This window comes from Bacteroides helcogenes P 36-108, assembly GCF_000186225.1.
Taxonomy (GTDB): domain Bacteria; phylum Bacteroidota; class Bacteroidia; order Bacteroidales; family Bacteroidaceae; genus Bacteroides; species Bacteroides helcogenes.
This window is the reverse complement of sequence record NC_014933.1, coordinates 1,153,427-1,211,097: the sequence shown is the minus strand read 5'-3', so window position 1 is coordinate 1,211,097 and position 57,671 is coordinate 1,153,427. Positions and strand designations below refer to the sequence as shown.

The following is a 57,671-nucleotide window of genomic DNA, read 5'->3' as shown; positions in this document are numbered from 1 at the left end:
GTAAATCGTACGGTTGTTGTAGAGCAGGAATATAATCCGGACATCATGGATGCCTCAAAAGTCAACGTGCTGCCCGACGTGGAACCACCCGCCATAAGCAAGAAAGAGGTGGAATATGACGTCACACTGATGCCTGCAAGAGAAATCCCGGCTATCACCATGCAAGCCTACACAGGCAAGGAAACGCAACAGAAAGCTTTGCCCGGCTACGTCCGATTAGGATACGGTAACTACGGTAATCTGGACGCACGTGCCAATTATCTGTTTACCTTGCCCAACAGAGACCGCCTTAACCTGACATTCCACATGAACGGCATGGACGGCAAGCTGAACCTACCGGAAAACAAGGAAGACTGGATATCTTACTACTACCACACCTATGCCGGTATGGACTATGTACATTCTTTCAAGAAATCAGAATTGAATGTGGCCGGAAAATTCGGTCTGAGCAATTTCAACTTCCTGCCCGGTTCAATCAACGACAGGCAGAAGTTTACATCGGGAAATATCCATTTCGGTATAAAGTCCACAGACAAGGATATGCCACTCCGCTTCTGTGCAGAAACCAATTTATTGTTTTACGAACGCCTGCACGACATTATCCTGTCAAACTCCAAAGAAGGTATCGTGCGCACCAAAGTCGATGTTGCCGGTTCCATCAGCGAGGAACAGTCCGTGGGAGTGGCCTTTGACATGGATAACTTCTTTTATAACAGCAACGGGTTTGATAATCACACCATGCTCAACCTGAATCCGTATTATCTTTTCCTGAATGATGACTGGAAAGTCCGCCTTGGAGCACATGTTGACTTGGCTTTCGGGTTAGGCAAACAGCTAAGAATTTCTCCTGACGTGACCGCACAATACACTTTCTCTGACAGCTATATTCTTTACGCTCAAGCCAAAGGAGGGAAAATACAAAATGACTTCCGTCGTCTGGAAGCCATCAGCCTCTATGGAGAGATTGCGGAGCAGCCCGATGCCACTTACGAACAATTGAATGCAGCCATAGGCTTCAAGGCAAGCCCTGTCAACGGCTTATGGTTTAACTTGTACGGAGGATGGCAAGACCTGAAAAATGATTTGTTGCAAGCGCAAGCACCTACTGCACATATAGCAGACGGTCCCTATATCAATGCACTCCTCTTGCATTCTGCCAATACACGAAACATTTATGCCGGGGCTGAAGTGCGTTACAGCTACAAAGGCATCGTTTCATTCATGATGTCGGGTCTTTACCGCGATTGGAGCATCAATGACACACAAAAGTCCATGTTGTATCTCCAACCCGCCTTCGAGGGTAACCTCCGCATTGACTTGCGTCCTGCTTCCTCCGTACAGATCAGCCTTGGCTATCAGAATGTTTCGCGCGAAAAGACAGAAGGCGAAAAGGCAACCCCCGTCAGCAATCTCTATTTGAACGGCAATTACGAGATTTTCAATGGAATATCGGTATATGCACGCCTCAGCAACCTGTTGAACAAAAAGTACCAGTTGCATTGGGGATATCCGTCAGAAGGCATCAACTTCACAGGTGGAGTGAGCTTCCTATTTTAATAGAATTGTAAGAAGCCATAGAACTAATTTGAACAAAAAAGGTCATTTTTGCTAAATTCTCCTTATATTATAAGGTGGAAAGAATCTTTTTTTTCTACTTTTGCGGTCGAATTCAGTGGCAGGAGTCACTATTAAACAGAAATTTATGCAGAAAAACCTTGTCATTGTCGAGTCACCGGCAAAAGCAAAAACGATAGAAAAATTCTTGGGAAAGGATTTTAAAGTTCTTTCCAGCTATGGTCATATACGCGATTTGAAGAAGAAAGAATTCAGCATTGATGTTGAGAAAGACTTTGAACCGCATTATGAAATCCCCACAGATAAAAAGAAAGTCGTGGCCCAACTGAAAGAGGAAGCCGAAAAAGCTGAAACCGTATGGTTAGCTTCCGATGAGGACCGTGAAGGAGAAGCCATTGCATGGCATTTATATGAAGTCCTGAAACTGAAACCGGAGAACACCAAGCGCATCGTATTCCATGAAATTACTAAAGGAGCCATCCTGAAAGCGATTGAGAATCCCCGTAATATTGACATCAACTTGGTCGATGCCCAGCAGGCGCGCCGCATTCTGGATCGCATTGTAGGCTTTGAACTTTCACCCGTATTGTGGAAGAAAGTAAAGCCTGCACTTTCCGCAGGCCGCGTACAATCGGTAGCCGTCCGCCTCATTGTGGAACGCGAACGAGAAATACATGCCTTCCGAACAGAAGCTTCCTACCGGGTCACCGCCATATTTCTGGTTCCCGACGCAGACGGAAAACAAGTGGAGATGAAGGCAGAATTGGCACGTCGCATCAAGACAAAAGCTGAAGCACAGAAGCTTCTTGAAAGTTGTAAGTCTGCCGCATTCATCATCAATGATATCACAACCCGCCCGGTGAAACGGACTCCTGCCGCCCCATTCACCACCTCTACCTTACAACAGGAAGCGGCCCGCAAATTGGGATTCACCGTGGCACAGACCATGATGGTGGCGCAACGCCTGTACGAATCAGGAAACATCACCTACATGCGTACCGACTCCGTCAATCTCTCCGAATATGCCGTGAACAGCAGCAAAGAGGCCGTAATGCACCTGATGGGTGAGCGTTACGTATTCCCGCGCCATTTTGCCACCAAGACGAAAGGCGCACAAGAGGCCCACGAAGCCATCCGCCCCACCTATATGGAGAATACCAAGATAGAAGGAAGCCCCCAGGAAAGGAAGTTGTACGAACTGATCTGGAAGCGTACTATCGCTTCACAGATGGCAGACGCTGAACTGGAAAAGACCACTGTAAACATCAGCATCGGCAATGAAGCAGACACATTCACGGCCACCGGAGAAATTGTGAAGTTCGATGGTTTTCTTCGCGTTTACCGCGAATCATACGACGATGATTCCGAGACGTCGGAAGACGAAGCCCGCCTGCTTCCTCCCTTAAAAAAAGGACAGAAGTTGCAGTATGAGGACATCACTGCCACTGAGCGTTTCACCCAGCATCCCGCCCGCTACACGGAAGCAAGCCTTGTGCGCAAGCTGGAAGAATTGGGCATCGGACGGCCTTCTACATACGCTCCCACCATTTCCACCATTCAACAGCGCGAATATGTAGTGAAAGGTGAGAAGCCGGGCGAAGAACGTGCCTATAATGTATTGAGCCTGCAGAACGGACAGATAGCAGACACCACACGCACTGAAATAACCGGGGCGGAAAAAGCCAAATTACTGCCTACCGATACCGGAATAGTGGTCAATGATTTCTTGATAGAATACTTTCCGAACATCCTTGATTTTAACTTCACTGCCAACGTTGAAAAGCAATTCGATGAAATCGCCGAAGGCGACAAGCAATGGACGGCCATCCTGAATACATTCTATAAGAACTTCCATCCATCGGTAGAAAGCACCCTTGCAACCAAGAGCGCCCACAAGGCAGGCGAACGCATTCTGGGTACAGATCCCTCCACAGGCAAACAAGTATCTGTGAAAATAGGGCGCTTCGGGCCGGTCGTCCAAATAGGTACGGCCGAAGATGAGGAAAAACCGCGCTTTGCCCAATTGAATAAAGATATGTCCATTGAAACTGTAACATTGGAAGAAGCTCTGGACCTGTTCAAACTCCCCCGTACCCTCGGTGAGTATGAGGATAAAACAGTCACGGTAGGAACCGGACGTTTCGGCCCCTATATCCAGCACAACCGTGTATATGTTTCTTTGCCCAAAACAGCAGACCCAATGACTGTTACTCTGGAAGAAGCCATAGAACTGATACAAGAAAAACAGCAAGCCGAAGCCCAAAGACATATCAAGAAGTTTGAGGAAGAGCCCGAACTGGAAATCATGAACGGACGTTATGGCCCGTATGTTGCTTATAAGGGCAGCAATTATAAGATTCCCAAGGATATTGTTCCGCAAGATCTGAGTTTGACGGCATGTCTGGAGATTGTGAAACTGCAAAGCGAAAAAACGCCAAGCAGCAAATCCAAGAGAGGTGCAAAGGCAGCGACCAAAACGGCCAAGGCAACAACATCCAAAACGACGGTCAAGAAAACGAAAGCTACCGCTACCAAGACAGCCGAAAAGAAATAAAAGAGACCTCTCCATATAAATCATCCTCCTCTATCGGGCAAAGGCCCAACAGAGGAGGATGATTTATATTATCCGGAACGTTTCTACATCCTGTCAGGCACTTCAATGCCAAGCAATCCCATGCCAAGGCGAACCACTTTTGCCACATTCTCAGACAAAGCAAGGCGGAATACCTTCAAAGCCTCGTTTTCTTCGCGCAGAATACTGAAATCATGATAGAATTGATTGTATTCTTTCACCAAATCATACGTATAGTTGGCTATGACAGACGGGCTGTAATCTTCACCGGCCTGCTTTACAACAGAAGCGAAATCGGCAATCATCTGGATCAGCCCTTCTTCTTTCTCGCTCAGCTCTATGCCGTCAGGCAACCGGGCAGGAATCTCTATGCCGGCCTCTTTCGCCTTGCGCAATACAGACTGAATGCGGGCATACGTGTATTGGATAAACGGACCTGTATTACCATTGAAGTCAATGGACTCTTTCGGATTGAAAGTCATGTTCTTGCGGGCATCCACCTTCAGGATGAAATACTTCAAAGCTCCCAAACCTACAATACGGGCGATATTGTCGGCCTCCTCTTTTGTCAGGCCATCCAGCTTGCCCAGTTCATCGGAGGTCTCTTTGGCTGTCTCAATCATTTCCGCCATCAAGTCATCGGCATCCACTACTGTACCTTCACGGCTTTTCATCTTACCTTCGGGAAGCTCTACCATACCGTAGGAGAAGTGCACCAAGCCTTTACCCCATTCAAAGCCCAACTTGTCAAGCAGGATAGAGAGCACCTGGAAGTGATAGTTCTGCTCGTTGCCCACCACATAAATCATCTTGTCGATGGGATAGTCGGCAAAACGCAATTTGGCAGTACCGATATCCTGGGTCATATAGACAGAAGTACCGTCGGCACGGAGAAGCAGCTTGTGATCCAGTCCCTCGCCGGTAAGGTCTGCCCATACGGAACCGTCTTCTTTCCGATAGAAAAATCCTTTCTCCAAACCTTCCATCACTTTTTCTTTTCCTTCGAGATAAGTATTTGACTCATAATAAATTTTATCAAAAGTCACTCCCATCATCTTGTACGTCTCATCAAAGCCGGCATACACCCAATCGTTCATCTTCTTCCAGAGGGCACGCACTTCGGGATCGTTGGCCTCCCATCTCACGAGCATCTCGCGAGCTTCTTTCATCAAGGGAGATTCAGCTTCGGCTTTGGCCTTGGCTTCTTCCTCGCTCATGCCTTCGTCCCGGAATTCAGACATCAATTCTTTCACTTCGGCTTTGTAATGCTTGTCAAAGGCCACATAGTAGTCTCCGATCAGATGATCTCCCTTCTTTCCGGAAGTTTCGGGCGTCTCGCCACCTCCATACTTCTGCCATGCCAGCATGGACTTGCAGATATGGATACCACGATCGTTGACAATATTTGTCTTTACCACCTTATTGCCGTTTGCAGCAACGATATTTGCCAGTGCATTGCCCAGCAAATTGTTGCGGACATGCCCCAGGTGAAGCGGTTTGTTAGTATTGGGAGAGGAGTATTCAATCATCACCAGTGGCGACTTGTCGGTGACGGGCACAATTCCATACGAACTTTCCGCATGTATGCCGTTCAACAGTTCAATCCAGGCAGAAGAGGCGACAGTAAGGTTCAGAAAGCCCTTGATGACATTGAATGCCGCTACCGAAGGCTCGTTTGCCAACAGATACTCACCAATCTCCTGTGCGGTTTGTTCAGGCCCCTTCCTTGACAGGCGGAGGAAAGGAAAAACAACCAGCGTGAGGTGTCCCTCAAATTCTTTTTTGGTTTTCTGCAACTGCACTTGTGCGGCAGGAACATCTTGCCCGTACAGTGCCTTCAGTCCGCTGATGACGGACGTAACCAGTTTCTGTTCTATATTCATGATTCAAAAGTATTTTCCGGGTACAAAGATAATGCAAAATTCCGATTAAGCGAGTAAAGAAAGAACTTGTTCTCTCTTGCAAACGTAAGGAATTTATTAAGACTTCTTATCTAAGATTCCTCTCATTTGGACAGGCGGTTCAGAACACCTTCTGAGAGGGGGTACATTGAGTTCCTGACTGAATGCCTTTCAGTCCCTGACTCAATGCCTTTCAGTTCCTGACTGAATCAGGTTCAATCAGTGAGTGCAATGAATAACGCCCTGCAAGGTGACGGATTTCATGGGCATTTTGTAATGATAAAAAACTTATAAAAAAAAGGAGGCACTACTTGCACCTCCTTCCTTTTGATTATACTTATGCTTATTCAGCAGTCAATTCTGCACCCGGCTTGAATTTAACAACTTTCTTTGCAGCAATCTCAATCGGTTTTTTAGTAGAAGGATTGATTCCCATACGAGCCGATCTTTCTGCCACCGCAAAAGTTCCAAAACCTACCAATGACACTTTTTCACCGGCTTTCATAGCCTTGGTTACCGATACAACAAATGCATCCAATGCTTTTTTTGAATCCGCTTTGGTCAAACCTGCTTCTGCTGCCATAGCGCTAATAAGTTCCGCCTTATTCATAATACTTAAAATTAATTAATATGTTACACAAAAGATATCTTCATTTTCATCGCAAACCTCCACAAAAATAGAGCAATATTTCTGAATATCAAATAAAAACATTAAAAAAAGAAGGGAAAATAAAGAAAAAGAGGAATACGAGCCGCGTTTTCTGTTATAGAACAGAAATAATTAGTATTTTTGCCACGAATTGAATGTAATAACAGATTATGAATACCATACCGACAGTAACCAAAAACCTTCTAATCATCAACGTATTGATGTTTCTGGGCACAATCGTCGCTCAGAGCTATGGCTTTGACCTCGCTGAATATTTAGGCTTGCATTTTTTTCTTGCCGACAATTTCAACGTGGCACAGTTCATCACATACATGTTTATGCACGGCGGATTCACCCACCTTTTTTTCAATATGTTTGCTGTCTGGATGTTCGGACGTATTCTCGAACAGGTATGGGGGCCTAAGCGTTTCCTGTTTTACTATCTGGCATGCGGCATAGGCGCCGGACTTATACAGGAATCGGTGCAATATATCCACTACGAAACGGTGCTCTCCGCCTACGACAGTGTGAATACAGGTTACTCTGTCATTCCCATGAAAGAATATCTTAATATGATGACCACCGTGGGTGCTTCGGGAGCCGTATATGCCATATTACTGGCATTCGGCATGCTTTTTCCCAACCAACAGATGTTTATCTTCCCGCTTCCTGTCCCCATCAAAGCCAAGTATTTCGTAATAGGATATGCCCTGATTGAGTTGTATTCCGGATTTGCCAACAATCCCGGTGACAACGTGGCGCACTTTGCACATCTGGGAGGCATGGTATTCGGCTTCATACTGATTATGTACTGGAGAAAAAAGAACAAAGGAAATGGCTACTATTATAACTGACCTGAAGGAGACGTTCCGCAAAGGGAACATTTACATCCAGCTTATTTATATCAATGTAGGGGCATTTATCCTCACTACGTTGCCGGAAGTCATGTTACAGCTTTTCAACCGCAGCTTAGGTGACGTGTTCGAATGGCTGGAGCTTCCCGCATCACTCACCCGCTTCACCGACCAACCGTGGTCATTGCTGACATACATGTTCATGCACGCAGGCCTGATGCACATACTTTTCAATATGCTGTGGCTCTACTGGTTCGGCGCATTATTCCTGCAGTTCTTCTCGTCCAGACATCTGCGGGGCGTATATATTCTGGGAGGCATTTGCGGAGGTGTGCTTTATATGGCCGCTTACAACGTATTTCCATATTTCCGTCCCATGACAGAAGACTCTTTCATGCTGGGAGCGTCCGCTTCCGTGCTTGCCGTTGTAGCCGCTACAGCCTATCGTGAGCCCAACTATCCGATACGCCTGTTTCTTTTCGGAACTATCAGGCTGAAGTATCTTGCGCTGATCGTTATCGGTACGGATTTATTGTTTATCACTTCCAGCAATGCCGGAGGGCATATCGCCCATCTGGGAGGTGCACTCGCCGGACTTTTGTTTGCCGCCGGACTCGGCAAGGGAAAAGATCTCACTTCATGGATTAATAAAATTCTGGACGCAACGGCTTCTCTTTTCAGTTTCACTTCCCGCAAGCCGAAAATGAAAGTACATTACGGAAGCAGTCGTCAGAAGGATTATGATTATAACGCCCGAAAGAAAACTCAATCCGAAGAAATAGACCGTATTCTTGATAAATTAAAGAAATCGGGATACGAAAGTCTGACAACAGACGAAAAGAAAAGCTTGTTTGATGCAAGCAAAAGATGAATTAATGGAAAAATGAAGCATTTCGGAAACTTTGTCGTTCTTTTGATATTAGCGGTCAACGCCCTCTTTACAGGCTTGTTGCTTTTCACCGCTTATAGCCCGCACATCCAGCCGGTGACACATCCCGTTCAATCGTGTCTGGGGCTCACATTCCCTATTTTCCTGATGATAAACGGATGCTTTCTCGTTTTCTGGCTGATCATACAGCGCTACAAATCTGCATTGCTGCCATTAATCGGTTTTTTGCTGTGCTACTCTCAGATACGTACTTATCTACCCATCAATTTCCATACGGACAACCTGCCAGAAGAGAGCTTCAAACTACTGTCCTACAACATTATGGGATTTGACGGAGCCACCAAGAAAGACGGCGGGAACCCTATCCTGACCTACCTGAAAGAAAGCGGAGCCGACATTCTCTGTCTGCAAGAGTATGTCACCATAGAATCTTCCCGCCACCTCTCACAAAAGGATGTGAGCCATGAACTGCGAGACTACCCTTATCATCGTATCAACATTGTAGGCAGCGGAAAAGGATATACCAACCAGATAGCCTGCTATTCCAAATATCCCATCCTTTCTGCACGCAGGCTCAATTATTCAAGTGAATATAACGGCTCTGTCATCTATGAGGTGAAGATTGGAGAAGACACTGTCACGCTTATCAATAATCATTTGGAATCGAACAAACTGACAAAAGCCGATAAAGTGGTATATGAAGACATGTTGAAATCTCCCGAAAAGGACAAAGTGAAAAGCGGCATTCGCCTGCTGATACGCAAACTGGCAGAGGCTTCCGCCATCCGTGCTCCGCAAGCCGACACCATTGCCAACGAGATTGCATCATCGGCACACCCCTATATCATAGTATGCGGTGACTTCAATGACACTCCCATTTCATATACACACCGCACCATTGCCCAAAATATGGATGATGCCTTTACTCAATCCGGACGCGGCTTGGGCATTTCCTACAACCAGAATAAGTTCTATTTCCGAATAGACAATATATTGACAAGTAAAAACCTGAAGGCGTACAACTGCACCGTAGATCGTTCTATAAAAGAGTCCGACCATTACCCGATATGGTGCTACATCGCCAGAAAAAAATAATCCAACAATTAAACATCTAATACCTTAGAAAGCAATGTTCAAAAAAAGTATCCTAATCTTAGCAGCAAGTTGTATGATGTACTCCTGTGCCACCCAAACGGAAAACAATCCGTTCCTTACCGAGTTTCAGACCCCGAACGGCGTACCTCCGTTTGACAAAATCAAGCCGGAGCACTACGAACCCGCATTCCGTAAAGGAATCGAAGAGCAAAATGCCAACATTCAGGCAATCATCGGAAATACCGAATCCCCGACTTTTGAAAACGTAATCGCTGCTTTCGACAACAGTTCACCCATACTGGATCGTGTAGGCGGTGTATTCTTTAATCTGACGGAGGCCGAAACCACAGACGAACTGTCGGCTCTTGACATGAAACTGGCGCCTGTATTGTCCGAACACAGCGACAATATCTCACTGAATCAAGAATTGTTCAAGAAAATAGACGCTGTTTACCAACAAAAAAATTCTCTAAAGCTGACCTCCGAACAACAAAGACTTCTCGAAAAAGTATATAAAGATTTTGTCCGTTCCGGAGCCAATCTCCCCGCTGACAAACAAGCTCGCCTACGTGAAATCAACAAGCAGCTTTCCACACTCGGCATCACCTTCGGCAATAATATCCTGAACGAAAACAATGCCTTCAAGCTCTATGTGGACAAAGAAGAAGATCTGACCGGACTGCCCGAATGGTTCCGCCAAAGCGCAGCCGCAGAAGCCAAAGCAGACGGACAAGAGGGCAAATGGCTTTTCACACTGCACAATGCCAGCCGGCTGCCCTTCCTGCAATATTCAGCCAATCGCCCGCTACGCGAAAAGATGTACAAAGCATATATCAACCGTGGCAACAACGGTGACTCAAACGACAACAAAAAGGCCATTACCGAAATCGTAAGTCTGCGCCTGGAAAAAGCCAAGCTATTAGGCTATGACTGCTACTCAAACTTTGTTCTGGACAATACCATGGCGAAAAACTCCACCACCGTCATGAATTTTCTGAACAACCTGTGGAGCTACGCTCTGCCCAAAGCCAAAACCGAAGCAGCCGAACTCCAGCAATTGATGGACAAAGAAGGCAAAGGTGAGAAGTTGGAAGCATGGGACTGGTGGTACTATACGGAAAAACTGCGCAAAGAAAAATACAGCCTCGAAGAAGAAGACATCAAGCCTTACTTCAAACTGGAAAATGTACGCGAAGGCGCATTTGCCGTTGCAGGCAAGCTGTATGGCATCACACTGACCAAAATGGAAGGCATCCCTGTCTATCATCCTGATGTGGAAGTATTCGAAGTAAAAGACAAAGATGGTGCGCAGCTCGGCATCTTCTACGTGGATTACTTCCCGCGTGCCGGCAAGCGGGGAGGCGCTTGGATGAGTAACTACCGCGAGCAGAAAGGAGACATCCGTCCATTGATATGCAACGTATGCAGCTTCACAAAGCCCGTGGGAGACACTCCTTCCTTGCTCACAATGGATGAAGTGGAAACACTGTTCCACGAATTCGGACATGCACTGCACGGCCTGCTGACCAAGTGCCAGTATAAAGGCACTTCCGGAACAAATGTAGTACGCGACTTCGTAGAATTACCTTCCCAAATCAACGAGCATTGGGCTACCGAACCCGAAGTCTTGAAGATGTATGCCAAGCATTACAAAACAGGAGAAACCATTCCTGACAGTCTTATTGAAAAAATTCTGAACCAGAAAACTTTCAATCAAGGTTTCATGACCACCGAACTGCTTGCGGCAGCCATTCTCGACATGAATCTGCATAACCTCACAGATACCAAAGACCTCGATGTGGTGGCCTACGAAAAAGAGGCCATGGACAAACTCGGACTGATATCCGAAATAGCTCCCCGCTACCGCACCACCTACTTCAATCATATCATTGGAGGCTATGCAGCAGGCTATTACAGCTACCTTTGGGCAAATGTTTTGGACAACGACGCTTTCGAAGCTTTCAAAGAACATGGCATTTTTGACCAGCAGACCGCTGAACTTTTCCGCCGGAATGTCTTGGAAAAAGGAGACAGTGAAGACCCGATGACCCTCTATAAGAACTTCAGAGGTGCTGAACCTCAATTAGACCCGATGTTAAAAAATCGCGGTATGAAGTAAGGTTTGTGAAAAAAAAGCTATATTTGCAGCCTTGTATGCAACAGAAATTAATTAAAAAAGTAATCATAATAAACTAAAAGTAACATGCAAAACAAAGGACTTGTAAGGATTTTTGCAATATTGCTTACATTGGTATGTGTGTTCTATCTCTCTTTCTCTTTTGTGACTCGCCACTATACAAATAAGGCGAAAGAATTCGCAAAAGGCGATGTGAAGGTGGAACAGGACTATCTTGATTCTCTGTCAAACGAGAAAGTGTATTTTGGCAATTGGACACTGAAACAATGTCGTGAAATGGAAATCAGTTTAGGTTTGGACTTGAAGGGCGGTATGAACGTCATCCTTGAAGTTTCCGTACCCGATGTCATCAAAGCATTGGCGGACAACAAACCAGACGAAACATTCAACCAAGCGTTGGCAAACGCAGCCAAACAGGCTACTACAAGCCAGGATGACGTCATTACCTTGTTCGTCAGAGAATATCACAAACTCGCTCCTGGCGCCACTCTCTCAGAGTTGTTCGCAACCCAACAGTTAAAAGACAAAGTAAATCAGAAATCTACGGATGCTCAGGTTGAAAAAGTATTGCGCGAAGAAGTTAAAGCTGCTGTGGACAACTCATACAACGTACTCCGTACCCGTATCGACCGTTTTGGCGTGGTTCAGCCCAACATCCAAAGTTTGGAAGACAAAATGGGACGTATCATGGTAGAGCTTCCCGGTATCAAAGAGCCGGAGCGTGTAAGAAAGTTATTACAAGGATCTGCCAATCTGGAATTCTGGGAAACATACAATGCTAAAGACATCGCTCCCTATCTACAATCTGCTGATGCTAAATTGCGTGCCGTCCTGTCAAACGAAGCTCCTGCCGACAGCACCGTTACAGACAGCACTACAGTGACGACCCCTGCCGTAGCACAAACTACCAGTACCGCCGATAGCCTTGCCGCCGCCTTGAAGGGCGAAAGCAAAGCGCAAACAGCCGACCTTGCACAGATTAAGAAAGAACATCCTTTGTTGGCTATGTTACAGGTAAATCCCAGCGGACAAGGCCCGGTTGTGGCTTATGCAAATTATAAAGACACCGCTGAAATCAACAAATACCTCTCCATGCCGGAAGTCAGAGCCGAAATGCCGAAGGATTTAAATCTGAAATGGGGTGTTTCTCCTTATGAATATGATCCGAAAGCACAGACTTTTGAACTTTATGCCATCAAGTCAACCGAACGTAACGGAAAGGCTCCGTTGGAAGGAGATGTAGTGGTAAATGCTAAAGATGAATACGACCACTATGGTAAGCCTGCTGTAAGTATGTCCATGAATACGGACGGTGCACGCCGTTGGGCTCAACTCACCAAGCAGAATATCGGAAAAAGCATCGCCATCGTGTTGGACGGTTATGTTTATTCTGCACCTAATGTAAATCAGGAAATCACCGGTGGTAACTCACAAATTACCGGTCACTTTACGCCCGAACAGGCAAAGGACTTAGCTAACGTATTGAAATCAGGTAAGATGCCGGCTCCTGCCCACATCGTACAGGAAGATATCGTAGGTCCTTCTTTGGGTCAGGCTTCTATCAATGCCGGTATCATGTCATTTGTCGTGGCGTTAATTCTGTTAATGGTGTACATGTGCTCCATGTACGGTTTCATTCCGGGTATGGTTGCCAACGGTGCACTCGTACTGAACTTATTCTTCACATTAGGTATTCTTTCGTCTTTCCAAGCTGCACTGACTATGTCCGGTATTGCCGGTATGGTATTGGCATTAGGTATGGCCGTGGATGCCAACGTATTGATCTACGAACGTACAAAAGAAGAACTGCGTGCGGGCAAGGGAGTTAAGAAAGCATTGTCCGATGGTTATGCAAACGCCTTCTCCGCTATCTTCGACTCCAACCTGACGTCTATCATCACCGGTATCATCCTGTTCAACTTCGGTACAGGTCCTATCCGTGGTTTTGCAACTACGTTGATCATCGGTATCTTGATTTCATTCTTTACAGCCGTATTCATGACACGTTTGTTCTATGAACACTTCATGGGTAAGGACAAGTTGCTGAACCTGACATTCTCCTCCAAGATTTCCAAAAACCTGATGGCGAACGTACACTTCGACTTCATGGGAAGAAACAAATTATGGATGACTATTACAGGTATCGCAGTCGTAGTTTGCCTCGGATTCCTTATGACACGAGGTTTAAGTCAGAGCATCGATTTCACCGGCGGACGGAACTTCAAGGTGCAGTTTGAAAACAAAGTAGAACCGGAACAAGTACGTGAATTGATCTCCAGCAAGTTCGGTGATGCCAACGTAAGTGTTATCGCCATCGGTACGGACGGCAAGACTGTACGTATCAGTACAAACTACCGCATTGTAGAAGAAGGAAACAATGTTGACTCTGAAATCGAAGCATACTTGTATGATACTCTGAAACCATTGCTGACTCAGAACATTACTCTGGAAACCTTCATTGACCGTGAAAATCACACGGGTGGCAGTATCATCAGTTCTCAGAAGGTAGGTCCGAGCATCGCAGACGACATCAAAGTATCTGCAATCTGGTCTGTTGTACTTGCATTGATTGCTATCGGTATCTATATTCTGATTCGTTTCCGCAACATTGCTTACAGTATCGGTTCTGTTTCTGCATTAGCTTGCGACACCATCGTTATCCTGGGTGCTTACTCCATCTGCTGGGGCTGGATGCCGTTTTCACTGGAAATTGACCAGACATTTATCGGTGCTATCCTGACAGCTATCGGTTACTCTATCAATGATAAAGTGGTAATCTTCGACCGTGTGCGTGAGTTCTTCGGCCTTTATCCGAAGCGTGACAAGTTCTTGTTGTTCAATGATTCACTGAACACAACTCTGGCCCGTACCATAAATACTTCACTGAGCACCTTGATTGTATTGCTGTGCATTTTCATCCTCGGAGGTGATTCTATCCGCAGTTTTGCATTCGCTATGATTCTGGGTGTCGTAGTTGGTACACTGTCTTCCTTGTTCGTTGCATCCCCTATCGCCTACATGTTTATGAAGAATAAAAAAGTAGCCGAGCCTGTGGCAGAAACAACCAAATAAGAACAATCATTAAAGTATAAAGAAAGAGGGAAGCCCAATTACTGGACTTCCCTCTTTTTTTATGTAGTCTCGCCGGGAATCGAACCCGGATCTAAAGTTTAGGAAACTTCTATTCTATCCGTTGAACTACAAGACCTTATAAACATGATTATAGGCTTCTGCAGAATATTTGTAGAATATCTATAAGCCTTCTAACGCCACACTTATTCATTTGTGGATGCAAAGATAATGTATTCTGCCGATTTTCCGAAAAAAGTTTTGTTAATCCAATTAACTTTGCGAAATTTGTGGCTATGTAAGTGAATAGCAATCCCTAAAAATTAATCTATAGAAAATCGTAAGTTATGGCAAATGACATGATGGTCAAAGAACTGGAGCAAGTGGTAGTCCGCTTCTCCGGAGACTCCGGTGATGGTATGCAACTCGCCGGCAACATCTTTTCAACAGTTTCGGCTACGGTAGGCAATGACATCAGTACATTCCCCGATTACCCGGCAGATATTCGTGCTCCGCAAGGTTCACTGACCGGTGTATCAGGCTTTCAGGTGCACATCGGTGCAGATAAAGTTTATACTCCGGGCGACAAATGCGACGTATTGGTAGCAATGAACGCTGCTGCATTGAAAACACAGTATAAGTTTGCCAAGTCCACCGCTTGTATCATCATTGACACAGATGCCTTCCAGAAATCAGATTTGGAAAAGGCAGCCTATAAGACCGACAACCCGATTGAAGAAATGGACATCAAGCAAGATGTTATTGCCGCTCCCATCTCACAAATGGTAAAAGATTGCCTTTCAGACACAGGAATGGACAATAAATCCATGATGAAATGTCGTAATATGTTCACAGTAGGCTTGGTTTGTTGGTTATTCAATCGCGACCTGAAGCTTGCCGAAAGTTTCATCCGTGAGAAATTCTCCAAAAAGCCTGAAATAGCAGAAGCCAACATTAAAGTTATACATGCAGGATATAACTATGGACATAATACTCATGCTTCTGTAGCCAATACTTACAAGATTGAAAGCAAGACTACCTCTCCCGGTCGCTACATGGATATCACAGGCAACAAAGCAACTGCTTACGGCTTTATAGCCGCTGCCGAAAAAGCCGGTCTGAAGCTATTCCTCGGTTCCTATCCTATCACTCCGGCAACTGATGTACTGCACGAACTTGCCAAACACAAATCATTAGGAGTAATGACCGTTCAATGCGAAGATGAAATCTCCGGTTGTGCCACAGCAGTAGGTGCTTCTTTTGCAGGCTCACTTGCCGTCACCACCACTTCCGGTCCCGGTGTCTGCCTGAAGTCGGAAGCCATGAATCTGGCTGTCATTACAGAACTTCCGTTAGTGATTCTTGATGTTCAGCGAGGTGGTCCTTCTACCGGTCTGCCCACAAAATCGGAACAGACCGACCTATTGCAAGCCCTTTTCGGACGCAATGGGGAAAGTCCTATGCCGGTTATTGCCGCAACTTCTCCAACTAACTGTTTTAATGCAGCCTTCAATGCCTGTAAGATAGCTTTGGAACACATGACTCCGGTCGTATTACTGACCGATGCTTTTGTCGCCAACGGTTCAGGTGCATGGAAGCTGCCAAACCTAAATGAATGTCCTGCCATTCACCCTCCGTACGTAACTCCGGAGATGAAGGACAATTATACCCCATACAAACGTAATCCAAAAACCGGCGTGCGCTATTGGGCCATCCCGGGACAAGAAGGTTATACCCATATTTTAGGTGGTCTGGAAAAAGACAGCAATACAGGCGCCATCTCTACCGATCCCGATAATCACAACCTGATGTGCCACTTGCGTGCCGAGAAAGTCGCCAAGATAGAAGTTCCTGATGTGGAAGTACAAGGCTGCGCAAATGACGCCGACCTGTTAGTTGTCGGTTTCGGAGGCACTTACGGCCACTTGTATTCGGCAGTAGAAGAAATGAACAAATCTGGAAAGAAAGTGGCGCTTGCTCACTTCAGCTACATCAACCCGCTACCTCAAAACACAGAAACCGTTCTGAAGAAATACAAAAAAGTAGTAGTTGCCGAACAGAATCTGGGACAATTTGCCGGATACCTGCGCATGAAGATCGACAACTTCACGCCGTATCAATTCAATGAAGTCAAAGGACAACCATTTGTCGTAGCCGAGTTAGTTGCCGCCTTCACCGAGATTCTAAACAAGTAATAACCCTGTAAAGAAAGAAACATTATGAGCGAATATACAGCGAAAGACTTCAAAAAAGGACAGCCCCGTTGGTGTCCGGGTTGCGGTGACCACTTCTTCCTGGCTTCACTGCACAAAGCGATGGCCGAGATCGGCATTGCTCCCAGCGAAACAGCAGTAATCTCCGGCATCGGTTGCTCCAGCCGTCTGCCTTATTATATGAATACATATGCGATGCAGACCATTCACGGACGTGCTGCCGCCATCTCCACCGGTTGTAAAGTAGCTAATCCCGATTTGATGGTATGGCAGATATCCGGTGACGGTGACGGTATGGCCATCGGTGGCAATCATTTCATCCACGCCATACGCCGCAATATCGACATAAATATCCTGTTGCTGAACAACCGTATCTATGGTCTGACCAAGGGACAGTATTCTCCGACATCTCCTCGTGGTTTTGTCAGCAAATCCTCACCCTACGGTACAGTTGAAGATCCGTTCCGTCCGGCAGAGCTTTGTTTCGGCGCACGCGGACGCTTCTTTGCACGTTGCGTGGCAACAGATGCTACAGGAACAGTTGATGTCCTCAAAGCTGCCGCCAACCATAAGGGAGCCACTGTCTGCGAGATTCTGCAACACTGCGTCATCTTCAATGACAACACCTACGGAGATGTTTATAAAAAAGAGGGCCGTGCCAAAAACGCCATCTATCTGCAGCATGGCAAACCAATGCTGTTCGGTGAAAATAATGAATACGGACTAATGCAGGAAGGCTTCGGACTGAAAGTTGTAAAGCTTGGTGAAAACGGCATCACAGAAAAAGACATCTTGGTGCATGATGCACATTGCACAGATAACACCGTACAACTGAAACTTGCCCTGATGGAAGGCCCGGATTTCCCCGTTGCCCTCGGTGTCATCCGTGACGTGGAAGCTCCTACTTACAACGATGCCGTCCATGAGCAGATCAATGATATTTCCGGAAAGAAAAAATATCACAACTTCCAGGAATTACTAATGACCAATGACACGTGGGAAGTGAAATAGCCCACCCCGTTTATAACGACTGTTTCTATTCTCCCTTCACATTGCCTTTCATAAGCAACACATCGGTGAAGAGGGATTCAGAATAAAAACAACTCTTATGCGTCCTACCCGGATTTACACTATATAGCGTATTTCCGGGTTTGCTATTATCTGGACAGACATCCCGGGGAATCCATCACTTTTGCATACATTAACGGTCATCAGATAGGGAAAGACCGAAATACCCTTGTCTTTATCAAACAGTAAAACTAATAGAGTTATTGCTATTAGCCAACTGCTATCAACTAACAAATTACTAAACTATAAAGCTCAAGGGGCATAATGAAAGAGAATCAGAATGATTTGATAAACGACATTGCAAAAGCCTTTGGGAAGTATGCCCCAAAGCATGCATTCGTTATTGACGATATCGCCTACACCTACGAACAATTGTCGGCAACCGTTTGCAGGATAGCTGCCCGGATAAACGACAAAAAAGAGAAAATCGTAGGAATTGTGGCAGAAAACAAACTGGAAACGTATGCCTCCATACTGGCAGTATTGATTAGCGGAAGAACCTATGTCATTCTGCATCCGGCCTATCCCAAACAAAGAAACAAGAAAATAGCTGAAGTAGCTGACATACATCTGGTTCTATACTCTGAAGATATACACATCCTGAATCTTGATACTCGGGATGTAGAACTTATATGTACTTCAAACTTGCCACAGCCGTCTCCCACTTTCTTTCCGCATATCCATACGGAAGAAAATGAAAACGCATACATCATCTTCACTTCGGGCAGCACAGGAGAGCCTAAAGGAGTCCCTATTTCCCGCAGTAACCTGAATGCCTTCTATGCAGCATACAGTCGTCTTGGCTGGATATTGAATGAAAATGACCGAATGCTGCAAATGTTCGAGCTTACTTTCGACGTATCCATCGTATCATATCTATATCCGCTAACTTTGGGAGCATGCATATACACCATCTCTCCGGATGGAGTGAAATATATCAATGTTGCCGAAGTTTTGGAAAAGTATAGCCTCACCTTCGCAACCGTAGCACCTTCACTACTCCGGTTATTACGCCCCTATTTCTCAGAAATAAATTTACCCGAACTTAAATATCTTGTAGTTACCGCCGAGGCATCAGAAGTAGAACTGCTGTCAGCATTCCGAAAATGCGCCCCTAATGCCTCATTTGTAAATTTATACGGTCCCACGGAAGGAACCATATATTGTACTGCCTACCCAATACCTATGGTCTCCTGCAAGCACCACAATGGAATGATTGCCATCGGAAAGCCTTTTGATGGAGTAAACACGCTGATTATGAGTGATGACTCGCACCTTCTCTCTCCCGGTGAAACCGGAGAGCTATGGATCAGCGGCAAACAAGTGATGAAAAGTTACTGGAATTCTCCCCAAAAAAGCAAAGAATCTCTTGTCGAAACAGCCGATGGGAAAATCTACTATAAAACCGGCGATCTCTGCCGCATGGATTCCGATGGAGATATTATCTATTGCGGACGTAAAGATTCTCAAATAAAAATCCAAGGATTCCGCGTCGAACTGAGCGAGATAGAACATGTAGTGAAAAACTTCTTCAAAGGTGAATGCAAAGCAGTTGTCATTCCAAAATATACTGAAAATTCTCATTGCGAACTGCATTTGATTATAGAAAGAGTGCATTATAACAAACAACAGTTGGAGGAATACATGAGCAGCAGATTACCTTTCTATATGATTCCAAAACAGATACATTGCCTGGAACAATTTCCTTTGAATACCAACAGCAAAACAGATATAAAGAAGATAAAAGAATTAATTTAAAGTTATATGAACATGCAGAAGATTATTTTAGATGAACTAAACTTGATTTTTCAGGAGGTTTTAAAAAGGGAAGATATTTCACTCACCAATGAAACTACTGCCCAAGATGTGGAAGGATGGGATTCTTTGACCAATATGCAACTGATAAACAAGATAGAGAAACAATTCAATGTACGCTTTACTTTCAGAGATATCGTCCGGCTCAAAAATGTAGGGGATATATGTAATTCAATCTCAATAAAAGTTCAATAACACAATGTCATTCATTTCTCTGGACTTTGTCTTACTATTCTCATTCACTTTCATCCTGTACCACACGGTTGTACCCAAATACAAGAAAGCAATACTGCTGGCTGCCAGTTTTATTTTTATAGGGTTCCATCACATTGTTTTCCTGTTTACAGCCCTTTTTATCTCATTCGCCACTTTCTTGCTCGGCAGATGGATAGATCTGACTAAAGATGAAAAGAGAACAAAAAGTATTTATTTTTCAGGTGTGTGTTTTTTAGTTGTAAGCTGGCTGGCATTCCGATATGCCGGTCAGCTTATCGACCATCACTTTTTGTTTCCTTTAGGTATTTCATTCTACACCTTTCAAGCCATCTCCTATCTGACGGAAATCTATTGGCAAGAAGAAAAACCGGAAAACAGCCTAATCGATTTTCTGATATATATGCTCTTTTTCATGAAGTTTCTGTCAGGGCCTATCGAAAGGGCTGGTGACATGCTTCCACAACTTAAATCAAAGAAAGAGACTGATTATGAGTCCATGGTTTATGGTATGAAACTGATAGCAGTGGGGTTAGTCAAAAAACTGATACTTGCAGACTATATCGGCTCTTACATAGATGAAATATTCAGTTCCATACACACAGCATCGGGAATACAATTACTGATGGCTGCCCTCCTTTATCCTATAGAATTATATGCCGATTTTTCCGGATATACCGACATTGCTTTGGGGGGCGCCCGCATGCTGGGCTTTAGGCTCAGTCCCAACTTCGACCGACCGTTCATAGCACAGACTACCGCTGACTTTTGGAGGAGATGGCACATGTCTCTTTCATTCTGGGTAAGAGACTACTTGTACCTCCCCCTATCTGCCACCCTCCGCAATTGGGGGCAATGGGGAGTTTTTCTGAGCCTTACATTGACATTTGCCGCATTGGGGGCATGGCACGGCGCTGGATGGACTTTCATCATCTATGGACTAATTCAGGGAATAATCATCTTTTATGAGACGAAAACCACGCCTTTCCGTAATAAGATAAGAAGGTGGATAGGAAATCCGCTATTTTCCACATTGTCCGTACTGAGAACCTATCTTCTTTTCGCTTTCTCCCTGATTTTCTTCCGAGCAGATTCTGTCTCAGACGCACTCTATTATATAGGGAACATCTCATTCAATGTCCACAAAAGTTGGAAAGAGATAAATATAGGAATACCGGATCATAATTGCATCGTAGCAGGAAGCGCCCTCATACTTATTCTGACCTATGAGTACTTCATGGGCCAAAAAGATCTGCTGACTGCCTTGGAAAAGCAATCTGTAACAGTCAGATGGAGTATCTATTTTCTAATGGCTATCTTATTCTTCACATTAGGGCAATTCAGTTCGGACAGTTTCATCTATTTACAATTCTAATAACAAAATCCGCATTATGGAGAAAAACAGTGAACGAAATGCAGCCATACGCTTTTCAAGCAAGCTGTTATTGCTTTGCATCCCTTTCATAAGCATATTGGTGATATATTTCATAACCGACCCTTTCATGGTACTGAGACATTATGATCGTTATGACAGTTCTCCGTTTCTGCTGAACGAGGGATATACCGGATGGCAGATATACATGAACAACCGAGATTCCATACCTTTCGATTCCTATATCATGGGAAATTCTTGCACGATGGCTTATCAATGCCGCGAATGGGAAAAATATCTCAGGGGAGGACGCGCCATACGCTTATTCGGAAATGGTGAGAGCCTGATAGCCATCAGTATGAAGTTACAGGCTTTGGATAAGAACGGTGCAAATATCAAGAACCTGCTCCTTATTCTGGATAAAGAATCTCTGCATCGCGACCAGCTCTTGACGGAATACTGCAATATTCTTCCACCCGACATATCAGGAATGAGCCATTTCGAGTTTCATAAGAGGTTTTGCCAGGCTTTTTTCTTTCCGAATGTATTCTTTCCCTATCTTGACTACAAGCTGTTTCATACATATCGCCCCTATATGCAAGGAATAATAAACCCTTATGGCATCATCAGAGATCCGGTAACCAATGATGCCATAAATCCGAGAGAAAGGATGATAAAAAAAGAAGGAGAAAAATATTGGGAGAATCGCAACGAAGAATTCCGGAAGAAAAAAGAGAACGATTACAGAGACGGAAAATACAAAGAAGCCAAACCGGCTATCCAAGACAGCCAACTTCACCTACTGAAGAGGATAGAGAGCATCTGCCGGAAACACAATACCTCAGTCAAAATTATCATAAGCCCGGATTTTCATCAGATCAGCATAAGCCCTGAAGATATAAAAATCCTGAAAAGCGTCTTCGGTTCCGAAAATATATTTGACTTCACCGGTATTAATGAATATACAGGCGACATCCACAATTATTATGAAAAGGAACATTATCGTCCGATACTTGGAGCACAGATTATGGAAAAGATTTACAAAGGGGGTGCATAGACATCCCCTCATACCTGCTGTTTAAATCTTATCCCCATACGCCAGATCGCCCGCATCCCCCAAACCAGGAACAATATAGGAATGTTCGTTCATCTCCGGATCAATGGCAGCACACCACAAAGTCACATCATCGCCGGGGAACAATTTTTCCAAGTGCTCCACCCCTTGCCGGCTGGCAATAACACAGGCAATCTGCAACTTGGCAGGTGTACCTTTGGTGAGGAATGCTTTCCAGGCAAGTTCCATACTTTCGCCCGTGGCAAGCATCGGATCCACCAGCAATAAAGTTTTCCTCGATAGATCCGGAGTAGCTATATATTCAATATGTACATCTACCGTGCGGCATTCTTTGTCCTTATAATAACGGTAGGCAGACACAAAAGCATTGCCGGCACGGTCGAACACGTTCAGGAAACCCGTATGCAGGGGTAATCCGGCACGGAAAACGGTTGCTATCACAATGTCATCATCAGGAGTATTGACCGAGGCTATCCCCAGCGGAGTTCGCACTTGCTTGACGGAATAGGTCAATCCTTTGCTCATTTCATACGCCATCATCTCTCCGATGCGTTCAATATTACGGCGGAAACGCATCCGGTCGCCTTGTACTGCCACATCACGAATCTCGGCCACATACTGGTTCAAGACAGAAGTTGTCTCAGCTAAATTAATAATCTTCATTATTTTGTTATCGGGTTAATATATCCTTAATCGTTCTTTTTTGAATAAAAACGGCTGCAAAGTAAGCGATTTTCATCCAATTTGCAACATTCATGTTACAGATATTGTTATGGTTTTATAAAAGACTTCTCATTAAAGAAAAATTTCTCTAATAGGGTATTTCTTTAAAAAGAAAGTATTACTTTTGTAGGCGAAAAACAAGGGGCGTACTGCAAAGCAACTAAAAAAGAGATTTCTTCCCATGTTCCCCTTGCACTTTATTTAAGGTAAAGAGATTATAAACCAAATACCAATTTTAAAATCTTAAAAAGAAATGGCAAATTTAGATTTAAGCAAGTACGGTATCAAAGACGTGAAGGAAATTTTCCACAACCCGTCTTATGATGTATTGTTCGCCGAAGAGACCAAACCGGGTCTGGAAGGCTTCGAAAAAGGTCAAGTAACTGAACTGGGTGCTGTGAACGTAATGACAGGTATCTACACCGGACGTTCTCCTAAAGATAAATTCTTCGTTATGAATGAAGCCAGCAAAGACTCTGTATGGTGGACTTCTGAAGAATACAAGAATGACAACAAGCCTTGCTCTGAAGCAGCTTGGGCCGACCTGAAGGCTAAAGCCGTTAAGGAATTGAGCGGCAAACGCCTGTTTGTTGTAGATACTTTCTGCGGTGCTAACGAAGGAACTCGTATGAAAGTACGTTTCATCATGGAAGTAGCATGGCAGGCTCACTTCGTAACTAACATGTTCATCCGCCCGACTGCCGAAGAACTTGCCAACTACGGAGAACCCGATTTCGTATCATTCAACGCTTCCAAAGCAAAAGTTGACAACTACAAGGAACTGGGTCTGAACTCTGAGACAGCTACTGTATTCAACCTGAAGACCAACGAACAAGTTATCCTGAACACTTGGTATGGTGGTGAAATGAAGAAAGGTATGTTCTCTATCATGAACTACAAGAACCCTCTTCGCGGCATCGCTTCCATGCACTGTTCTGCCAATACCAACATGGAAGGTACTGACTCTGCAATCTTCTTCGGTCTGTCCGGTACAGGTAAGACTACCTTGTCAACCGACCCGAAACGTAAGTTGATCGGTGATGACGAGCACGGATGGGATGACGAAGGCGTATTCAACTATGAAGGTGGTTGCTATGCCAAGGTTATCAATCTGGATAAAGAAAGCGAACCCGATATCTACGCTGCCATCAAGCGTGACGCCCTGTTGGAGAACGTAACGGTTGCTGCCGACGGCAAGATTGACTTCGCAGACAAGAGCGTTACAGAAAACACTCGTGTTTCTTATCCTATCTACCACATCGAGAACATCGTTAAGCCTGTATCCAAAGGCCCTCACGCACACCAAGTAATCTTCCTGTCTGCTGATGCCTTCGGTGTATTGCCTCCGGTATCTATCCTGAACCCCGAACAGGCTCAGTATTACTTCCTGTCCGGTTTCACCGCTAAGTTGGCAGGTACAGAACGTGGTATCACTGAACCGACTCCTACATTCTCCGCTTGCTTCGGTGCAGCTTTCTTGAGCTTGCATCCTACTAAATACGCAGAAGAATTGGTTAAGAAGATGAACAAGGTTGGTGCTAAGGCATACTTGGTAAATACAGGCTGGAACGGTACAGGCAAGCGTATCTCTATCCGCGACACTCGTGGCATCATCGACGCTATCCTTGACGGTTCTATCGACAAGGCTCCGACTAAGGTTATCCCTTACTTCGATTTCGTTGTTCCGACTGCATTGCCGGGTGTTGATCCGAAGATCCTTGATCCTCGCGACACTTATGACTGTGCTTGCAAGTGGGAAGAAAAAGCCAAAGACCTGGCTGCCCGCTTCATCAAGAACTTCGCTAAGTTCACAGGCAACGAAGCCGGTAAAGCTTTGGTTGCTGCCGGTCCGAAACTCTAATAAAACCAGTTTACATATTCTTAAAGCGGTTCCAATCTTTGGAACCGCTTTTTTTGTTGGAGGGACGCAGATTCAATGACAGTCTCACTATCCAACCGCACCCCATCAGCCATTAAGGAAGAAGCACCCACACTCCCGGTACAATACATCCACCCCTTAAGAGAAAAGCCTGCTCATATATGGAATAATCTATATCTCGGCCACCGAGATATACATCTCAAAATCTAAGACTGTAATCTCCAATACCAAGATATACATTTCCACTGCGGAGATATAGTTTAAAGCATAGGTAAGAACTCTTTAGTAAGCAGTCCAGACCGCCTTTGTCCCTACCTCATGATAGAGTATGCAAGATCACAATTTTCGTCCGTCCCTAACATAGATTTAGTTAGGACATCAGACATCTAAGAAAAAAATAGATTATCTTTGCCACGAAACATAAAAGAAAAAGTATGAAAACATTAAGAGAAACCATCTGCGGCATCGGCCTATGTAGCCTCATCGGCATCACGATTTTTGTGGCAACCGCCTGCACCCCGGCAGCCCAAAAGGTAACTGACGACTGTACGGCAGACAGCAAGAATGCAGTCATTGAAACCATCATGACGCGCCGCAGCATCCGCCAGTACAAACCACAAGCGGTGAACCGCGACACGATGCAAATCATTCTGGAATGTGGCATCAATGCCCCCAACGGACAAAACAAACAATCTTGGGCCGTGCGTGTGGTGGACAATCCTGATTTCTTGAACGGAGTGAGCGAGGTGTTCAAACAAAAGAATCCGAAAGCGGCAGAAGCCCCCGGCTTCAGGAACATGTTCCGCAATGCGCCCACGGTGGTATTCATCGGCAACGACACCTCTTATGACTGTTCGCAAATAGACTGCGGACTGTTGGGCGAGAACATGGTGCTGTCCGCCTGGTCTATGGGCATCGGCTCTTGCTGCTTGGCAAGCCCCACACGCTTCATGACCGACACACCCGAAGCCGCAGAGTACCTGAAGAAGCTGGATTTCCCGGAAGGATACAACCTGCTTTACTGCATCGCCTTCGGCTATCCTGACGAAGCGCCTGCCGCCAAACCAAGAATCAAAGAGAAAGTGCAGTTCATAGAATAGTAAATATGCCAACTAACACACCAGAAAAATCGTAAATAATTGGAAGTTTTCTTTCAAGAATTTCAGCACCTTATATCTCTCTCTTATTTTACACTTTCAATACCATGAAAACTATGACTCAAATACTTTCTTATCTTCTATTCCTGTTATCCCTATCTTGTTGGTTCTCGTGCTCCGAAGAAAAGGATCCGGCTATAAAACCGGAATTCCTCATTGCGGAAAGTGATTTAGTGCACGATTTCCAGAAAGAGCAAGCCAACATTTCAATCCCTGTGAAGACCAATCTGAACTCCGGTGAATGGAGCGTAGAAAGCAGCAGTAACTGGTGTCTTGCCACCACATCCCAGACCACTTCACAGTCCTCCATCACCATCGTGGTAAAAGCAAATGAAGAACCCGATGTCAGAAGCGCCGACGTGACTGTAAAAACTCCCACAGGAGATTATACGATACGGATAAACCAACTGGGATATGGAAAAGCCGTTCTGCTAAAAAAATCCGCATCCCAAATGGACGCCGGAGGCGGACAATTGACCGTTACGGTCACAGCCAACGTGGAATACGACATACAGATGCCCAAAGATCAGGAATGGATAACTCAGGAAGCTGCTACAAAGGCTCTGGTAGATTATGATCATGCATTTCGCATATCGCCCAATAAAACTTTTGAGAGTCGAACGGCTCAAATCAGCTTCATAGCCAAACAAGACCCCGAAGTCAAAGCTATCTGTACAATTGTACAAGCTGCTCTGAGCATCGGTACAGACGATGTAGAGGCCACAGGTGATATTCTGATAAAGCCCACCGGAGGAACCGCCAGCGAAAACCAGCCCGGCCAGGGAATAGAGCATTGCTTTGACGGCATATTCGGCGGTACTCCCTACCATTCTATCTGGGGAAAGCCAGCCCAATTCCCTGTCACGTTGGAATTCACTTTCGACGGTAAGGAAGAAATAGACTACTTCATCTATCATACCCGTGCTGGGAACGGCAACTTCGGCGAAGTGGACGTTTTCACCGCTACCGAAGCAGAGCCTGAATACAAACTGTACGGTTCTTTCGATTTCAAGAAACAGAATGCACCTTCCAAGGTCATCTTCAATACTCCTTTGAAGAACGCCACTAAAATAAAATTCTCGGTAAAGAGTGGAGCAGGTGACTTTGTGAGTTGCGATGAAATGCAGTTCTTTAAAAACAACGTTGACGACAAACTGAAGAAACAGCTCCTTGGCATATTCACGGACGCTTCCTGTTCCGAACTGAAAGAGGGAATCACAGACGAGCAAATCAACAGTCTTCCTCCTTATTTTGCCCAGATAGGAAGCTATCTGAAAAATGACAAGTATGACGCGTGGGAAAAGAAATTCCGCATTCAGAGTTATCAGCCTTACAGTGACGTAGAAATATGGGCGGAAAAGCTCATGACCAAGCGATACAGCAACCTTGACAACCCCACCGGCATCTATGCCGAAGCAGGCGATTCCATTCTTGTACTGGTAGGCGACACTCACGGACAATCCATATCCATACAGCTCATTCCCGATGTAGAGGCCGGAGGTGACACCTACTTCCTGCATGAAGGAGTAAACAAAATCGGCATCCGGAGAAAGGGCATGCTGTTCGTCATGTACAACACCGACTTACTTTCCCCCTCGGCCCAGCCCGTACGCATCCATATCCCCCTGCAGAATGGAACAGTCAACGGCTTCTTCGATCTTAAAGAAGACAAGACCGACGAGACTTATGCCGAACTGCTAAAAAAAGCAACCTACAAATACTTCTGTGTACGCGGTGAAAAAATCATGTTCTATTTTCACTTGAACAAAATGCGAGAATATCTGCCCAACAATATTCTGTCCGCCATCCATCTTTGGGATAATATCATAGGCTGGCAGCAAGAACTTATGGGCATTGACGATGTGCGCCCTTCACAGGTAAACAACCACATTTTCGCCATCTCACCCGAAGAGGGCTATATGTGGGCTTCTGATTATCGAATAGCATTCGTATATACCTATCTGAATAATATCCTTCTTTACGACAACGTGATGGCCGCCAAAGACAATGCCTGGGGGCCTGCGCATGAAATCGGGCATATCCACCAGCGTGCCATCAACTGGCCGAGCTCTACCGAATCCTCAAACAACCTGTTCTCCAACTACATTCTCTACAAGCTGGGGAAGTATTGCTCGCGCGGCTCTGAACTGAGCGCACTCGCCACCGCCCGCTGCATCAATGGAAACGCCTGGTACAATATGGGGAATTCCACCCATCAGAATGAAGACACCGAGCTTCACATGCGCATGAACTGGCAATTGTGGAACTACTATCACCGATGCGGCTACAAACCAGATTTCTGGCAGAAACTGTTCAAGCTCCTACGCGAGAATCGGATCTCAGAGAGCAATCCCGGAGCCGGACAACTGTTGTTTGCCAGAATGGCCTGCCAGGCTGCCAACGAGAACCTGACCGAATTCTTCGGACGCTGGGGCTTCTTTGAACCGGTAAACAACGTTACAATAGAGCAGTACGGCAATTGGAACTACAATGTGACCCCCGCCATGATCGCTGACACCAAAGCCTTTATGTCCCGTTTTCCTGCACCCCGGCATGCTTTCTATTACTTGGAAGACCGCAAGAACGGAGATGTAGGAATAGACAACTATAAGGTGGGTGATGTAGGGCACTATTCGCAGTTCAAAAACAATCAGAAAATCAGTAAGACTCCCAAATACAGCCGTTCGGGGCAACACATCTCCATCAGCAACGGTGAAGAAGCGGTTGCCTTCGAAGTGATGAAGGGAGACAAGCTCCTGTTCTTCTCCAACTTCTTGTCCTTTGAAGTGCCCTCCTCCATAAAACTGGAAGGTTGTGACATTTACGCCGTACAAGCTGATGGCAAGCGCAAACAAGCCATAGCAGAATAACCCGGACAGACAATCGGGGCCGGCTTAAAAGAAAGGAGTCTTTTACCGATTTCTTTCCTGCGGATATTTGCAGTAAAGGTTGAAACGGTTTTCTTTTTCTTTTAAGCCGGCCCCAAATATTAAAAAAGAAATCCGGAGGATGTCAATAAGATTATTCACGGCATACCCTTTTACAAGATATTCCTTTAAGATACGATTTGCCCAAATGCGAAATTGAGTACCTCGTTTGCTTTTCACACAATAGCCGACGGATATGATAACATCAAGAGAATAAGCAACTCTTCCTCTGAAAACACATTATTAATGTGCTTTCTTATTGTTTTTGCGTCTCTTTCAAACAATTCAGCCATTTGATTGGCAAGCCTCAAGTACTTCCTTAATCCTATTCATTGTTGGACTGTTAATGTATGAATGTAAATAATGAAATATAATGCGATAAAAAAGGAGAAAGTATCAGATTAACCGGACCGGAAGCGAAAGTCATGCAAATGCTGTGTGAAAACAAAGGTGAAATTGTAAAACGAGAAACCATGATACCCTCCTCTACAAATTACGCAAAAAACTGGCAACAGCTCCGTCCATCAAAATAAGCGTCATAAAAGGTATTGGAATCACTATTCAATGACGTTCCACATCCTTTCCGAATTTATAAAAAACGAAGTCCATTGCATACATATCCCTTCAAGGGATGAAATGCAATGGACTTTGTTCTTATATATAAAAGATAATCCGACCGGATCTATTCTTTAATTCTTATTCGCGCGCTTGCGTTCGTTCTCATCGAGAATCACCTTGCGCATACGCATGGATTTCGGAGTCACTTCCACATACTCGTCTTCCTTGATGTACTCCAAAGCCTCTTCCAGAGAGAACTGTACGGGCGGTATCAGACGGGCCTTGTCGTCAGTGCCCGAAGCACGGGTATTGGTCAACTGCTTCGATTTGGTGACGTTCACCACCAAGTCTTTGTCGTGACTGTGTTCGCCCACCACCTGACCGGCATAGACTTCTTCCTGCGGGAAGATGAAGAACTTGCCGCGATCCTGCAACTTGTCGATGGCATACGCGAAAGCCGTTCCGCTTGCCATAGCGATAATGGAACCGTTGGTACGGCGTTCTATCGCACCCTTGAACGGCTGGTATTCCTTGAAGCGGTGTGCCATAATGGCCTCGCCACCCGAAGCAGTCAGCACGTTGGTGCGCAGACCGATGATGCCTCGTGACGGCATGTCGAACTCAAGGTTCACACGCTCGCCCGCACTTTCCATCTTCACCAAGTCTCCCTTGCGACGGGTCACCATATCAATCATCTTGCTGGAGAATTCTTCAGGGACGTTGATCGTCAACTCCTCGATAGGCTCGTTCTTCACCCCGTCTATCTCCTTATAGATCACCTGAGGCTGACCTACTTGCAGCTCGTATCCCTCGCGGCGCATCGTCTCTATCAACACAGACAAGTGCAACACGCCACGGCCGGAAACGATCCATTTGCCATCGTCCTCACTCTTGCGCACACGCAACGCCAGATTCTTGTCCAGTTCCTTCATCAGACGGTCGTGTATGTGGCGTGATGTCACAAACTTGCCTTCCTTGCCATAAAAGGGAGAGTCGTTGATGGTGAACAGCATACTCATCGTCGGTTCGTCGATGGCGATGGGCGGCAATGCTTCGGGGTTCTCGAAATCGCAGACAGTGTCGCCGATTTCAAAGCCGTCGATGCCTACCAATGCGCAGATGTCTCCGGAGGAAACTTCCGTCACCTTGACGCGGCCCATGCCTTCAAAAGTATGTACTTCCTTGATTCTATTTTTCGTGATGCTTCCGTCACGCTTCGCCAAAGAGACATTCATGCCTTCTTTGAGCGTACCGCGGTGTACACGTCCCACGGCGATACGGCCTGTATAAGAGGAGTAATCCAATGACGTGATCAGCATCTGAGGCGTACCCTCCAACTGCTCGGGTGCAGGGATGTTCTCTATAATGCAGTCCAGCAGCGCGTAGATGTTGTCGGTAGGCTTCTGCCAGTCCGTGCTCATCCAGCCATTCTTTGCCGACCCGTAAATCACGGGGAAGTCCAGTTGATCTTCCGTGGCATTAAGGCTGAACATCAGGTCGAACACCATCTCATACACTTCTTCGGGGCGACAGTTCGGCTTGTCCACCTTATTCACCACAACGATGGGCTTCAGGCCTATCTGCAAAGCTTTCTGCAACACAAAACGCGTCTGCGGCATGGGTCCCTCAAAGGCATCTACCAGCAGGATGCATCCATCTGCCATGTTCAGCACACGTTCTACTTCGCCCCCGAAGTCACTGTGTCCCGGAGTATCAATAATGTTAATCTTAGTGTCTTTGTAATTGATTGAAACGTTCTTTGAAAGAATCGTTATACCTCGTTCACGCTCCAAATCATTGTTATCCAACATTAATTCACCTGTACTCTGGTTGCTGCGGAAAAGGTTTCCGGCCAGAAGCATCTTGTCAACGAGCGTCGTTTTCCCATGATCGACATGGGCAATAATTGCAATGTTTCTAATATTTTGCATATAATACCTATTATTTGGGCGCAAAGTTAGTCATTTTGGATTAGATATATGGTATAGACAGGATTTTTTTGCTGAATATCATTGTGATATAAAAGATAATCTCTATCTTTGCAGCCCCGAAAGGGAATATTTATAACAACTTTTTAATTCAACATTATGTATTTAGACGCTGCTAAAAAGCAAGAAATCTTCGGCAAACACGGGAAGTCTAACTCTGATACTGGCTCGGCTGAGTCTCAGATAGCTTTGTTTTCCTACCGTATTGCCCGTCTGACTGAGCACATGAAGCTCAACAGAAAGGATTATAGTACTGAAAGAGCCCTGACCATGTTGGTAGGCAAACGCCGTTCGCTGTTGACTTACTTGTACAACCGCGACATCAACCGCTACCGTAACATCATTAAGGAACTCGGCCTGCGTAAGTAATCTACTTGCGGCAAAAACATTGAAAAGGAAGTTCATCCCGCGCGGGAAGAGCTTCCTTTTTTATTTCCATCGCACCAGACATATAAGGCAAAGTCCGTTCACGGCTTGCAGACGTTTGTACGCCGCACACGGATATATATATATCCGCACACCGCATAACTTTAAGGCTTACCTCTTCCTGATGCGAAAAGCCTAACCTTGCAATCCGTCATATTCCTCGTCCGTCACCGCTTCAAGCCACTCTGCACTTGCTCCCTCAGCCGGAACGCCGATGGCTATGTGCTGAAACCAACTGTCGGCAGCCGCGCCGTGCCAGTGCTTCACTTCGGCCGGAATATCCACCACATCACCGGGACGCAACTTACGGGCAGGCTTCCCCCACTCCTGATACCATCCTCTGCCCGCCACGCAGACAAGGATTTGCCCGCCTCCATGATGGATGTGCCAGTTGTTGCGGCAACGGGGCTCAAAGGTCACATTGGCTACCGGCAGTCTGCCTTCGCCCGTTGCCAGAGTAGCCAGATAGCTGTTCCCTATGAAATACTTGGCATAAGCTGCATTCGGCTCACCTCTCGGAAATACGGGCTCTATGGGCTCACCTCCGGACAGTTCCTCACCATACACCTCGGCAATGGCTTTTTCGGCCCGGTAGGCCTCTGCCTCGCCTACCTTCTGCCTCAATGCGGCAGGGATGGAATGTATCTCCGCATCCGTCATCCCCATGTTTTTAGCGCCGTGTATATGTGCCTTCAACTGAGGCTCCACTCCCCTGAGCCCGGACAATGCACTGACTGTAACCAGTTCACGATCAGCAAAAGTAAGATTGTTTCGTGCAAAGATGTCACCAAAAAGATGGGCTTTCAAGTAATAGTCCGTGGCCGGAGCAAAGGTATAGTCAAAGGCTGCACCTGTGAGCCGGGTCTGCACGGCAGTGCCGTTCTTCAAGGCATCATAATCTGCGGGCAACGAATCGGCATCCTTGCCTTCCCTGTCTTCAACGCCTTTCTCCCTGCGCTCGGCAAGCACCTGCCGGAGAGTGCCCAATCCGTTAAGGCTTCGGGGAAAACCGGTATAGGCATAGAGTTGCGAAAGCGCTTCCTTAATCTCGTTGACTTCCAGACCTTCGTCCAGACCTGCATGGATGGCTTTGGAAAGGTTCTCCAAGTCGCCTTTTGCTTCCAGGCAAGCAATGGCAGCCATGTTCTGCTGCCGTGGGTTCAATACATTTTCCATATTCTGTTGTGCATTAGCAGGATGGCAAGCTGCTGCCGTCAGAAAGGCCGCTGCCATCAGTTTGTTCATTGTCTTCATAATCTTAGGATTTTGAGGCAAAGATACTGCCAACGAAACAATCCGCCGCTATACAAATTACGGATTCTCCAACCATTATTACACATATTACACAATCGGTTTATACCCCACCTTCGGAATAGTCAGGAGCTCAATCCGTCCGTCTTCCGCCAGATACTAATAAATATCAAAAAGCGAGAAAGAAAAGCTTTCTACCCATGATTACTCATACATCAAGACGGTTAAGCAGCGTCTCGCATATATAGATACACAAAATTTAACATCCAACAGCTATGGACGCATACTCTCATTTTGAAGCGTACCCTTCGTTCAATTCATCAAAGAATGATTTGTAATTATCAAATTCATTATCTGTTTTTGAGTGGAGCAAATATTTTACCGTTATTCTCTGGTATTTCTAACATAATATCTACTTGATTAAATTTTTAAGATTACAAATGATGGTACAATTCAACGAAAGAGCCGCAAAGTGACCAACTGATTATTCTGTTGATAACCTTGCCATCCGTTCTCTTAGCAATTCGTAATATTTTTGTTTTAGTTCTTCACTCAAGAAAGAACAATGAATCATCGCCTCAAACTTCGGCAAAAGCTTCATATACTTATTGATAAGACGGTTTACAATAACAGCTTCTATGCCTAAGCTTTCAGCGCATTTCAAGAAATCACTCTTTTTCAACTTCTTTTTTCGGCCGTTCAGCGTCAATGCCAATTCTTCATCATCTTTTGGATTGATTATCGCAGCGTTGAGCAAATCATAAGCTGGCGTTAACCGTATATGATTATCATCCGGTTCATAGAGTGAAAAATTCTTCAAGTGCATGTCATTGTTGCCTGTCAACCATGAGAACAGGACTATATCAAAGAAATTGGTGACATCCATTTTGGGTACAGAAGAGTACTGAAGCACGGACTTTCCTATTCGCTCGTAACTACTTTTATACTTATGCTCGGTGAGTCGTTCTGTGAGTTGGCACATGTCTTCCATAGCCAATTTTCCACCATTCGAAGTGCGGTCTATCCGTCGCGTAAGATAGCATAATGAATCATCTGCCATGCGCATCAACGTGTGAGGAACAACCTCTATTCGGGCTAATTCGGCCAAGTGCATTGTCAAATCCTCTACTTCCGGCATCTGCTCGTAGGTGATGGTCTGTGGTTTACAGATGTATCCCCCCCACAGACCGACTATTGTCAGCCTGCTATTTCCCTCATGCCTGTTCAGATATAAAGACAGCTTTGGCTGAACCCCTGTCAGCGAGGTCTGTTCTTGAATCACCTGTTTTGCAAGCTCATCCAAGTGCTCTGTGGTATAATCCAATGCAGGCATCTCCGTTTGACCAAAGAATTTTTTTATGCAACCGGAATGCATATCTTTCTCGCCATTGACAAGAGGTTGATAGCAATACAAACAATTACACATGCGACACCTCCTTTACTTCAATAGGTTCAATACTAACGGCTCCTATACAGTCCTTGCAACAAACCAATAATAACGACATGCGGTCAAGGATGCTGATATCCATGTTACGCATCGCCACATCAAGCAACCATCCTTCCGGTATCAAACCATCGAAAAAAGGAAACAGCACACCGCTCTTAAACGCGTGTTCTTGAAGAGGCAAGGTTAAGCTGACCGGTTTGGCATTATCAGCCTGTAGATAGGTTTGAAGGTAAGAAAACTCATATCCTTCATCATTTTCCGTCAACACACCTGCTAATTGGTCTTTGTAATATACATTGGCTTGTCTCATAACATTACGGCTTTACTTTGGGGGCAGCGATTACTTCATAGTTGAAGAAGTCGAGCAATTGGTTCACTTTATCAAGACGCAAAGACTCTTTGCCTTGTTCCAAGTCTCGAACAAAACGTAAGCCTAATCCTGATTTCAAGGAAAGGTCTTCTTGAGTCAGCCCATACTGCTTTCGCAGTGATTTTACGATAGGAGATAAATTATTCATGCCATTTTATATCATTTCGGGTACAAAGATACTTGTTTATTTTTTATTTATATCAAAAAGGGTATAATGCTTTGTAACGCGTCAATAATATACCCCGAATGATATAAAAAACAACAGAAAGCACAATGTTAAATACTTATTTTTTCCACCTCTCAGCATATCCCACTATCACTTTTATGGGAATTTGGTTCTCAGTGGCAATGCGTTGCCAATCGTTGATGGCGCTGCATACTTCGTCTACAATGCTTTGAGCATCTTTGCGACTAAGCATATAACTTTCGCATGATTCAAGCAGCACTTTGATGTCAGAAGCTTCGGTGTTCTCATTTATCAGCAAGCATTGATAACGCTTGGTAGATGAACTCATTTCTCTCTTCGGCCGATTCCAGTTCTTCGCACGCATCACATAGGGCACGCAGGCTCTCTAAGGGTGGCACACTATATTCAGAGTCTTCATTAATGAATGTTCCGTTTTCTTCCGTACTGTAACGAATACCGCCCATTCTGGTCAGGTCTTCGATACCTACAAGATAATCATAATTACTGAGCGAGCGAATAGGTCTTTGTTCTTCCTGTGCAGCCAATCGTTCCCTACGGTCAAGAAGTAGTCGCCCCCAACGGTCGGGGAAGGAATCTTCCACGAAACCGAACACCGAATTACCCCCACGAGGATGTTGCATGCCTCTCACATTCATCACATCGCCACTAAGGAGGATACCTCCATGCTTTTTCAACCATTCAGGACTATACTCAAAAGAGAAATGGTCATTACCTCTCACACGCTCGTATGAAAGTATCCCGATTTTCTCGGTTTGACCAAGAAAATCAAAATCGGCATATACATATATCTTCTCCATATCCTGCTATTTTTTCAGTTCAGCATCCTGCAAGTCACGACCGAGCACATCGTTACCGGCAATCAGTTTCAAATCATTCTCCAAATTGAGTGCATACAGCACGCGAGCATAAATGCCAAATGCTACCGATGGGTCACCATGTTCCACTTTCGACACCGTCAGTCGGGTCACCGTTGCACGGTCGGCAATGTCCTGCATAGAGAGATGACGACGCTTGCGAGCCAACATAATCTGTTCGCCCATCAACTCAAGATTCTGCATAACAGGTCTTGGCATCACCTTACCGAAAGTCTTTCTGCTCATACTTAAAATGTTTATTGTTCGATGCAAATATAAATAACAGTGTTTACTACAACAAACATTTCCAAGATAATAAGCCTAATTATCAACTATTTTAGTGTTTTAAGTGTTGGTTTGCTCTCATTTTCACCCGTTTTTGCTTGTCTTTTCATACCTTTGCACCATAGAGTTACAGCAAAAAAACTACCTGAAAAGCTGCGGTACGACGTATTTAGGTAATAGGGGTGAAAATCAGCAACATGAACTTGCGTTTACTTTCTCTCCCACTTATTTTTTACCATTCGTACCAATTAAAACATTAAAATACTGATAACCAAGGAGGTGAGAACAGTGTATCGGGAAAATAAAAGTCTGAACCACCGATCCTGCAAAATCCAGAAAAATCAGACAAACAGAACAATTCAGTCCTCGCCCTATCTCCTCCCTACCTCCTCCATATCTGCTCCATATCTGCTCCTTGTGTTTTCTCACTCTATAGACACGGAGAAAACAGGGAGTTGGTAGGGAGGAGAAGACAAATAGGACAGAACTGATTATCCCTTTACTCTCCCCGCAAATCAAATTTTTTCCCTCCATATTCTTGCACCAAGCCAAAGTTTATCTTATTTTTGCGATTTAACAACAACGAATCATAACCTTTTAGACTGAAAGCACATCATTATGGATACAAGTAAGATTGTAGGAGAAAAAATCAAATCGCTCCGTGAAAGCCAATCCATCAGCATGGAAGATCTGGCACAACGTTCGGGACTCGCCATCGAACAGGTAGAACGCATCGAAAACAATATCGACCTCCCTTCACTGGCTCCACTTATCAAGATAGCCCGTGTACTGGGCGTACGTCTGGGCACATTTCTCGATGACCAGGACGAGAACGGCCCTGTGGTGTGCCGCAAGAATGAAGCACAAAACAGTATCAGTTTCTCCAACAACGCCATCCAGAGCCGCAAGCACATGGTTTACCATTCACTCTCAAAGTCGAAGGCCGACCGGCACATGGAACCGTTCATTATCGACGTGGCATGCACGGAAGACAGTGACTTTGTGCTCTCCTCTCACGAGGGCGAAGAGTTTATCATGGTTATGGAAGGAACCATGGAAATCAGCTACGGCAAGCACACCTATCTGCTTGAAGAAGGAGACAGTATCTATTATGACTCCATCGTTCCGCACCACGTACACTCCTACGAGGGACAAGCGGCAAAAATACTTGCAGTGATCTATACACCCATCTGATTCTTATGCTATACGAAAGAACGCTCGGCCAATGGCTGGAGCACTGGGCAGAGAATACGCCAGATAAAGAATACATCGTGTATTCTGACCGAAACCTGCGCTTCACATGGAGCCAGTTCAACAGGCGAGTGGACGACATGGCCAAAGGACTTATCGCCATCGGTGTGAAACGGGGCACACACGTGGGCATCTGGGCGGCAAATGTGCCGGACTGGCTTACTTTGCTTTACGCCTGTGCCAAGATAGGCGCCGTCTATGTAACCGTAAACACTAACTATAAACAGGCCGAACTGGAATACCTGTGTGGGAATTCGGACATGCACACCCTCTGCATTGTCAACGGTGAAAAGGACAGCAACTTCGTGCAGATGACTTACGCCATGCTACCGGAACTGAAAACATGCGAACGCGGACATCTGAAAAGCGAACGTTTTCCTCACATGAAGAATGTTATCTACGTGGGGCCGGAAAAGCACCGGGGAATGTACAACACCGCCGAAATTCTGCTTCTGGGCGACAACGTGAAAGATGACCACCTGAACAAACTCAAAAACCTGGTGACCTGCCATGACGTGGTGAACATGCAATACACGTCCGGAACCACAGGATTTCCCAAAGGAGTGATGCTGACGCACTACAATATAACCAACAACGGCTACCTGACCGGTGAACACATGAAGTTCACCGCAGACGACAAGTTGTGTGTCTGCGTGCCGCTATTCCACTGCTTCGGCGTAGTGCTTGCCACCATGAACTGCCTGACGCATGGCTGCACGGAAGTCATGGTAGAACGTTTCGACCCGTTGGTGGTGCTTGCTTCTATCCACAAAGAGCGCTGCACGGCACTCTACGGAGTACCCACCATGTTCATTGCCGAACTGCACCATCCGATGTTCGATATGTTTGATATGTCCAGTCTTCGCACGGGCATTATGGCAGGTTCTCTCTGTCCCGTGGAATTGATGAAGCAGGTGGAGGAAAAAATGTACATGAAGGTCACCAGCGTTTACGGATTGACCGAAGCCTCCCCCGGCATGACGGCGAGCTGTCTGGATGATCCGTTTGACGTGCGATGCAACACCGTAGGACATGACTTTGAACATACAGAAGTAAGGGTCATCGATCCGGAAACCGGAGAAGAATGTCCGGTGGGTGTGCAGGGGGAAATGTGCAACCGTGGATATAACACGATGAAAGGTTATTACAAGAATCCGCAGGCCACGGCCGAAGTGATAGACCCAAACGGTTTCCTGCATTCCGGTGACCTTGGGATAAAGGATGAAAATGGCAACTACCGCATCACAGGCCGCATAAAGGACATGATTATCCGTGGCGGTGAAAACATCTACCCACGGGAAATTGAAGAATTTCTTTATAAACTGGAAGGAGTGAAAGACGTTCAGGTAGCAGGCATCCCTTCCAGGAAATACGGTGAGGCCGTGGGGGCATTCATCATCCTGCACGAAGGGGTGGATATGCATGAGTCAGACGTACGAGACTTCTGTATAGGAAAGATATCACGCTACAAAATTCCCAAATACATCTTCTTCATAAAAGAGTTCCCGATGACCGGAAGCGGGAAGATTCAGAAGTTCAAGCTGAAAGACTTGGGACTGCAACTCTGCAAGGAACAGGGAATAGAAATTATATAAAGAAAAAGGATTGGAGATTAATCTCCAATCCTTTTTCTTATCATTCTTCATTCTTTTCCGGATACTTCATATTCTCCTCTTTCATCTGCTCCAATACTTCATGCAGATATTTGGCAGCCTCCCACTTTGCCATAGGCAGATCGTGGAGAAGGCAGTTGCCGCAATCTTGCGGAGCAGTACCGGGCACTTCACCTTCATATTCGGCAACAAAACGAAAAGCATCCTGCATCAGAGGCACGATGTCTTGCGGCTGCAAATCACCTTTCATCAGCAGGTAATTTCCGGTAAGGCATCCCATAGGCCCCCAATAAACAATCTTATCCTGCCAATGCGGCTCATTGCGCAGATAAGTGGCAGCCAGATGTTCTATGGTATGCAGTGCGCCTTGGCCCAAAGCCGGTTCGCGGTTGGGCTCCTTCATACGGATATCGAAGGTGGTGATAACTTCTCCGTTCACTTCGTCCTTGCGCGATACATAAATGCCGCGTAACAGGCGGATGTGGTCAATGGTAAAACTGGGAATCTTCTTCATGAGTTTATGATTAATTTATGATTTATAGAGGAAAGGAAAGCCCACGTTGCAAGAAATGAGCGTTCTGCCATCGTTGTCCAGAAATCAGCATACCGGGAAGAATGGTCTTCTACACCGGGAATATCGCTGATAATGCGGAAACTGAGGAAAGGAGTATGATACAGGAAGCAGGTTTGGGCAATAGCAGCGGACTCCATATCAACGGCAAGCCCGGCGGGAAAGCGTCGTTTGATAACGTCCAACTCTGTGCGGTCGGTGATAAACCGGTCGCCCGTACAGATAAGTCCTCCATGAATACGGCTTTCCAATCCGGCATTGTTTAATGACAGAGCATGCTCCAGCAGAGGGGGGAAGCCTTCATATTCGGCGGGAAAGCCCTGCACCTGCCCGTATTCGTTGCCGTCACCACACCAGACATCATGGTACACCAAACGTTCGCTTACCACCACATCCGTCACCTTTAAACATGCATCAATGCCGCCCGCCACGCCTGTACTGATAATGCAGTCAGGAGAAAAACGGCGTATCAGCTCCGTAGCACCTATCGCTGCACTCACCTTGCCGATGCCGCAACGGGTAAGTACCACACGGTTGTCGCCCGCCACGCCTTCCACATAATGAAAGCCACCGTTCTCCATCACCTTCTTTTCACGCAAACGTGCCACCAACTGACGGTGTTCACTGTCCATCGCACTGATAATGCCTATCGTCATATCCTGTCAATTTATACTGAATTCAAGGCAAAGGTACAACATTTTCATACGTAATTCATAATTTGCCGACCCTATTTTATGTATCTGAACCTTAATTGCATTATCTTTGTGCCATCAAAAAAACACATTCAAGATGATGAAGAAGATTCTCCCTGATTTGATTGCCATTCTGGCATTCATTCTGCTCTCTTTCGCCTACTTTTTCCCGGCCGACATAGAGAACCGCATCCTGTTTCAGCATGATATGGCCGCCGGAGCCGGAGCCGGTCAAGAAGCCAAAGAATATTATGAACAAACAGGCGAACGTACCCGATGGACCAACTCGATCTTTGGCGGTATGCCGACCTATCAGATAGCTCCGTCGTATGACTCCGCCAAGCCGTTGCAATGGACACAGAAAGTATATCAACTGTTCCTCCCCAACTATGTCAGCCTGACATTCATCCTGATGCTGGGATTCTACATTTTACTGAGAGCATTTGGCATACCGGTCTGGCTGGCCGGATTGGGCGGAATCATTTGGGCATTTTCTTCCTATTTCTTTATCCTGATTGCCGCCGGACATATCTGGAAATTCATCACTCTTGCCTACATTCCGCCCACACTGGCAGGCATAGTGCTTGCCTACCGGGGAAAAATACTGTCGGGAGGTATCGTCACCGCTATCTTCATCGCCTTGCAGATTACATCTAACCATGTGCAGATGTCCTACTATTTTCTGTTTGTCATCCTGTTCTTTGTGGGAGCGTACTTTGAAGATGCATGGCGCAACAAAACACTGCCGCAGTTCTTCAAGGCGAGTGCCGTACTGGCAGTGGCAGCCCTCATAGGTGTAGCTGCCAACCTATCAAACCTATACCATACCTATACTTACAGCAAGGAAACCATGCGTGGCAAAAGTGAACTGGTGAAAGCTGAAAATGCCGCTAACCAAACCGACAGCGGACTGGAACGCGATTATATCACACAATGGAGCTATGGAGTAGGCGAAACCCTGACCTTGCTCGTGCCCAACTTCAAAGGCGGCGCATCCGTCCCCCTCTCCACGAATGAAAAGGCTATGGAAAAGGCCAATCCGATGTACAGCGGACTATATCAAAGCCTGACGCAATATTTCGGCGACCAGCCCATGACTTCAGGTCCCGTCTATGCAGGAGCTTTCGTGCTGTTCCTTTTCGTTCTGGGCTGCTTCATCGTGAAAGGTCCGCTAAAGTGGGCGCTGATAGGAGCCACTCTTTTCTCCATCACGCTTTCGTGGGGCAAGAACTTCATGCCACTGACGGATTTCTTCATCGACTATATACCTATGTACAGCAAGTTCCGGGCCGTGTCCTCCATACTCGTCATAGCAGAGTTTACCATACCCTTATTAGCCATCTTCGCCTTGAAACGCATATTAGAAGAACCCGGAATCATAAGGGAAAATCTGAAAGCAGCAGGTGTCAGCCTGGCGCTTACTGCGGGCGTAGCACTGCTGATGTACGTCTCACCGGGGATTTTCACCGATTACGTTCCTGCACAGGAAGCCCAGATGCTGCAAAATGCAGTTGACCGCCAGATGATACCGTCCAATGAGTTAGCAGGCATCCTTGCCAACCTCGGCGAGATGCGTGCCGCGTTGGTCACCTCCGACGCATTGCGCAGCCTTTTCATTATCCTTGCGGGCTGCGGACTGCTATGGCTCTACATTAAAGGAAAACTACGCCGGTCACTGACCATCGCCGGCATCGCAGTGCTCTGCCTGATAGATATGTGGACCGTAAACAAACGTTATCTCCATGACGAACTCTTCGTGCCCCGTTCTATCCAGACAGAAACCTTCAGCAAAACGGCATCCGATGAGCAGATTCTGCAAGACAAAGCTCTGGACTACCGGGTACTGAACTTTGCCACCAATACTTTCAACGAAAACAATACCGCCTACTGGCACAAAAGTGTCGGCGGATATCATGCCGCCAAACTGCGCCGCTATCAGGAAATGATAGAGCATCATATCTCTCCTGAAATGCAGGCTGCCTATGGCGCCATTGTTGCTGCCGGTGGCAAAATGGACAGTGTGGACGCCTCCAAGTTCCGCGTACTGAATATGCTGAACACCAAATATTTCATTCTGCCGGCAGGACAACAAGGACAACAGACCATTCCCGTTCTCAATCCTTATGCCTACGGCAATGCCTGGTTTGTCGGCAAAGTGCAATATGTAAACAATGCCAACGAGGAAATTGACGCATTGAACAACATTCTACCAACAGAGACAGCAGTAGTAGATATGCGCTTCAAGGGTATATTAAAAGGGGTAACCGAGAGCTACAAAGACAGCCTCTCCTCCATACGCCTGACAAACTACGAACCGAACCGACTGGTTTACGAAACGGACAATGCCAAAGACGGTATTGCCGTGTTCTCCGAAATTTATTATCCGGATGGCTGGCAAGTCAGCATCGACGGAAAACCCACCGAAATAGCGCGTGCCGACTACATACTCCGCAGCATGTACATTCCTGCCGGACGACATACCATCGAAATGCACTTCGACCCGGCAAGTCTTCATGTAACGGAAAGTATTGCTTACGGGGCACTGGCACTATTGATGATAGGAATCATTGCCGTGGTGCTGGCAGCTAAAAAGAAGTATGCCAAATGATCAAAATAAAAAGCCGTTTCTGCCCTCACGGGCAAAAACGGCTTCAAGTCAATAATACATGAAAAAACGCTATTTAGAGAGAGTCTCTTCTACTATATTCAAGTTATGAAAGTGCCGTAACAGCGACAAACCATCTCTATTTGATTCCGAGACAAATATACGAAATGCAAAAACAGGGGAGAAATCAAATCGACGAAAAGGAGGATTTCATCGATGATCTTTTTTCAGAAGCCTGCAAGTAAGATAATGTACAGGATACCACACAGACAGAAAGCCAACCGCTATCACTGTTATAAAAATCAGCAACACATCTGTAAAATGCACACTGACAGGATAGGAATCAACAACAAAACTGCCGCTTCCTCCGAGAGAAATAATACCGAAACGCTGTTGAAGAAAGCATAGCAGCAAACCGAAAAAAATACCCGCCAGCGCACCGCATATAGAAATCAAGCGCCCTTCAAACAAAAATATACGGGCAATCAGTTTGTCATCCGCACCAAGATTCCGCAAAGTATCCACATCTTCACGTTTATCAAGGATAAGCATGGACAAAGAGCCTATTACGTTAAAACAGGAAATCGCAAGAATGAAAGTAAGGAAAAGGTAAGATATGAACTTCTCTATCTCCATGATACGAAATACGTCAGCCTGCTGTTCATAGCGGTTCTGCACAAGAAAACCATCTCCCAAGATGCGGGTAATTCTGTTCCGTACAGAAGTAATGTCAGCACCCGGCTTCAACTTTAGCTCTACCGCCGAAACTTCCGTATCATAATCAAACAAGCGGCGGGCAAAACCAATGGAAGTAAGAATATATCTTGCGTCATACTTCTGCTGGTTCACGACAAAAACCGCACCCGGTGAAAAAAGATAATCACGATTGAACGAAGCAGAAGGATTGGCCATATTTACACGAACATTCCTTTTGGGAGCATACACCTGCAAAGGATCAACAAACTGGATTCCCGTACCCAGTTCAGATATTAATTCCACTCCCAAAATGCCGTAATCAACATCTGCATCATGCAGAATAAATTTGCCTGTTCCGTACAACAGGCTGTCAATGGAGGTCAATTGCTCAAAATTGTCATCTACACCCTTGACAACCGCCATAGTCTGACGGTCTTTATACTGCACCATGGCATTTTCTTCCAATGTTTCTGTCCATACAGCTATTTCAGAAAAGGAACGTACTTGCCTGAAAGCGGCGCTATTCGGTTCAAAAACTTTTCCTTCACGAACTGTAATCTTCAGTTCCGGATCGAAAGCTGTAAAGAAGCCTGCCACCATATCCTGAAAACCGTTAAAGACGGAAAGTGTACATACCAGAGCCAATGTTGCCAATGCTACCCCACATACGGAAATACCGGAGATAATATTAATGGCATTATGCTTTTTCTTGGAAAAAAGGTAGCGCCGGGCTATGTAGAAAGGAAGGTTCACTTCAACAACTCGTCTATTTTTTCGAGATAATCCAAAGAATCGTCCACAAAGAATTTCAGTTCGGGAATGATACGGAGCTGATGGCGCACACGAGTTCCCAATTCATAGCGGACAGACTTCATATTGGCATTAATATTCTTTATCATTTCTTCTCCTTTCTCTGAAGGGAATATACTGAGATAAGCGCGTGCCACACTCATGTCGGGACTGATGCGAACTGCGCTGACCGAAACCAGTATTCCCGGCATGGACTTGGTTTGCAACAAAAAAATATCGCTCAACTCCTTTTGGAGCAAGCGGGCTATCTTATTCTGACGGGTTGTTTCCATAAAACTCTGCTTCTAATGTTTTGATGGCAAAATTACTCAAAATCTCTGTATTGCACGAATAAAAAGGAGGAAATGACGCTAAACGGCTTTAAATAAAGCCATAATGAGGTCAGACGAGGACAACTGCTAAAATTGGAAAAAGCAAAGAAAAGCGGATTTAGGAAACAGAACGGTTTCCAACTCGTTACTCGATAAAGATACAGTTTTAACAGTTCCCGTGCGATTGCGCCGCTCTGCTTAGATTTGCTTATCAAGGTTTAACTCATTGATTATTAGTTTTGCAACCAAAAAAGTTAAACATGAGCAGAAGCACATTCAAGGTGCTGTTCTACGTGAACGGCAGCAAGGAGAAAGACGGTATTGTCCCTATCATGGGACGAGTGACAATCAACGGGGCTGTATCACAGTTCAGTTGCAAGCAGAGCATTCCCAAAACACTATGGGATGCCAAAGGGAACAAGGCGAAAGGCTCTTCCGATACAAGGATGAGCAACCATATAGACCGCAAGTCCATACCCGACAATGCAGACCCACGGCGCACCTGTCTAAACCGTGAACTTGTGGAACTGCCCGAAGGAGTGGCAGACCGTGACGGCGCAATTACCCACCGCATACAGACGGCAGGCATCAGACGGAAGATTACAGCCGACCAAGTACGTGCCATCCGTGTGGTGTTGTCGGGAACGCATGAAGACATGATGCAGGTAGTAGGCAACGGGCAGTTGGACGGCTGGTGTGATGACAGCCTCCGATAGCTGAACACACAGTTCGGAAAGGACAACGTGGTATCGGCAGTGCTGCACATGGACGAGGAAACTCCACACCTGCACGCAACGGTCATTCCGATAGTCAAGGGGGAACGGAGAAAAGCTAAGGGCGAACAGAACGGCAGCAAGCGCAAGTACAGAAAGAAATCAGCCGACACGGTACGGCTCTGTGCCGATGATGTGCTCACACGTGACAAGCTGATAGCCTATCACGACAGCTATGCACAAGCAATGGAGAAATATGGATTACAACGTGGTGTACGTGGATCGGAAGCGAGGCACACCACCACCTTGCAGTATTACAGGGAATTGAAAAAGAAGAATACGGAGATGGAATCGGGCTTGCAGGTGTTGCAGGAACAGAAGACCGATGCAGAAAAAGAACTCCAGCAGGTGAAGAACGAAATCCGTACTGACAGGCTGAAAGGAGCTACCACAACGGCTGTTACCAACATAGCCGAAAGTGTCGGTTCTCTTTTCGGAAGCAACAAGTTCAAGCAGTTGGAAAAGGAAAACCGACAGCTAAATCAAGATATTACCTACCGTGACGAGGACATAGGCACGTTGCAACATCAGTTACAAGCAATGGAAAGCGAACACAGTCGGCAGATACTTGAAATGCAACGGCAGCATAGTACTGCATTGAACGATGCTATAGCAAAGAAACAAGCTACAACAGAATTATTCAGAGGCGCATTACAGAAAGCAGCTATATGGTATCCTATGTTTCCACAAATGCTGAAAGTCGAGGGACTATGCAAGTCTGTTGGTTTCAATGATGAACAGACTGCACGCCTTATGAAAGGAAAGCCACTTACATACAGCGGTGAACTCTATTCGGAAGAACATAATCGGAAGATAAAGGTTAATGATACCGTCTTTACGGCAGTAATAGACAAAGGCAAACTTGTACTTGCGGTTGGCAGCCAACATATTGGCGATTGGTTCAAGGAACAAATTGAGAAAGCTAATCGAATGGGTACAAGGCAGCAGATTAAGTCAGACAGAGGTTTTAAGCTATAAATTGCATTAGAATTGATAACTTCGGAATAATAATTTCTAAATAGGGACTGAGGATTAAACTCTGTCCCTATTAAAGTTTCTTCTTTTTAATATACCCAAAGGTCTTATTTCTCACCATAAAGTTTTTTCATATGAGGTTTAATACTGTTTCCCCAATTATTCAATTCATCCAAAACAGGAAGAACAGAACGTCCTAAATCCGTTAGTGTATATTCAGAATGAGGTGGTAATTCTGCAAATATTTTTTTCTCAATAAGTCCGTATTCTGTTAGTTCTTTTAGTTGGAGGTTTATAACACGTGCATTAGCATCAGGATAAAATTTCATCAATTCGCTTGGGCGTTTTGCACCATCACGTAGGTCAAAGATTATGCAGCTTTTCCACTTGCCTCCTATCACTTCCATTGCTAACTTAATGCCACAAGTCAAGTCTAATGGTATTTTTCTTTCGTACATATACTTATTTAAATTGATAATTATGTGCAAAGTTAGTGATAAAAAGCGAAATGGACTATATATTATTACATTTGTTATATACTGACAAAATCATCAGTATATGATACTTTTGTCAGTACTTGTACATCCTGTCAAAACAGAGTAACTTTGCACCCAAAAGAATATACGTAATGACAAATATTAAATTGAAAATTCTATTGTCAACTATCTTGTTGGCGTTTATAACATCATGTTCAAATAACAAAATGAGTAAAAATGAAACATTAGAGGTTCTGAAAACCCGTAGGGCAATCAGAGCTTATCAGGATAAAATGCCTGAGAGAACATTGGTTGAAAAGATTATCGAAGCGGGATCTTATGCACCTACAGGAATGGGGAGACAATCCCCCATTATCGTCGCTGTAACCAACAAGCAAGTGCGTGACAAACTGTCAAAACTCAACGCTGATGCTATGGGGACAAGCTCAGACCCTTTCTATAATGCTCCAGTGGTTTTGGTTGTTCTTGCCGACAAACAATGTCCGACATATTTATATGACGGTTCATTGGTAATGGGTAACCTTATGAATGCCGCACATTCGGTAGGTTTGGGAAGTTGTTGGATTCACCGTGCCAAAGAAGTTTTTGAAACATCCGAAGGTAAATCTCTTTTAAAAGAATGGGGAATCGAAGGAAATTACGAAGGAATAGGAAACTGTGTTATCGGTTATAGCGCACAAGAAAATCCTCTTCCTCGAAAGAGAAAAGAAAATTATGTGTATTACGTAGATTGATAGAACAAATAAAAGAATGAAAAAATATCTATTAACCATCGCATGGGCACTTGTTGCGTTGACAATTGTAAATGCACAAAACAATCAAGAAAGAATGGGAAAAACAGTAAGATTGATTTATCCTCAATGGCAAGGGGGCAACGTTTCTTCGTTGATTACGGAAGTCAAGAATCCAGATGATGCTTCATTGGGCTATATGCTTGGGGCACAATTGTTGGAAGTATTGGCTCCTCAAAATCCTGCACAGAAAAAAATAACTATACCTATATCGACAGAAATAGGCGAACGCAAAGTGCAGGATGGTGTTTATGACCGTGATATAATTGCACAACAAACAAGTGTAGCCGTTGAAATGCTAAAGATAGAAAAGCCAGACCGAATCATAACTCTTGGTGGAGAATGCTCTGTAAGTGTTGCTCCATTTACTTTTCTTGCAGATAAATATAAAAATGATGTTGCCGTAGTGTGGATTGATGCACATCCAGACATTACGCTTCCTGGAGAAGCTTATCCTGGATACCATGCTATGGCTGTTACTGCCCTCATGGGAAAAGGCGATAATAAAATCCTTTCTTCATTGCCCACCAGCATAGCTCCATCAAATATCCTATTTGTAGGGCTACGCGATTGGGAACGTGATGAAATTAAAGTACGCCAAAGAGAATATGGAATGAAAAATCTAACAGTTCAAGAAGTGAAGGTCGATAGTAAAGCTGTGCTGAATTGGATAAAACAAACAGGAGCAAAGCATATTCTTATTCACTTTGATATGGATGTGTTAGACCCTTCTGAAATAATTCCGGCGGTCGGTGTTGTAAATAATGGCTTGAAGATGTCTGAAGTTGTTAGAATTATCAATGATATTCATGCTCATGCTCAAATTGACGCATTGACTGTAGCAGAGCCAATGCCAAGAATAGCAATCAATCTAAGAAATATGTTGAGAGCCATTAAAATGTTTGAAGAGTAAGTTGAATACTCGCAAATCTCAATTCTGTATGTCATTACATAACATATAGAATTGAGATTTTTTCTGTATTTGCATTTAGAGCTTTAACAGAAACTTCCTATTTCTAAAAATTGTATTACCTTTGTGGCTGAAAAGAGTTATTTGACAGCTAAGCAAGGCACAGCAAACCGCAGAAATCATGACCGTCGCCAAATCTATAATATTCTTACTGCTTTCATTCATTTACCTTTTTATATATCATATCGAATATGATTCAATAATTCTACTTTCTCATAATCGTAATGAGAATAAAACAAGGTGTGATGTGTATCAAGTTTTTTAATTTCATTCATTTCTTCATCAGACAAACTAAAATCAAATACATCAAAATTTTGTTCCATGCGTTCTCTATGAAGTGATTTCGGAATACAAACTATGCCACGCTGAATAAGCCATCGTAAGGCTACTTGTGCGACAGATTTCCCATGTTTATCACCAATTGATTTCAACAGGCTGTTATTGAAGAACCCATTGCGCCCCTCCACGAATGTGCCCCAAGATTGCAAAGCAACATCATATTGGTTCATTATCTGCTGGTAGCCATTATGCTGCCAAAAAACATGAGTTTCCATCTGATTAATCATTGGCTTTATTTTGGCATTGCAGCACAAATCCACCAAGCGGTCTGGATAGAAGTTGCACACACCAATGGCACGAATCAATCCTTTTCGATAGAGGTCTTCAAGCGCACGCCATGCTCCATAATAATCGCCAAGGGGCTTATGTACAAGATAGAGGTCAAGATAATCCAATCCTAATCGGTCCAATGAGCGATAGAATGCTGTTTTTGCAGAATCATATCCAGCATCTTGCAGCCATAGTTTTGTTGTGATAAAGAGCTCTTCACGCTTTATTCCACTATTCTTTATCGCACGACCGACAGCCGCCTCGTTCATATATGCCGCTGCTGTGTCAATCAGTCGATAACCGACATCAAAAGCATCCTCTACACAACGTTCACACTCTGTTGTTTCGATTTGATATACACCAAAACCGAGAATGGGCATTTGCACATCATTACTTAAAGTTATATATTCCATAATTTCTTATTTATTGTTGTTAATACTATTTTTCTTGCGTATTTGGCTCTTCCAAACATTACAAATAAAGCAATGAGAATAAAAATAAAAGCGACAATCATTGCCGTGTGGCAAACGGAAACGGCATTTGAAAGACCATTACTTGCCGTGACCATTAAAGATAATCCGATTGAGCATCCTATCTGATGAGCTGCATTGACCAATCCAGATGCGACACCTGCATTATTGGGAGTTACGCCCATAATTCCTGCATTAGTAAGTGGGCTCATTGCGAATCCCTGTCCTATACCAAGCAGCAACATGGGCACAGATATACCTATAAGATACGAACTTTCTCCTCCTAAATAAACAATCAGTCCAAATCCAATAAGCATTATTACCAAACCCGAAAAAAGAACGTGACTGTTTCCAAATCGATGAATGAATGTCGGCACTACCACTGCTGCAACGAATGTAGATAGGGTAAGTGGGAAGAATGCTATACCTACCCACAAAGGTGAAAGATGAAACACCTCTTGCAAGTACTGAGAAATGAAGAAATAAAATCCCATCATAGAACCCGAAAACAAAATTCGTGAAATGTTGGCTCTTGTTCTTGTAGAGTTAAACAGCCAAAGCGGCATCACAGGATGCTGACTATGCTTTTCTACTCCAATAAATGTAGCTAACGACAAAGCAGAAACAGCAATCCAAAATACTAATTGTTTAGTACCATTGATGGCATATACAAATGAAAAGATACAGACCACAGACAATATTGTCCCAGTTATATCTAAGTGAGAACGAGTTCCTGCATCATGCGTCTTATTGTCAAGTTCCATGAAAGAAACCATAAGCATAAAGCAAACAATCGGAATATTGATAAAGAAACCATAGCGCCAAGAAAAGAAATCCGCTAAAGCACCTCCTACAATAAGTCCAATACTCATGCCCAATCCTGAAATGGAACTATACCACGCGATGGCTTTCACCCGTTCTTGACCTTCAAAATGGTCAATTATCAGAGCTAAAGAGGTGGGTGCAAGTACTGCGGCAGACATTCCTTGCAAGAATCTTGCGAATATCAGAATGTCAGCAGAAGATGCCAATCCTGCCAATGCCGAACTTATGCCAAAAATCACCAGCGACAGATTTAAAGCCTGTTTCCGTCCTAAAGTATCGCTTAGTTTCCCTCCGAACAACATAAATCCGCCCCATGCCAGCACATAGGCATTTGTCACCCAAGACAAAGAAACTTGACTTAAAGAAAGTTCCTTTGCTATTTTTTCCAACCCTGTGATTACTACTGCACCATCCATTGCCGTGACAAAATAGCTTAGCAGAATTACCGTGAGAATGAATATCTTATTCTTTTTCATCTAATTACAATAACTTCTTTGTTTTCAACCACTGATAAATGATTTCGGCTATCTTCTTATTGTTCAAGTCGGACATAAGAAAATGAGTATTACCATAAATGCCCTTTTCGGGAAGGTGAATAATTGTGACATCACCACCTCGTCTGTTTACCGTTGCAGCCCATTGCTTGGCTAACTTTAAGCGTATTCGCCAAATATCAAGTTCCGGTATGGAGGAATGTTCCGTTGGAATGTTATCACCATAGATAAGCAGGATTGGTATTTTTGTGAATGTTTCAAATGTATCGGTCTGTACTCGAATATATTCAATACCTTCCTCAGCATCAGTCTGTGGCGACGGCTCATCTGTAGGAAATGAAAAGAAACCACCACCTTCTAATCCTATCAGAGCCTTTATGTTTTTGGTTTTCGGAATAGTTTTCCATGCATGCATTACTCCTTGGGAGTGTGCTATCAGAACAGCCCCCTCCAATTTATCGAATAAGGCAGCTATGGCATTCGCATTAATTTCAAAATCCAAGGGTCCTGTATCGGGAGTAATTTGTCTCAAAAATTGATTCATACTCTCTTTGTCACGCGGAAATTGCACATTCTCAAAATAATTGGGATAAATACCTATTCGCCACTTGGTGTACCAATCTTGTTCATCATACACGGGTTCTGTATTTTTGCATTCAACCGTGCGACCTGCATTGCCACGTCGTGGTTGGGTCATGTTGTAAACAGAAAATCCTTTTTTAAGGAAGATGTTTTGAAAACCTTCTCGTCCATCGGGAGTGCTTTCCCACGTCTTGGAGGATTGATAGATGCCGTGTAAAAGCACAATAGGAAGTTTGTGGGGATGGATAGGCATCTGATAATAAACATATCCATGGTCTCCGTGAAATACAGAACCATTTTTGTTCGTAGTCAAACTACCTCCAACAAAATAACTGCCTTGCTCTTTGATAATTAAAGAACTGTTTGTTTCTTGAGCAGATAAACTACCGAAAAGCATACACAACAATACGATTGACAAACTATTTTTTTTCATCTTTTTCTTTTTGAGTGCAAAATTAGCCTGAATCTAAATCCATGCAGATACAAAAAAAACTGAATAAACTACGAAAATCATTGTTTTTCCTATTCCACTAATTAAAAAGCCATTAACTTTGCAGTATGGGAACAATAAAAGCAAATCAAATCGAGGATTATTGTAGTATGGTGGGTGCTGAAATCTTGCATCCGCTGGTCAATGTCATTGATTTCTCAAAACTGCCGCCAATCCTTTTCAGTGGCCTACGCCGCCTATTCGGGTATTATGCCATTTATCTAAAGGGTACTAAATATACAGAATTACAATATGGACGCAATACTTATGATTATCAAGATGGAACGCTTGTATTCTTTGCTCCGGGACAAGTAGCAGGAAGCGAAGATGATGGAAAATATCATCAAGTGGATGGCTATTGCTTAATTTTTCACCCAGATTTAGTGAAAGACACACCCATAGCAGACCTTCTCTCTAAATATACATTTTTTGCTTACGATACAAACGAAGCATTGCACTTGCAAGAATCAGAAAAGCTAATTTTGATTGATTGTCTTAATAAGATTGAATACGAACTGCATCATCAAGACGAAATGAGTACGACTACAATTGTGGATTATATCAAATTAATATTGGATTATAGTACTCGTTTTTATAATAGACAATTTGAAACCCGTAAGGTAGAAATGCAAGACATCCTTGTTCGCTTTGAAAGGTTGTTGAATGATTATTTCGCAAATAAACAATCTAATCAGGGGCTTCCTACAGTTCAATATTTTGCGGATAAATTGTGTTTGTCCACTAATTATTTCAGCGATTTGATAAAAAAGAGTACCGGCATCTCAGCCTCAAAGCATATTCAACGCAAAACACTTGACACAGCTACAACCCTACTTCTATCTTCGGGTAAGACCATAAACGAGATTGCCAACATGCTCGGTTTTCAGTATCCACAGCATTTTACTTCTTGGTTAAAAAAACAAACAGGATACACTCCATTGGCTTTTCGTGAAAGATAATCCACAAAACATTTATATAATTTCAAAGATTCTACTACATTTGCATCCGATAAGAGTTATTTGAAAGCATTTCAAAGCAGAGCGCAGCAATAAGCACAGTTGCCAAATCGTTACCTCAAAAACGCTCATTCCTCCCAAAGCCTTTAAAATAAGGCGATAAGAAAAACATACAGAATTACTCAAAATCTCTGTATTGGACGAATAAAAAAGAGAAAATGGCATCTCATCCTTGTACTTGGGTTCAAAGATAAGATGTTTGCTCTATTTGCAACCGGATTGCAGAAACTTTTATCTACTTTTGCAATAACATAATTAAAGTTGAGTTATAATGACAACGAAAGAAAGCAGTGATATTATTGCGAAAGCGGCTATCCGCCCCACTTCCATTCGGATATTAGTATATAAAGCCATCTCTGAGCTGAAGGATACATTCAGTTTGGCAGACTTGGAAGACCAACTGCCGACCATTGACAAATCAAGCATCTTCCGGGCATTGACTCTGTTTCATGAGCATCACTTGATACACAGTATCAATGACGGCAGCGGTTTCATGAAATACTGCCTGTGCCACAATCATGGCAGTTGCCGGGAAGAAGAAGCTCATGCCCATTTCCATTGCGAGATTTGTAACAAGACCTTTTGCCTCGACAGTTGTCGAATACCTGATATACTCGTTCCTGAAGCCTATATAATCAGAGAAGTCAATTTCGTAATAAAAGGAATTTGCGCCAAGTGTGCATCTAAACACTAATAATCATGGGACATAATCATGCACACAGCCTCAACAATGCGGAAAAGAATATTTCCATTGCTTTCTTCTTGAATGCTTTTTTTGTTATTGTAGAACTCATCGGAGGTATATTAACTAATAGCATCGCTATCCTTACTGATGCCTTGCATGATTTTGGCGATTGTCTTTCGTTAGCTACGGCATGGTTTCTACAAAAGAAATCAACACAAGTTCGCGACAAAAAGTATTCTTATGGCTACAAACGCTTCTCTTTGCTTGGCAGCATATTCCTTTCAGGGGTGCTGACTGTCAGTTCTGTTTTTGTACTGATAGAAGCCGCCAAGCGTATTGCAGCACCGCAGGATGTCAGTGCACAAGGTATGCTATGGATGGCTGTCTTCGGGATAATCATCAACGGTGCAGCGGCTTTTCGTGTAAAACGAGGAACGTCATTGAATGAACGTGCGGTATATCTCCATATTATGGAAGACGTATTGGGATGGGTTGGCGTGTTGATTGTTAGTGTTGTGATGCTTTTTATCTATGTACCTGCCTTAGACTCGTTGCTTTCCATTGGGATAAGCATTTGGGTATTGAGTAATGTTTATAGGAATATTAGAAGCGTCTTTAAAATCTTTCTTCAGGCAATTCCCGATGATGTCCCTTTAGTTGAACTTACATCTAAAATAAACAGTATAAAAGGAATTGCATCTATTCATGACCTCCACCTTTGGAGTCTTGACGGAGAATCTCATGTAATGACCTTGCACGTTGTTACCGATGAAGCCGACACAATAGCTATAAAGGCGCAAATAGTAGCAACTGCCAATAAATACCACATTGTACACACCACAGTCGAATTTGAAAACAGTAAAGTCATTTGTGCAACAAACTGTGACAAAGAAATACTGATATAGCACTTTGCAACCGGATTGCAAAAGATTTCCCTTACATTTGCAGCATAATTAAGAAATAAATGAAAAGAGCAGCGAACATAATCCTTTTGTCATTGTCGGTATTAATGATACTGATTATGCCCTTTGTTCCGCATCATCACCATAAAGATGTGGAATGTATGGTTGTGGAACGCTGCATTTCAGACAATACTTATAATGATGAACATACGGCACATCCTGCCGATAATGACTCTAAGGATAATTCATTGTGTGTAAAAAACATCCAGTCATTAAACGTCAAATCAGGTATCCACCATGATTGGAGTGCAGTTCATCTGTTTCCTCTTCTAATCTTTACTTATAACGAATTGTTCGTTGATGTCTATCGGCAGGAGAGTCCTCTTTATGACAGATATACGATTTCGTATAAATCACCGATTGGTAGAGGTGTCACTTCTTTAAGAGCCCCTCCTCATTTTCATTCCTGATACTTCAATATCAAGAAGTATGTCTTTGAATACAATCATTGTTAACAGGTAGTATGTCTTTGACACGCTACAGGGAATATTTAGTTCAATATGGTAATAAAGCAAGTGATGGTGCTAATGGCACTATTCCTTCCTTTGCCGTTGCTCTCCCAAAGTTATACAAGTAAGGATATTCAAATAAAAAACAGTTTGCCTTCCGACTTTTCAAAGTCTGAATTGACAATGAAACAATTGATTGTTCCTTTGTCTCTGATGGCTTACGGAACGCTCGAAGCATCGCTTTACCCCAAATACAGATTGTTGAATTATGCAGTAGGTCACGAAGTGATTACGCATAAGCCCGTAAAATTCAGAATAGATGACTATACCCAGTATGTACCTGCGGCAAGTGTTTATCTGCTGAATTTGTCAGGTGTACGCGGTCGTCACAACTTCAAGGACAGAACGATGATTTTAGGATTGGCAGGGCTTCTTACAGGAATCTCGGTTAATACCCTTAAATATACTGTCCGTGAACAACGTCCGGACAAGTCTGCACACAATTCTTTTCCTTCCGGTCACACCGCTGTTGCCTTTATGGGAGCAGAATTTCTTTGGCAGGAGTATAAAGACGTATCTATCTGGTATGGAATCGGTGGATATGCTATTGCAACGGGCACAGGAGCATTTCGTATTTACAACAACAAGCATTGGGCGGGAGATGTGATTTTCGGTGCAGGATTAGGAATATTGTGTACCAAACTCGCTTATCATCTTTATCCGAAAGCAAAACTGAAACTGTCTTCAAGAAGAAAAGCAGATAAAAGTGGAACTGCTTTTTCTGTATATCCTTATTACAACGGACAACAAGGAGGAATTTCAATATCAAAACAATTTTAATAACAGCAAAAAATGAAAGTAAGTAACAATATTATAGCTATCCTATTTATAGCAACTTCTATCTCTTTAGTAGGTTGTAACGTTTCAACAAACGAACACAACGATGAAGTGAAAGAAGAAAAACATGCCGATGAAATCGTTTTCACACAAAAACAGGCTGACGAAGCCGGAATGGAACTCGAAACTGTGAAATCGGGCGAATTTATGAATGTCATCAAGGTAAGTGGGCAAATACGATCTCCATTAGGTGACGAACAAACGGTTGTTGCCACAGCAAACGGTATCATATCCTTTTCCAATTCATCCATTACAGACGGAGCTTCCGTTGGTGCAGGACAATCCATTGTTATTATTTCTGCCAAGAAATTGCAAGATGGTGACCCTACACAGAAAGCAAGAATTGCTTACGAAACAGCAGAAAGGGAGTATCGGCGTTCCGAAGGATTGGTTGCTGATAAGATTATCTCTGCGAAAGAGTTTGAACAGGTGCGCCTGCGTTATGAAACTGCAAAAGCAGCTTATCAAGGACAGGCAACCAATATAACTGCCAATGGCGTGAACGTGTCATCACCAATCAGTGGATTTATCAAAAACCGTTTGGTGAAACAAGGTGATTTTGTGTCTGTCGGTGATCCGATTGTCACCGTTACCCAAAACCGCAGATTACAACTCCGTGCAGAAGTACCCGAAAAGAGTTTCAGGTATCTAAAGAATGTAAACAGTGCTAACTTCAAAGCTGCATCAGATGATAAGACATACAAACTGTCTGACTTGAACGGTAAACTTCTCTCTTACGGCAAGACTTCGGATACAAATTCCTTTTACCTGCCTGTTACATTCGAGTTTGATAATGTGGGCGATTTTGTAGCCGGTTCATTTGCCGAAGTATATTTACTTGCCCAACCAAAGAAAAATGTGATGTCTGTGCCTATGAGTGCCTTGACCGAAGAGCAAGGTGTATATTATGTATATGTTCAGGTGAAAGACGAAAAAGAAGCCTTCCTTAAGAAAGAAGTGGTAATCGGGCAAGACAACGGTGAAAGAATAGAGATAATAAAAGGTTTGACATTAGGCGACAAGGTAGTCGTGAAAGGTGCTTATCAAGTTAAGTTGGCAGCATCGTC

Annotated in this window: 47 protein-coding genes, 1 tRNA gene and 2 pseudogenes (2 of these 50 running past the window's edge); 29 read left to right on the top strand and 21 right to left on the bottom strand. The window is 44.3% G+C overall.

The genetic code is table 11. The annotated features are described in order from the left end of the window. Together BACHE_RS04665 and topA are read left to right on the top strand one after the other, a co-directional pair. A protein-coding gene (locus tag BACHE_RS04665) for a TonB-dependent receptor (protein ID WP_013546560.1) crosses the window boundary here: on the top strand, positions 1–1,557 show its 3' portion. The gene continues 90 nt to the left of window position 1, outside the view; only the last 1,557 of its 1,647 coding nucleotides appear in the window; the start codon falls outside the window, past its left edge; the stop codon is at positions 1,555–1,557. 145 nt (positions 1,558–1,702) lie between these two features. Next, positions 1,703–4,129 (top strand): type I DNA topoisomerase, encoded by a 2,427-nt coding sequence (gene topA, locus BACHE_RS04660; protein ID WP_013546559.1) that lies wholly within the window; start codon positions 1,703–1,705, stop codon positions 4,127–4,129. Positions 4,130–4,212: 83 nt separating this feature from the next. On the opposite strand, the gene argS is transcribed toward topA, so the two are convergent. Both argS and BACHE_RS04650 read right to left on the bottom strand, forming a co-directional pair. Beyond that, complete coding sequence (argS, locus tag BACHE_RS04655; protein WP_013546558.1) at positions 4,213–6,030, bottom strand: arginine--tRNA ligase; 1,818 nt, start codon at positions 6,028–6,030, stop codon at positions 4,213–4,215. Positions 6,031–6,391: 361 nt separating this feature from the next. Beyond that, the gene (locus BACHE_RS04650; protein ID WP_013546557.1) at positions 6,392–6,658 is read right to left on the bottom strand and encodes an HU family DNA-binding protein; all 267 of its coding nucleotides are present in this window, start codon (positions 6,656–6,658) and stop codon (positions 6,392–6,394) included. Between the two features lie 209 nt (positions 6,659–6,867). Between BACHE_RS04650 and BACHE_RS04645 the strand changes: the two genes are divergently transcribed. The 5 genes from BACHE_RS04645 to secDF all read left to right on the top strand — a co-directional run bounded on the left by BACHE_RS04645 (position 6,868) and on the right by secDF (position 14,744). Then, positions 6,868–7,551: a rhomboid family intramembrane serine protease gene (locus BACHE_RS04645; RefSeq protein ID WP_013546556.1), complete on the top strand. Its 684-nt coding sequence runs from the start codon at positions 6,868–6,870 to the stop codon at positions 7,549–7,551. After that, on the top strand, positions 7,532–8,422 hold the full coding sequence (locus tag BACHE_RS04640; RefSeq protein ID WP_013546555.1) for a rhomboid family protein: 891 nt from the start codon (positions 7,532–7,534) through the stop codon (positions 8,420–8,422). Before BACHE_RS04645 ends, BACHE_RS04640 begins: the two co-directional genes overlap by 20 nt. A gap of 12 nt (positions 8,423–8,434) precedes the next feature. After that, on the top strand, positions 8,435–9,535 hold the full coding sequence (locus BACHE_RS04635; RefSeq protein WP_013546554.1) for an endonuclease/exonuclease/phosphatase family protein: 1,101 nt from the start codon (positions 8,435–8,437) through the stop codon (positions 9,533–9,535). 34 nt (positions 9,536–9,569) lie between these two features. Next, entirely contained in the window at positions 9,570–11,654 is a 2,085-nt protein-coding gene (locus BACHE_RS04630) for a M3 family metallopeptidase (RefSeq protein ID WP_013546553.1), read from the top strand. 84 nt (positions 11,655–11,738) lie between these two features. Continuing rightward, positions 11,739–14,744, top strand: a complete 3,006-nt coding sequence (gene secDF / locus BACHE_RS04625; protein ID WP_013546552.1) for a protein translocase subunit SecDF — start codon at positions 11,739–11,741, stop codon at positions 14,742–14,744. A gap of 64 nt (positions 14,745–14,808) precedes the next feature. On the opposite strand, the gene BACHE_RS04620 is transcribed toward secDF, so the two are convergent. Then, positions 14,809–14,880 (bottom strand) — tRNA-Arg (locus BACHE_RS04620). Positions 14,881–15,088: 208 nt separating this feature from the next. Between BACHE_RS04620 and BACHE_RS04615 the strand changes: the two genes are divergently transcribed. The 6 genes from BACHE_RS04615 (at position 15,089) to BACHE_RS04590 (ending at position 22,479) form a co-directional block, all read left to right on the top strand. Beyond that, positions 15,089–16,936 carry a 2-oxoacid:acceptor oxidoreductase subunit alpha gene (locus BACHE_RS04615; protein ID WP_041579197.1) on the top strand — a complete coding sequence of 616 codons (1,848 nt, stop codon included), beginning with the start codon at positions 15,089–15,091 and terminating at the stop codon, positions 16,934–16,936. 24 nt (positions 16,937–16,960) lie between these two features. Further along, positions 16,961–17,965: a 2-oxoacid:ferredoxin oxidoreductase subunit beta gene (locus tag BACHE_RS04610; RefSeq protein ID WP_013546550.1), complete on the top strand. Its 1,005-nt coding sequence runs from the start codon at positions 16,961–16,963 to the stop codon at positions 17,963–17,965. A gap of 321 nt (positions 17,966–18,286) precedes the next feature. Further along, the gene (locus tag BACHE_RS04605; protein WP_013546549.1) at positions 18,287–19,780 is read left to right on the top strand and encodes an amino acid adenylation domain-containing protein; all 1,494 of its coding nucleotides are present in this window, start codon (positions 18,287–18,289) and stop codon (positions 19,778–19,780) included. Between the two features lie 12 nt (positions 19,781–19,792). Continuing rightward, positions 19,793–20,032: an acyl carrier protein gene (locus tag BACHE_RS04600; protein WP_013546548.1), complete on the top strand. Its 240-nt coding sequence runs from the start codon at positions 19,793–19,795 to the stop codon at positions 20,030–20,032. A 4-nt stretch (positions 20,033–20,036) separates the two neighbouring features. After that, complete coding sequence (locus BACHE_RS04595; protein ID WP_013546547.1) at positions 20,037–21,425, top strand: MBOAT family O-acyltransferase; 1,389 nt, start codon at positions 20,037–20,039, stop codon at positions 21,423–21,425. Positions 21,426–21,441: 16 nt separating this feature from the next. After that, positions 21,442–22,479, top strand: a complete 1,038-nt coding sequence (locus BACHE_RS04590) for a hypothetical protein (RefSeq protein WP_013546546.1) — start codon at positions 21,442–21,444, stop codon at positions 22,477–22,479. Between the two features lie 21 nt (positions 22,480–22,500). Here the strand turns inward: BACHE_RS04590 and upp are convergent, their stop codons facing one another. Further along, entirely contained in the window at positions 22,501–23,160 is a 660-nt protein-coding gene (upp, locus tag BACHE_RS04585) for a uracil phosphoribosyltransferase (RefSeq protein ID WP_013546545.1), read from the bottom strand. 313 nt (positions 23,161–23,473) lie between these two features. Between upp and pckA the strand changes: the two genes are divergently transcribed. The 3 genes from pckA (at position 23,474) to BACHE_RS04570 (ending at position 29,126) form a co-directional block, all read left to right on the top strand. Continuing rightward, complete coding sequence (gene pckA / locus BACHE_RS04580; protein WP_013546544.1) at positions 23,474–25,081, top strand: phosphoenolpyruvate carboxykinase (ATP); 1,608 nt, start codon at positions 23,474–23,476, stop codon at positions 25,079–25,081. A 452-nt stretch (positions 25,082–25,533) separates the two neighbouring features. Further along, the gene (locus tag BACHE_RS04575; RefSeq protein ID WP_013546543.1) at positions 25,534–26,199 is read left to right on the top strand and encodes a nitroreductase family protein; all 666 of its coding nucleotides are present in this window, start codon (positions 25,534–25,536) and stop codon (positions 26,197–26,199) included. Between the two features lie 104 nt (positions 26,200–26,303). Continuing rightward, on the top strand, positions 26,304–29,126 hold the full coding sequence (locus BACHE_RS04570; RefSeq protein WP_148229815.1) for a M60 family metallopeptidase: 2,823 nt from the start codon (positions 26,304–26,306) through the stop codon (positions 29,124–29,126). A gap of 150 nt (positions 29,127–29,276) precedes the next feature. Here BACHE_RS04570 and rhuM read toward each other — a convergent pair. Beyond that, positions 29,277–29,399, bottom strand: a pseudogene (gene rhuM / locus BACHE_RS18050) (RhuM family protein); the annotation flags it as partial. Positions 29,400–29,872: 473 nt separating this feature from the next. Then, positions 29,873–31,672: a translational GTPase TypA gene (gene typA, locus BACHE_RS04565; RefSeq protein ID WP_013546541.1), complete on the bottom strand. Its 1,800-nt coding sequence runs from the start codon at positions 31,670–31,672 to the stop codon at positions 29,873–29,875. Between the two features lie 156 nt (positions 31,673–31,828). Between typA and rpsO the strand changes: the two genes are divergently transcribed. Then, positions 31,829–32,098: a 30S ribosomal protein S15 gene (gene rpsO, locus BACHE_RS04560; protein ID WP_013546540.1), complete on the top strand. Its 270-nt coding sequence runs from the start codon at positions 31,829–31,831 to the stop codon at positions 32,096–32,098. 192 nt (positions 32,099–32,290) lie between these two features. On the opposite strand, the gene BACHE_RS04555 is transcribed toward rpsO, so the two are convergent. The 7 genes from BACHE_RS04555 to BACHE_RS04530 all read right to left on the bottom strand — a co-directional run bounded on the left by BACHE_RS04555 (position 32,291) and on the right by BACHE_RS04530 (position 36,531). Then, entirely contained in the window at positions 32,291–33,409 is a 1,119-nt protein-coding gene (locus BACHE_RS04555) for a carboxymuconolactone decarboxylase family protein (protein ID WP_148229814.1), read from the bottom strand. Positions 33,410–33,890: 481 nt separating this feature from the next. Continuing rightward, a complete protein-coding gene (locus tag BACHE_RS04550) occupies positions 33,891–34,832 on the bottom strand; it encodes a HipA domain-containing protein (protein WP_013546538.1) in 942 nt (313 codons plus the stop codon). Next, complete coding sequence (locus BACHE_RS04545; protein ID WP_013546537.1) at positions 34,825–35,163, bottom strand: HipA N-terminal domain-containing protein; 339 nt, start codon at positions 35,161–35,163, stop codon at positions 34,825–34,827. The genes BACHE_RS04550 and BACHE_RS04545 overlap by 8 nt, the downstream gene beginning before the upstream one ends. 4 nt (positions 35,164–35,167) lie before the next feature. Next, positions 35,168–35,371 (bottom strand): helix-turn-helix transcriptional regulator, encoded by a 204-nt coding sequence (locus BACHE_RS04540; RefSeq protein ID WP_013546536.1) that lies wholly within the window; start codon positions 35,369–35,371, stop codon positions 35,168–35,170. A 136-nt stretch (positions 35,372–35,507) separates the two neighbouring features. Further along, entirely contained in the window at positions 35,508–35,738 is a 231-nt protein-coding gene (locus tag BACHE_RS17725) for a hypothetical protein (protein ID WP_245530916.1), read from the bottom strand. Then, entirely contained in the window at positions 35,695–36,228 is a 534-nt protein-coding gene (locus BACHE_RS04535; RefSeq protein WP_049778912.1) for a HipA N-terminal domain-containing protein, read from the bottom strand. Before BACHE_RS04535 ends, BACHE_RS17725 begins: the two co-directional genes overlap by 44 nt. A gap of 6 nt (positions 36,229–36,234) precedes the next feature. Then, positions 36,235–36,531 (bottom strand): helix-turn-helix domain-containing protein, encoded by a 297-nt coding sequence (locus BACHE_RS04530; protein ID WP_013546535.1) that lies wholly within the window; start codon positions 36,529–36,531, stop codon positions 36,235–36,237. Between the two features lie 657 nt (positions 36,532–37,188). Between BACHE_RS04530 and BACHE_RS04520 the strand changes: the two genes are divergently transcribed. Both BACHE_RS04520 and BACHE_RS04515 read left to right on the top strand, forming a co-directional pair. Then, the gene (locus tag BACHE_RS04520; RefSeq protein ID WP_013546534.1) at positions 37,189–37,764 is read left to right on the top strand and encodes a helix-turn-helix domain-containing protein; all 576 of its coding nucleotides are present in this window, start codon (positions 37,189–37,191) and stop codon (positions 37,762–37,764) included. A 5-nt stretch (positions 37,765–37,769) separates the two neighbouring features. After that, positions 37,770–39,416: an AMP-binding protein gene (locus tag BACHE_RS04515; protein ID WP_013546533.1), complete on the top strand. Its 1,647-nt coding sequence runs from the start codon at positions 37,770–37,772 to the stop codon at positions 39,414–39,416. A gap of 40 nt (positions 39,417–39,456) precedes the next feature. Here BACHE_RS04515 and BACHE_RS04510 read toward each other — a convergent pair whose 3' ends face one another. Beyond that, positions 39,457–39,948, bottom strand: a complete 492-nt coding sequence (locus BACHE_RS04510) for an S-ribosylhomocysteine lyase (RefSeq protein ID WP_013546532.1) — start codon at positions 39,946–39,948, stop codon at positions 39,457–39,459. Then, positions 39,945–40,661: a 5'-methylthioadenosine/adenosylhomocysteine nucleosidase gene (locus tag BACHE_RS04505; protein ID WP_013546531.1), complete on the bottom strand. Its 717-nt coding sequence runs from the start codon at positions 40,659–40,661 to the stop codon at positions 39,945–39,947. Before BACHE_RS04505 ends, BACHE_RS04510 begins: the two co-directional genes overlap by 4 nt. A gap of 136 nt (positions 40,662–40,797) precedes the next feature. Between BACHE_RS04505 and BACHE_RS04500 the strand changes: the two genes are divergently transcribed. Further along, positions 40,798–43,305 carry a YfhO family protein gene (locus BACHE_RS04500; protein ID WP_187289297.1) on the top strand — a complete coding sequence of 836 codons (2,508 nt, stop codon included), beginning with the start codon at positions 40,798–40,800 and terminating at the stop codon, positions 43,303–43,305. Positions 43,306–43,512: 207 nt separating this feature from the next. Here BACHE_RS04500 and BACHE_RS04495 read toward each other — a convergent pair whose 3' ends face one another. Continuing rightward, positions 43,513–44,751, bottom strand: a complete 1,239-nt coding sequence (locus BACHE_RS04495; protein WP_013546529.1) for an FtsX-like permease family protein — start codon at positions 44,749–44,751, stop codon at positions 43,513–43,515. Beyond that, the gene (rbfA, locus tag BACHE_RS04490; RefSeq protein ID WP_013546528.1) at positions 44,748–45,080 is read right to left on the bottom strand and encodes a 30S ribosome-binding factor RbfA; all 333 of its coding nucleotides are present in this window, start codon (positions 45,078–45,080) and stop codon (positions 44,748–44,750) included. Before rbfA ends, BACHE_RS04495 begins: the two co-directional genes overlap by 4 nt. A gap of 299 nt (positions 45,081–45,379) precedes the next feature. On the opposite strand from rbfA, the pseudogene mobV reads away from it, so the two are divergent. Then, positions 45,380–46,870 (top strand): annotated as a pseudogene (gene mobV / locus BACHE_RS04485) (MobV family relaxase). A gap of 104 nt (positions 46,871–46,974) precedes the next feature. Here mobV and BACHE_RS04480 read toward each other — a convergent pair. Then, the gene (locus BACHE_RS04480) at positions 46,975–47,325 is read right to left on the bottom strand and encodes a winged helix-turn-helix transcriptional regulator (RefSeq protein ID WP_013546525.1); all 351 of its coding nucleotides are present in this window, start codon (positions 47,323–47,325) and stop codon (positions 46,975–46,977) included. Between the two features lie 245 nt (positions 47,326–47,570). On the opposite strand from BACHE_RS04480, the gene BACHE_RS04475 reads away from it, so the two are divergent. After that, positions 47,571–48,098: a nitroreductase gene (locus BACHE_RS04475; protein WP_013546524.1), complete on the top strand. Its 528-nt coding sequence runs from the start codon at positions 47,571–47,573 to the stop codon at positions 48,096–48,098. Positions 48,099–48,114: 16 nt separating this feature from the next. After that, on the top strand, positions 48,115–49,068 hold the full coding sequence (locus tag BACHE_RS04470) for an arginase family protein (RefSeq protein ID WP_013546523.1): 954 nt from the start codon (positions 48,115–48,117) through the stop codon (positions 49,066–49,068). A 230-nt stretch (positions 49,069–49,298) separates the two neighbouring features. Here the strand turns inward: BACHE_RS04470 and BACHE_RS04465 are convergent, their stop codons facing one another. The 3 genes from BACHE_RS04465 to BACHE_RS04455 are packed head-to-tail and all read right to left on the bottom strand — an operon-like array spanning position 49,299 to position 52,538. Beyond that, a complete protein-coding gene (locus BACHE_RS04465) occupies positions 49,299–50,147 on the bottom strand; it encodes an aldo/keto reductase (protein ID WP_013546521.1) in 849 nt (282 codons plus the stop codon). Then, on the bottom strand, positions 50,135–51,505 hold the full coding sequence (locus BACHE_RS04460) for an MFS transporter (protein ID WP_013546520.1): 1,371 nt from the start codon (positions 51,503–51,505) through the stop codon (positions 50,135–50,137). Before BACHE_RS04460 ends, BACHE_RS04465 begins: the two co-directional genes overlap by 13 nt. A gap of 4 nt (positions 51,506–51,509) precedes the next feature. Next, positions 51,510–52,538, bottom strand: coding sequence for an alpha/beta hydrolase (locus BACHE_RS04455; protein ID WP_013546519.1), 1,029 nt, complete (start codon positions 52,536–52,538; stop codon positions 51,510–51,512). 125 nt (positions 52,539–52,663) lie between these two features. On the opposite strand from BACHE_RS04455, the gene BACHE_RS04450 reads away from it, so the two are divergent. From BACHE_RS04450 to BACHE_RS04435, 6 genes are all read left to right on the top strand, one after another. After that, a complete protein-coding gene (locus tag BACHE_RS04450; RefSeq protein WP_013546518.1) occupies positions 52,664–53,554 on the top strand; it encodes a helix-turn-helix domain-containing protein in 891 nt (296 codons plus the stop codon). A 328-nt stretch (positions 53,555–53,882) separates the two neighbouring features. Next, positions 53,883–54,305, top strand: a complete 423-nt coding sequence (locus BACHE_RS16860) for a Fur family transcriptional regulator (protein WP_013546517.1) — start codon at positions 53,883–53,885, stop codon at positions 54,303–54,305. Positions 54,306–54,310: 5 nt separating this feature from the next. Next, the gene (locus BACHE_RS04445; RefSeq protein ID WP_013546516.1) at positions 54,311–55,201 is read left to right on the top strand and encodes a cation diffusion facilitator family transporter; all 891 of its coding nucleotides are present in this window, start codon (positions 54,311–54,313) and stop codon (positions 55,199–55,201) included. Positions 55,202–55,260: 59 nt separating this feature from the next. Continuing rightward, the gene (locus BACHE_RS17270; protein ID WP_013546515.1) at positions 55,261–55,668 is read left to right on the top strand and encodes a DUF6769 family protein; all 408 of its coding nucleotides are present in this window, start codon (positions 55,261–55,263) and stop codon (positions 55,666–55,668) included. 222 nt (positions 55,669–55,890) lie between these two features. Continuing rightward, entirely contained in the window at positions 55,891–56,547 is a 657-nt protein-coding gene (locus tag BACHE_RS04440; RefSeq protein WP_245530915.1) for a phosphatase PAP2 family protein, read from the top strand. 12 nt (positions 56,548–56,559) lie between these two features. Then, on the top strand, positions 56,560–57,671 hold the 5' portion of the coding sequence (locus tag BACHE_RS04435) for an efflux RND transporter periplasmic adaptor subunit (protein WP_013546512.1). The gene runs 31 nt beyond the window's last position; 1,112 of the gene's 1,143 nt are visible here — the first part of the coding sequence; it begins with the start codon at positions 56,560–56,562; the stop codon falls past the right edge of the window.

Excerpts from the sequence above, each read along its gene's own strand:
- pckA (WP_013546544.1), top strand. The coding sequence starts at position 23,474 with ATGGCAAATTTAGATTTAAGCAAGTACGGTATCAAAGACGTGAAGGAA.
- rpsO (WP_013546540.1), top strand. The coding sequence starts at position 31,829 with ATGTATTTAGACGCTGCTAAAAAGCAAGAAATCTTCGGCAAACACGGG.
- BACHE_RS04470 (WP_013546523.1), top strand. The coding sequence starts at position 48,115 with ATGAAAAAATATCTATTAACCATCGCATGGGCACTTGTTGCGTTGACA.
- BACHE_RS04545 (WP_013546537.1), bottom strand. The coding sequence starts at position 35,163 with ATGAGACAAGCCAATGTATATTACAAAGACCAATTAGCAGGTGTGTTG.
- BACHE_RS17725 (WP_245530916.1), bottom strand. The coding sequence starts at position 35,738 with ATGAGTTCATCTACCAAGCGTTATCAATGCTTGCTGATAAATGAGAAC.
- BACHE_RS04455 (WP_013546519.1), bottom strand. The coding sequence starts at position 52,538 with ATGAAAAAAAATAGTTTGTCAATCGTATTGTTGTGTATGCTTTTCGGT.
- BACHE_RS04540 (WP_013546536.1), bottom strand. The coding sequence starts at position 35,371 with ATGAATAATTTATCTCCTATCGTAAAATCACTGCGAAAGCAGTATGGG.
- BACHE_RS04510 (WP_013546532.1), bottom strand. The coding sequence starts at position 39,948 with ATGAAGAAGATTCCCAGTTTTACCATTGACCACATCCGCCTGTTACGC.
- BACHE_RS17270 (WP_013546515.1), top strand. The coding sequence starts at position 55,261 with ATGAAAAGAGCAGCGAACATAATCCTTTTGTCATTGTCGGTATTAATG.
- BACHE_RS04535 (WP_049778912.1), bottom strand. The coding sequence starts at position 36,228 with ATGGAGAAGATATATGTATATGCCGATTTTGATTTTCTTGGTCAAACC.
- BACHE_RS04650 (WP_013546557.1), bottom strand. The coding sequence starts at position 6,658 with ATGAATAAGGCGGAACTTATTAGCGCTATGGCAGCAGAAGCAGGTTTG.
- BACHE_RS04475 (WP_013546524.1), top strand. The coding sequence starts at position 47,571 with ATGAGTAAAAATGAAACATTAGAGGTTCTGAAAACCCGTAGGGCAATC.
- BACHE_RS04515 (WP_013546533.1), top strand. The coding sequence starts at position 37,770 with ATGCTATACGAAAGAACGCTCGGCCAATGGCTGGAGCACTGGGCAGAG.
- BACHE_RS04450 (WP_013546518.1), top strand. The coding sequence starts at position 52,664 with ATGGGAACAATAAAAGCAAATCAAATCGAGGATTATTGTAGTATGGTG.
- BACHE_RS04590 (WP_013546546.1), top strand. The coding sequence starts at position 21,442 with ATGGAGAAAAACAGTGAACGAAATGCAGCCATACGCTTTTCAAGCAAG.
- BACHE_RS04460 (WP_013546520.1), bottom strand. The coding sequence starts at position 51,505 with ATGAAAAAGAATAAGATATTCATTCTCACGGTAATTCTGCTAAGCTAT.
- BACHE_RS04575 (WP_013546543.1), top strand. The coding sequence starts at position 25,534 with ATGAAAACATTAAGAGAAACCATCTGCGGCATCGGCCTATGTAGCCTC.
- BACHE_RS04630 (WP_013546553.1), top strand. The coding sequence starts at position 9,570 with ATGTTCAAAAAAAGTATCCTAATCTTAGCAGCAAGTTGTATGATGTAC.
- BACHE_RS04530 (WP_013546535.1), bottom strand. The coding sequence starts at position 36,531 with ATGAGCAGAAAGACTTTCGGTAAGGTGATGCCAAGACCTGTTATGCAG.
- BACHE_RS04445 (WP_013546516.1), top strand. The coding sequence starts at position 54,311 with ATGGGACATAATCATGCACACAGCCTCAACAATGCGGAAAAGAATATT.
- BACHE_RS04600 (WP_013546548.1), top strand. The coding sequence starts at position 19,793 with ATGCAGAAGATTATTTTAGATGAACTAAACTTGATTTTTCAGGAGGTT.
- topA (WP_013546559.1), top strand. The coding sequence starts at position 1,703 with ATGCAGAAAAACCTTGTCATTGTCGAGTCACCGGCAAAAGCAAAAACG.
- BACHE_RS04640 (WP_013546555.1), top strand. The coding sequence starts at position 7,532 with ATGGCTACTATTATAACTGACCTGAAGGAGACGTTCCGCAAAGGGAAC.
- BACHE_RS04615 (WP_041579197.1), top strand. The coding sequence starts at position 15,089 with ATGGCAAATGACATGATGGTCAAAGAACTGGAGCAAGTGGTAGTCCGC.
- argS (WP_013546558.1), bottom strand. The coding sequence starts at position 6,030 with ATGAATATAGAACAGAAACTGGTTACGTCCGTCATCAGCGGACTGAAG.
- secDF (WP_013546552.1), top strand. The coding sequence starts at position 11,739 with ATGCAAAACAAAGGACTTGTAAGGATTTTTGCAATATTGCTTACATTG.
- typA (WP_013546541.1), bottom strand. The coding sequence starts at position 31,672 with ATGCAAAATATTAGAAACATTGCAATTATTGCCCATGTCGATCATGGG.
- BACHE_RS04555 (WP_148229814.1), bottom strand. The coding sequence starts at position 33,409 with ATGAAGACAATGAACAAACTGATGGCAGCGGCCTTTCTGACGGCAGCA.
- BACHE_RS04635 (WP_013546554.1), top strand. The coding sequence starts at position 8,435 with ATGAAGCATTTCGGAAACTTTGTCGTTCTTTTGATATTAGCGGTCAAC.
- BACHE_RS04645 (WP_013546556.1), top strand. The coding sequence starts at position 6,868 with ATGAATACCATACCGACAGTAACCAAAAACCTTCTAATCATCAACGTA.
- BACHE_RS04505 (WP_013546531.1), bottom strand. The coding sequence starts at position 40,661 with ATGACGATAGGCATTATCAGTGCGATGGACAGTGAACACCGTCAGTTG.
- BACHE_RS04440 (WP_245530915.1), top strand. The coding sequence starts at position 55,891 with ATGAAACAATTGATTGTTCCTTTGTCTCTGATGGCTTACGGAACGCTC.
- BACHE_RS04480 (WP_013546525.1), bottom strand. The coding sequence starts at position 47,325 with ATGTACGAAAGAAAAATACCATTAGACTTGACTTGTGGCATTAAGTTA.
- BACHE_RS16860 (WP_013546517.1), top strand. The coding sequence starts at position 53,883 with ATGACAACGAAAGAAAGCAGTGATATTATTGCGAAAGCGGCTATCCGC.
- upp (WP_013546545.1), bottom strand. The coding sequence starts at position 23,160 with ATGAAGATTATTAATTTAGCTGAGACAACTTCTGTCTTGAACCAGTAT.
- BACHE_RS04550 (WP_013546538.1), bottom strand. The coding sequence starts at position 34,832 with ATGTGTAATTGTTTGTATTGCTATCAACCTCTTGTCAATGGCGAGAAA.
- BACHE_RS04465 (WP_013546521.1), bottom strand. The coding sequence starts at position 50,147 with ATGGAATATATAACTTTAAGTAATGATGTGCAAATGCCCATTCTCGGT.
- BACHE_RS04570 (WP_148229815.1), top strand. The coding sequence starts at position 26,304 with ATGAAAACTATGACTCAAATACTTTCTTATCTTCTATTCCTGTTATCC.
- BACHE_RS04500 (WP_187289297.1), top strand. The coding sequence starts at position 40,798 with ATGAAGAAGATTCTCCCTGATTTGATTGCCATTCTGGCATTCATTCTG.
- BACHE_RS04595 (WP_013546547.1), top strand. The coding sequence starts at position 20,037 with ATGTCATTCATTTCTCTGGACTTTGTCTTACTATTCTCATTCACTTTC.
- BACHE_RS04605 (WP_013546549.1), top strand. The coding sequence starts at position 18,287 with ATGAAAGAGAATCAGAATGATTTGATAAACGACATTGCAAAAGCCTTT.
- BACHE_RS04610 (WP_013546550.1), top strand. The coding sequence starts at position 16,961 with ATGAGCGAATATACAGCGAAAGACTTCAAAAAAGGACAGCCCCGTTGG.
- BACHE_RS04520 (WP_013546534.1), top strand. The coding sequence starts at position 37,189 with ATGGATACAAGTAAGATTGTAGGAGAAAAAATCAAATCGCTCCGTGAA.
- rbfA (WP_013546528.1), bottom strand. The coding sequence starts at position 45,080 with ATGGAAACAACCCGTCAGAATAAGATAGCCCGCTTGCTCCAAAAGGAG.